The following is a 54,846-nucleotide window of genomic DNA, read 5'->3' as shown; positions in this document are numbered from 1 at the left end:
AGGTTGGAAGCGTCACACAGCTCGCGGAGGGGGCGTCGCAGGTGCCCGAGCAAATTCAAGCAGGCCGGCATGTCGCACCGGCCAGGGGCCGGGCGCCGCGTAGGCCAGCGGCGCGACACGGGCGATCGGTGCGCCGTCGAGCGCGGCGGCACAGGGCATCGAGCAGGCGGCAGTAGGAGCCTTCTTCTCCGGGGTGCCATGCCCCTTGCCCTCGCAACCGGGCATTGCCGACGCACTCGGGACGGCCGCGATAGCGACAGCCTCGCAGATCGGCCCGACCCGCATGACCAGCATCAGCGCGAGAAGGGCGATCAGCGCCGCGCGCACGGGGCTGGGAGGGTGAGAACATACGCCGAAGCATGTTCACGATAGTAGGGCCTGAGGCGAATGACTGCAACTTGGAGCTTTGCCGAGCGGCAGGATTTGCTCTATACAAGCGTTACGTGCGGCGTCGAAAGGCGTCCGTTTCCCAAAAGGGAACTAAGGGCCAGGGCCGCTTCCTAGGAGGCGGCCTTTGGTTTTCGGCGGATAGCGATTGAGCTTTCCAGCTCCTCAGGGCTTAGCCTTGGCAGCAGATTGGCGAACTTCCATTCGCGTTCGCATCCTGTATCGGCGGGCACGGTACGTCGCCGAACGAGCAGAACACACAGCAATCTCCCGGCAGGGGGCGCAGCACTACCGCGCAATGCCGGCAATCATAGAAGAACTGGCAGGCGTTGGTGGGCATCGTCTCGGTTGCGACCCCGCCGCACTTGGGGCAGGTCAGGGCGGAGGTGAGCTGCATCAGGAAAGCGCCTTCATCAATGGCGCTTCAAGGCGATCCCATATTAACGCGACCACCGTCAGGACCGTGCCGATCGCGAGCACGATCGGAGTGGCGCTAGAAGGCAGCGGCACGGTGCAGGACCGATCCGCAGCGCAAGCCCTTCGGCGCCGCGCATAGGCCCACCACCCGGCAGCCAGACCGATGAGCGAGAGTGCCGTCAGCGGCCAGCGCAGCGGCATCAGCGCGGCGAAGGTACTGGAAACGCCGGCTCCAACGCTCATTGCCGCAAGCGCGAGCGGCAGGACGCAGCAGGAGGCAGCGGCCAGGACCGCGCCGAAGCTAGTCAGCGTGGCGAGGACGGATAGCCCCGTGTCGGCTCGACGGGTCGGCGCGGGCGGACCCAGAGTTTCGTGCGGCATCGTCCCTTGGTTCATCGGTCGTCTCCGGAGGAATAACCCGCTATGCCTCCTGTAGCGGCTACAGGAGCAAGCGATTTATGCGCGTCGAGCAAAGCATCGCGATAGGCGAGCTGTCGCGCCGGACTGGTGTGAACATCGAGACAATCCGATATTTTGAGCGCGTCGGCGTTCTCACAACGCCACCCCGCACGAGCGGCGGGCGGCGGGTATATGGGGCCGATCACGTCCGCGCCCTTGGATTCATCCGTCGCGCGCGAGAACTCGGTTTCACCCCGGCCGAGGTGCGCGCGATCCTATCACTTGGCGGTCCCGCGCAGGCGTCATGCTGTGAGGTCCGCGAGATCGCGGCCCACCATCTGGAGCGTGTTCGCGCCAAGATGGTCGATCTGGCGCAGCTCGAAAGCGTGCTCGCCACGACTATCGACCGTTGCGGGGGCGACGGGGCGGCAAGTTGCGCCGTGATCGACTTGCTCGACCAACATGCGACTGCGTAGGTGCTGCAATCACCCCGTCTCGCGCAAACGGTCGATTGCGTGAGGATCGCGCCGATCGCAGCCGGGCCGCTGTAAACGCTCGCGCTAAGTGGCGGCATTCTGATCGCGCTATTTGTCGGCGAGCGTCGCTACGCGGCTACCGGCTTGGTCTCGGCCGATCGCACATAGGCGTAGAGTGTTGGCTTGGAGATGCCGAGCATCGAGCAAATCTTGGCGATCGGCATCGTGTTCTCGTGGTAGAGCCTGACGGCCAGGTCGCGCTTGTCCTTGCCGAGTGCGGCCGGCCGGCCACCCTTCTTGCCGCGAGCGCGGGCTGCGGTGAGACCGGCCTGGGTCCGCTCGCGGATCAGGTTGCGCTCGAACTCCGCCAATGCCCCGAACAGGTGGAAGGTAAGCTTGCCCGACGTGGTGGTCGTGTCGATCGCCTCGTGCAGGCTCAGCAGCCCGACCTTTTCCTCGTCGAGGTAGGTCATCCATCCGATCAGATCACGGAGCGAGCGGCCGAGCCTGTCGAGGCGCCAGACCACCAGTGTGTCGCCGGCGCGAAGCAGCTCCTTCACCTTTTCCAATCCAGGGCGAGCGGCAGTCGCCCCGGAGGCCTTGTCGGTGATGACCTTCTCGCAGCCGGCAGCCTTCAGCGCATCACGCTGGAGGTCCAGGTTCTGCTCGGCGGTCGATACGCGGGCGTAACCGATTTTCATGCGTAGGGCCGGTGGCGCCCCGATCGGGCGCGGTTTGGGAAGAAAGTCGTCATCGGCAGGTCTATGTTGCCCTAGTTTTCTTTACCGGGTAGATTTACGTCGAACAGGCCGGTTTGGCAACGCGAGCGGACTCGCATGGCGATGGGCAGGCAAATCTCCGTTTTCCTTACCTGCGACACGGACCGTCGGCGGTGACGCATCCGGCGCTTGTCCCGCCGCTGGCGATCGAGCGCTACCGCGTCCTTGAACCGCACCTCGCCGATGGCATCCCGCTCGCGGACCTCGCCCGCACCGGCACGCTGAGCGAGCGGACGTTGCAGCGCTGGCTCGGGCGCTACCGTGCCGAAGGACTTGCCGGTCTCGCGCGTCTGCCGCGCAACGATCGGGGCAGGCTGCACCTGCCGGAACATCTGGTCGAACTGACCCGCACTCTCGCCACCAAGCGCCCGCGACCCCCGGTCGCCGCCATTCACCGAAAGGTGCAGGAACTCGCCATCGCGCATGGACACCGAACCCCCAGCTATGCGGCCGTCGCGCGTGTCGTCAGGGCGATACCGGCAAGCCAGATCGCCGCAGCCTCCGATCCGGCCGTCTACCGCGACCAGCACGAGCTAGTGCATCGGCGCGAAGCCGCGACCTCGAACGAGATGTGGCAGGCCGATCATACCGTTCTCGACATTCTCGTGCTCGATGATGCCGGAACCCCGGTGCGTCCTTGGCTGACCGTCATCGTTGACGATCACAGCCGAGCCATCGCCGGTTACTTCCTCAGCCTCGATGCCCCCAGTGCCCTCAACACGGCGCTCGCCTTGCGGCAGGCGATCTGGCGCAAGCCCAATCCCGAATGGATCGTCAGCGGCATTCCCGAACAGCTTTACGTCGACAACGGCTCGGATTTCATCTCCGAGCATATCGAGCAGGCGTGCATCGCCCTCAAAATCCGCCTCATCCATTCGCTGCCGGGGCGTCCTCGCGGGCGCGGCAAGATCGAGCGGCTGTTCCGCACCATCAACGACATGTTCCTGCCCGACCTGCCCGGCCACCTGATCGCGGGCAAGCCGCTGTCGGCGCCAGTGCTCACGCTCGACGAGCTGCGCGCCCGCTTCGAGGCGTTCGTGTGCGGCGTCTATCATCGTCGCCCGCATGGCAGCACCGGCGAACCGCCGATCACGCGCTGGCAGAAGGGCGGGTTCCTGCCCGCAATGCCCGACAGCCTTGAACAGCTCGACATGCTGCTCGTGCACGTGCCCAAGCCCCGTAAAGTGCTGCGCGACGGCATCCGTCTGATGGGCAGGCGCTATGTCGAACCCACGCTCGCGGCCTTCGTCGGCGAGCAGGTCGAGGCGGTCTATGACCCCCGCGACCTGACCGAGATCCACGTCTACCACCAGGGCCGGTTCGTCTGCCGTGCGCTCAGCTCCGAGCACGCTGGGCACCCGTCGTTGCGCGCGATCCAGCGCGCCCGGCGCGGCGCGAAGGAGCGCGACAAGCAGGTGCCTGCCCCCACGGAGACCTTCGATGGCGACCAAGAGGATACGGCTTCCCGGCCCACCACCTACCGAGGGCTCCGGCTCTACGCCGCTGACGATTGAGTTCCTGGTCGAGCAGCCGTTCCTGGCGACCCGCGAACATGCCCGGTTCGTCGAGTTTGCCGAAGCCTGCGCGCACTACCGCTATATCGGCGTGTGTCATGGCCGGCCGGGCGTCGGAAAGACGCTATCGGCGCGCGAGTTTTCCAGCTTCCCCGACCTGGGGGAATATGCCGCGCTCCGTCCCATTGCCGCGCTCCTTGGCGAAAAGGTCGCTCGCTGCCGCGCCGTCTTCTACACCGTGTCGGTCAGCAACACGCCCAAGACGATCGACGCGGTGTTGGGCCTCAACCTCATTAAGCTGGGCTATGCCCGGCTGACGGTCGCGGGCGGCTCGCAGGACGAAATCACCCATGACGCCGCCCGCATCGCCTGCCCCCTCGTCATCGTCGACGAGGCCGACCGCCTGACCATAAAGTCGCTCGAACATCTCCGCGACATGGCCGATCGCCACGGCTTCGGGCTGATCCTGATGGGTATGCCGGGCTTGGAGAAGCGCCTCGCCCGCTATGCCCAGCTCTACTCGCGGATCGGCTTCGTCCACGAGTTCAAACCGCTTACCGAGACCGAAATGCGGCTGCTGCTCGCGACCCACGCCGGCGATTTCGGAATCAGCTTCGACCCGGCCCAACTCGACGCGATCGAAGCGCAGGCAGCCGTGATCCGCATCACGCGCGGCAACTTCCGGCTCATGGAGCGCCTGTTCGCGCAGATGCGGCGGATCATGACCCTCAACCGCGTCGAGGAGGTCACCGCTGACATCGTTCAGGCCGCGCGCGATTGCCTCGTCATCGGACCCGGCAACTGACAAATAGCGCGATCAGAACGCCGCCATTTAGCGCGAGCGTTTACAGCTGACGGACGCCTGCGGGTTCCGCTTTCCCAAAACCTGTTCCCGATTTACAATTCCCGAAACTGCCGATTTTGACGGGGAAACGGGAAAGATGCTGATCGGCTATGCGCGTGTCTCGACGGCCGATCAGGATTTGACGTTGCAACTCGATGCACTGGCAAAGGCCGGGTGCGAGAAGGTGTTCACCGACAAGGCGAGCGGTGCGAAGATCAACCGGCCGGGGCTGGTCGAGGCGCTGGGCTTCGCACGCGCCGGCGACACGCTGGTAATCTGGAAACTCGATCGGCTCGGCCGCTCGATCCAGGGTCTGATCGCGCTGGCTGCGGACCTGTCTGAGCGGGGGATCGACTTTCGATCGCTGACGGATGGGTTCGACACGTCGACGGCATCGGGCCGGCTCCTGTTCCACATCCTCGCATCGGTCGCGGAGATGGAACGCGAGCTGGTAAAGGAGCGGACGATCGCCGGGCTGGCGGCGGCGCGCGAGAAGGGCAGCACGGGGGGAGGGCGCAAGCTGGTGATGACACCCGACAGGATCGACACGGCCCGCAAACTGCTCGCCGTGGGCGAGAAACCGGCGCGGGTCGCGAAGCTGCTGGGCGTCGGCCTCTCTACCTTCTACCGGCAATTCCCGGCGAGCGAACGGGAGGCCGCGTCCAGCACCGAAGGGTGATGCCTAGCCACCCGCGCGTCCGATTATGCCGGCGATTGTGAGGCCACCTTCACGGTGCGAGGCCATTGGAACACCAGCGTGTCGCTCTCGTCACGAACCTCGACGCGCTCCGCCAAACCCATGTCAATGATCTCGCGGGCGTGATCCTGGACGGCGGTCAGGGGATGACCTTTCCAAGTCTCACTACCATCCCGGCGGTGTCCGTTGTTGAAGCGGATGATCTGGTAATCCATCGATCGGTCCTTTGGATGCGAGGGGTGAAGATGAACAAGCTGACCAGCGACGCCATCGAGGTCGTCAACCGTAACGCACTCGTCACGGTCGCCCTGAACCAAGGTTATAACGCCTATCTGCCTGTCTATGACAACGGCATCGACCTGATCCTGCACAACGAGGCCACGGGCGACACGCGGCTTGTTCAGCTCAAGGGTCGCTGGACGATCAATCAGAAATACCTTCGCCGCAATATCTGGATCGCCTTTCCTGATCGCGGCAATTGGTATGTCGCTCCCCACGATGAAATGGTCCGGCTCGGCGAGCGCCACACTAGGACCGCGAGTTGGGCAAAAGGCGAATATAGTAAGATGCCGCTCAGCGAGACCGACTGCGAAGACCTAGCAGAATACCGCTTCGGCGACCCAGAACCTGTGATTGCGGAGGCGGAGAAGCTGATGCTGTAAGGTACGTTGCGGGGCGCCTATATTACGAGCCAGCGCAACTCATGAACAGCGAAGGGGGAGGAACAATGACGGGGTTCTATGCTCGGTTGAGGCAGACCCGCGGCGATAGCGACGAGCTGGCCGCGTGCATCGAGCGCGTCGTCAACCAGCTCGAGGATGTCGATACGACCGGTGATCGGCCGGGGATGCTCCTGGGCAAAATCCAGTCGGGCAAAACGCGCGGGTTCGTGGGGGCGATTGCGCGTGCGTTCGATCGGGATTTCGATATCGCGTTGGTGCTGACCAAGGGCACCAAGACCTTGTCAGCGCAGACCGTTGCCCGCCTTAGCGCCGATTTTGCCGATTTCATAGACGAGGACGAGATGATCGTTCTCGATATCATGAAGTTGCCTGGTAAGCTGACGCGCAGCGAGCTGAAGCGCAAAATCGTCATTGTGGCGAAGAAGCAGGCGCAGAATCTTGACCGCCTAATCGAATTTATGGAGGCCCATGCCGATCTGCAAAAGCGCAAGGTGCTGCTGATCGATGATGAAGCGGACCTCGCCAGCGTCCGGTTCGTGCGCAAGCGCGGGCAGCAAGCTATCGAGCAGGGCGCCATCGCTGAGAAAATGGACGATCTGCGCCGCATGGTTGAGGGCATTGCCTTCCTCCAGGTGACCGCGACGCCTTACTCGCTCTACCTCCAGCCGGAGGGCTATGAGGCAGCCAACGCCGGCGGCAACTTCGTGTTCAAACCCAAAAAGCCGGCGTTTACCGAACTGCTGCCGATCCACGGCGGTTACGTCGGAGGCGACGATTATTTTGGTGGCCACGATACCGACGATCCGCGTCACCACCTCATCGTAACGGTCAGCGACTTGGAGCAGGATGCGCTTCGCCGCCCCGACAAGCGACGCATTCATCCGAACTCGGTGTTGGACAGTCCCAACACCGTCGGTCTTCGGCGCGCCATCATCACTTTCGTCCTGGCCGCGTGCGTGCGGCGCTGGCAGCAGCACGAGGCCGGCGAGCGCAAGCGCAAGTACGCGATGATAATCCACAACGATACGCAGAAGGCGGCGCACGCTTGGCAGGATCAGGTGATCGAATGGATTAGCGAAGCGATCTTGGATCACGCGGAAAACGATCCGGAGACGCTGCGGCCACTGTTCGATGCGGCTTATGATGACCTCGATACGTCGGTCAGCGCCGACAAGGGTCGTATGCCCTCGCGCCAAGAGGCGTTCGAACTTTTTATTGATGCGCTGCAAAGCGATGACGTGGTGCGGGAGACGGTGAACTCCGACAAGGATGTGATGGCGCTGCTTGACACGCAAGCCGAGCTGAAGCTGCGCACGCCGTTTAATATCTATGTCGGCGGCAATATCCTCGACCGAGGCATCACCATCCCGAACCTGATCGCCTTCTACTACGGCCGAAACCCCCGAACGATGCAGGCTGATACCGTGCTTCAGCACTCACGCATGTATGGCAACCGGTCACGGCCCGATCTGGCGGTGACGAGGTTCTACACGTCGCAAGGGGTGTATGATCGGCTGTTCACGATCAACGGCTTTGAGAACGCGCTACGGGAAGCTTTCGAGACGGGCGCCCACGACCGCGGCGTCGTGTTCATTCAGACCGACCCCTTGCAGCGGGTGCGCCCGTGCGCGCCCAATAAGGTGATGCTCAGCTCGGTGGTGCCGGTCCGACCGAACGGCATGGTTTTGCCCACTGGGTTCCAGACGATCCGCGGTCGGGCAATGGCCGCGGCCCAGGCCAAGATCGATGCGCTAATTGATCCTCGATGGATCAACGCCGCCGGTTTCGCCGAGCTGGACCGCGCCCGCGCGATCGAGATTATCGACGCCATCGAGGAGACGATGGAGTTTGACGACACGGAGTTCGAGTGGGACGCCATGCGCGGCCTGATCGACTATTATTCCGACGTTCGCGACGGCGGCGACGGCAACCTGGTCGTGCTAGCAGAAACAGGGCGTCGGCTGACCAAAGGGGGTTCCGGTGACAAGTCCGGCCGCTCGATCTTGGGCACCGCGCTTCGATCAACCGTGATGGACCCTGGACGCTCGAAACCGGCGCTGGTGCTGCTACAACAGGAAGGCACTAAGGAGCAGGGCTGGAGCGGCCATAAGTTCTGGTGGCCTATCCTGGCAGCCCCTGCCGATGTGGAGCCCTGCATCTTCGCAACAAAGGTTGCGGCTTAGAAGCAGGCGAGGGGGAGCGCCGACACGCAGGCACCCGCGATGAGCTACTCGTCGGTGTCGGCGCCATCTTCCCGCTCCACGGATTCTGCGCCCCCCAGGGCCTGATATCGTCGATCGGCAAGCCATTGCAGGCGCTTTGCCTGGATCAGCATGACCCGCCGCAATCCACCTTGAACCTTTCGCTCGGCGATGACCTGGGCAAGTCTGGCGATGATGAGCGCACGTCGGGCAATCCTAAAATCAGGGTGCGAGCGGATCGCGAACACCTCATCAGAAACGATGCGTCCCCTGAACGATGGCGGTGCCTCGATCTCGACCTTCGCCAGCGGTGGGTCTTTCTCGTTCAGGATAGCTTTGAATCGGCTCTTTTCGATCGCCTGATCGTAAACCTTACGCTCCAGTGCATTGAGTTGATCGACGGCCGACTCCCATGCCGCCCAACGCGCGTCCGTCTTGCTTCTCGGCTTCGACACCTCTTGTAGGGCCGGAAGCGGCCAAACCTCGATCTCGTACACCTCGAAAGGGTCAAGCACAGACATAGCAACGGCATCGGTGCGTTGATTGGTCAGATGGCGCCGGATGCGAGTGCGAAGCTGCTCGTTAGTTTGCCCGACGTAGATCGGTTCCCCGTCATAATCGAAGAAGGCGTATACGCCCCACTTGAAGTTGCCGACTTTCGACGCAGCGGCAGCTCCTTCGGCGGTGAAGGCACTATCAAGATAACGTGCGAGATTCTTACGCAAATCCTCCGTTTCAAACGGAGGGAAGTTGATCTCGTCTGGATTCCGACCGTCCATGCACGCTCCACGTTTCAGTGACATATAGCTCGGCAGGGGAATAGGCGCGAGCCCGATCGGCCTTGCAAATTAGGAACACATGTAGAACATACTGGACAAGGTCAAAATGTGGCGCCACAATGGCGCCATGACTACGTCTTCCAAGCCCGCCACTGTGCGCGATCTCGATCGCATCAACCTCCGCCTATCGGCCGAGACGTTCGCTCTGATCGACGCGGCGCGCGCCGATCGCCTCGGCAACGTCTCGCGCAACACCTGGATCACCGAAGCCGTCGCGGAGAAGCTGGCGCGCGAGACGAGCGCCAACGATCGCCACGGGGAAGGGCGGGTCGCTAATGGCTAAGTTCTACGAGTTCTTCGCTGGCGGAGGCATGGCGCGCGCTGGCCTGGGGGCGGGTTGGACCTGCCTGTTCGCCAACGACTTCGACCATAAGAAGGGGCTCACCTACCAAGCAAATTGGGGCATGGGCGGCGAGCTGACGGTCGGTGACGTGAAGCAAATCACCGCCGCCAAGCTGCCCGGCGTGGCCGATCTCGTATGGGGTTCATTCCCCTGCCAAGACCTGTCACTGGCGGGGGGCGGGGCGGGGCTGCGCGGAGAGCGCTCGGGCACCTTCTACCCGTTCTGGGACGTGATCCGTGGCCTCATCGCGGACGGAAGGGCACCCAAGCTGATTGCGCTCGAGAACGTCTGCGGCACACTGACCTCGCATGAGGGCAAGGATTTCGAGGCGATCTGCCAGACCTTCGCGGACGCGGGCTACCGCTGCGGCGCCTTGGTCATCAACGCGGATCTCTTCCTTCCGCACTCCCGTCCTCGTCTATTCGTGATCGGTGTCCATGCCGACGTGACAGTCGACTCGACGCTACTCGCGCCTGGGCCGATTGAGCCGTTCCATACGCGGGGCCTGCAAAGCGCAGTCGAGCGGCTGCCGGCCGAGCTGCGACAGGGCATGTTGTGGTGGAACATGCCGACGCCCAACCGACGCAACACGACGTTCGCCAGCATGATCGAGGAGAACCCGTCGAGCGTGTCTTGGCACACGTCTGCGGAAACGCAGCAGCTCCTCGGCATGATGTCGCCCATCAACCTCGCCAAGGTGAACGCCGCCAAGCGGGCAGGGCGCCGCATGGTCGGAGGCGTCTACAAGCGCACGCGAGTTGAGGGAGGCAAAAAGGTGCAACGCGCCGAAGTTCGTTTCGACGACGTATCTGGCTGCCTACGCACGCCCGCCGGCGGCTCCAGCCGCCAAGTGATCGTCGTCATTGATGGCGCGAAAGTGCGGTCGCGACTGATCTCCGCGCGCGAGACAGCGCGTCTCATGGGTCTAGACGATGACTACAAGCTGCCGCGCAACTACAATGAAGCATACCACCTGACCGGCGACGGGGTGGCGGTGCCGGTTGTTCGGCACCTCGCCCACCATATCCTAGAGCCCCTGTTGGGCATGGCGGAGGCTGCCGAACGGGCTGCTGCATGAGCGTCATACCGTGCGAGCAGAACAGCGATCTGCGCGCGCAAATCGAGCGGTTCGCCGAGGTTCTGAAAACCGAGGCGCACCGGCTCGGTGATCATGGCCTGGACGAACGTGACTTCTACAATTCGGGCCTGTTCCGTGGTGCCGTCGAGCGGGTGAGAGGGCAATTCTCCGCGACGATGCGCACCAAGCGCGAGTTCGTCCAGCACGTCCTCAACCACATGGAGGACGAAGGCTTTATCGCCGGGTGGGATCTCACCGACGATTCCAGCCGCAACGACTATCGGGTCCGGCTTCCATCAGGTCGCACTGCCGTCATCGACCTCAAGGGTTGCTTAGACGGCAACAACACCAACATATTCGAGCGGCCGGCCGATGCCGACGAGTTTGTGATTTGGAGCATCTGCACCAACCTCGGCGCCGATCCACGTCGCAATGCTTGGTCGGGGATCCACACGCGCTTGAGCGTTGAGATGATCTCCCGCAACCAGCGTGTTGATGGCCTGATCGTCTGGGACATGGTGTGCGGCACGATCGGCCGCCCATGTCCCAAGGTCGCCGGTGACGATGGAGCACGGCTCACCGACATTGGCCCATTTCGCGTTCCGCCGGCCTGCACCTACCTGTTTCCAAGCATCGTGCCGTCCAGCGCCGCCCCCGCTGCTTCAGCTCAGCCGATCGAAGCGGTGGAGCTGCTGTTGGCGTTCCACCGCTGCTTCAAAGGCAACGATGCTGAATTGAACCATGTGGATTTCGAGCTGCTGCAAAGCGGCTCCGACCTCATGCGGCGCACCACGATCCGGCGTGCTGGCGTGGTCCAGAAGGTGTCGGACATGGCGCCGATCCGGCGTGCTTAACCGTCGAGGAAGCTGACCAGACGGCGTGATAGCTGGTCGGCATCCCGCATCTCGCATTCCCACAGCACCAGGACGCGCCAGCCTTCGTTTTCGAGCTGCTGCCGCGCCATTCCATCCCGCTCGACGTTCCGGGCGAGCTTGGGGTGCCAGTATGCCGCGTTGCTTGAAGGGCGGCGTGATCCGCGCGGACAGTCGTGCTGATGCCAAAAGCATCCATGCACGAATATCACCGCTCGGCGCGCGGGGAACACCAGGTCGGGGCTACCGGGTAGATCGCGGCGATGAAGACGGAAGCGGTAGCCGAGCCGATGGGCTAACCGCCGCACCACTATTTCCGGCCGAGTGTCCTTGCCGCGGACTCGGCGCATACGTTCTGATCGAGCGGCGGGTTCAAGCGTGTCCATCGCCCATTACCTACCATGCCGCATTGGCATTCGATCGCGCGGAAGAAAGGTAGACCTTTCTACCTCCGATAATGGCGACCCGTGTGCGCCATGGCAAAAATAGCTGACTCTACCCGCCTCCTGATGCCGCGTTCGCGGTCGCCGAAAAGCTCAAGGAATGATCGATCAGGCGGCAACGCTCCACGCTCTGAAGCTACTATCTGCGCCCTTGACCCTGATATCATCGCGCCTGCGTGTAGCCACGCCGATCGAAGCCATGTCGACCGTATCATAGAGATTGAGATATTCCTGGCTCGTATAGGATCGATCCGCAGCGGTGACGGGGAAAATGAAAACGCGCCGGGACGGATGGGTGAAGGCATCGAAATAGCCCAATTCCCACGGACACCACTTAGACTTGGTGGCATTCGCCGAATGCAGATAGAGCAGCGTCCGGCACTGCCGCATCCGCCCTCTGATCTTCTCGGCGGTCGCCCGCGTTACGGCGGTACGATCTAGCAGCGGATCGTCGATCCAGTCGACATAGACGGACAACCCTTTTTCCTCGAGCAGTTGCTTCGCTCCTAGGACAAGTTCCTGATCCATGAAAGAATGCGACAGGAATACATCGAATGAAGATTGGTATGTGTCACGCGATTCGCGCAACAAAATGCCCGCGGACTTGAACGTAGCTGCTTTCGCACGAGCAGCGGCAGCCCGGACCTCAGATTCGGTAACGTAGGACATGATCGATCTCGCCTTTAACGACCGGCGCGCTGGGCAGCGGCTTCAACCCACGACGAAAAGTTCTTTCTGCCGTCACCCTGCAACCAGGAATAAGTAGGGTAAGTTACTCTGGTCCCGAACCGATCGGTAAGCGCAAGCTTTGCGATCGGATCGGCCCCGGCCGGATCAACGGTGCCGTTACTATCCTTCATGCCAGCTAAGTGCACACCAAGGATGCCGCGTCCCTCGCGGTGGGCCTTGCGGATCTCATACTCCACCCACGGCCTCATATGCGTATCGCGACCGATCAGTACCGCTACCACGCTACTGCCGTTCATCTGCGTATCGATCCAGTTCTGGATCGCCTGCGGGCCATTGCGCATGATTTCTTCCCACGACGCATGATCGACAATGGTGTTGGAATCACGGTTTCCCGGCAACATCCAGGCATTGCGGACCTGCGACACGCGCCATGCATCTCGCGTGAAGTGAAAGCTGAAGAATACCCGCCTCGCCAATGCCGTTCTCCCAGATGTTCATCACAAACGATTTTTCAGCGTGCGATCCGCTTAATGATTTTCAAAACCGCATCAGCGAGTTGATCTGGCGTTGCCGAGGCGTCTGACAATATGCGCAACTCATCGTCCGTGGGGCGCCGGGCATTACTGCCAGTCGACGGAAGGGCTGATGTCAGCAACCCATTGGCGATAACCGAGGCAGCGCCTCCGGTGGCTCCGACAGGCAATAGAAATGCACCTCTACCATCGGCGAGGGCGCGCTCTTCGAACACACCGGTGGCAGACACCAGTTCGCCGGACTCGATCTTCGCACCGCCAACGAAAACCACGATACCCGCCAAGCGCGCCAACTCACCACGCAGCTCTGCCCAATGCTGACGATCCGGCTCAGCGTCACCGACCGGTTGCGGAAAGGGACGAACAACCAACCGCCGATCAAAGTCCCACTCACCGCGCCCCTGCATGGTTTCGAGGAACCCTGACAGCGAAGCTGATCCGACCAACAGCCCGGCCCCGGATAGCATGAAAAGATCTGTCGATCCGATCCTACGCCCGATCGCGCGCGCTACATCGTGAACGAACCCCGCGCTAGAATCACCGGCATTGAGCGGCCAGCTACCCGACACCCATATCCGACGACGTGCCACACGCCGTTCGAGTTCATCCATCAATTCATCAATTTCAGCGAACGCATTGATCTCGACGACGACAAGACCATAGCGTCGTAAGTCGCGCACCCAATAGTCATGCCGCTTCAACCGGGCGGCGTGGGCATCATCAGACCCAAAATCCGCCCGCTGTGGCCGCCGTGCGATCATGAAGTGTCGGGGCGGGGTCGTTGGAAAATGCTCACGCAGCAAGGCAAGCACGTGGCGGACGTTCGGGTCCGTCAGGCTCATACCCACGAACAGGAAGGTCATTCCTGTCAGATGAGCGTGCAGCAGACCCAAAAATGCACCGCGCCGCTGCCGGTACAGTTCGTAATCCTCGGTGGAAATTACCAGATCATCAACTGCATCGATGGTCCCGTGCATCTTGTAAATGCGGACCGCTCCCGCGCGGCGCTTGCGCAGTGCCAACTGCTCCTGGTTGGCCCGAACATCAACCGGGCGCCCAAGCTCGCCGAACGCACGCTCGATCAGCCGGTCGTAATTCGTCGTCCACACCTCGCGGATCGGCAGCCTTGCCAGCGACAGCAACGCCGAGGGGATGGCATGATCCGGCTCGATCTGCTCCCGTATGGCATTTAGTACGGTCGTGCGGTTCGAATGATCCGCACCAATCGCCCATTGAGCAACTGCCGTAAGATCGTCGACGTCCTCAATTTCGAGGCCGAGATCACCCGCAATTTCCTGCAGCAAGCCCTTCCACGAGGGATACCCCGCGGCCATGGAAGTGCCGGCACCGACAAGAACCGAAGCACCATCCTCAGCAAGTGCTGAGGTGTACTCTCTCAAAAATACATCGCGATCGCTCAAAGGGTACCGGCGAAGATTATCAGTATCATTCGTTCACATTACGTTCTTCCGAGGAGCGTTTCAAGCCGTGCGGTCTGCCATCGGCCATGACCAGCCGCGGCGCGCAATGCGTATCGATCCAATCGGTGATCTCGCCAGCCTCACCGCTGCTATATCATTCGAGATAGCTGCCTTCATCAGCACCGCCTGATTGGGTGTTTGACGTAGCGCAGCCCTAGTTACGATTCTCGCGGAGTGATATGATACGGCCATGCGCACGGTCCCCTTTCCCCGCACACCCGCCCAGGTCCGTAAATGCCTTGCGCTGGCAACCGAAGGCGCGATCGCCATCGAGCGCGACGGATCGCCCATGATCGCCATCGTGCCGGTCGAAGAGTATAAGCGCCTTGTCGCACTCGACAGGGCGGAAGCTGGAGAAGATTAATCGAAGCCGGGTGAGCATGACACACCCGAAACACACCTTTCCACGTCGGCTCACATCTCCATTTCCCGATCCCGTTCGCGACCACCCCCGCCCATTCCGGGGCCGTCGAGGCGCAGCTGGCGCTCAGGAATGCGGGCGTCGAGCGCTTTCTCCAGCGAGGGCTGCCGCGCCATACGGCCTTCGAGCCGCTCCAGGCGGCGCTCGGCCCGGTCTTCGATCTGCGGCGTTTCGCCCGCACCCCGGTCGCCTGACGCCGACCGCCAATCGGCCACGAAGCGGTCGGCATAGGTGCGAGGATCGGCACGCGCCTGCCCCTCCTCCGCCCAGACCTGCCGCAACTCGCCCGGCACAATCTGCTCCAGCCCCCGTACCGGGTCGGCGCTGCGGTCCAGCACGATCCGCAGATCCTCAGCGGCATAGGGCCGGACCCGGTCGAGCGCGGCCGACGCAACGTCCAGTTCACGCACCTGGGACAGCGGCAGCTCCCGTCCATCCTCGCGCATCCGCTCGGCCGCCAGAAACAACTGGGCGTAACGCTCCAGCGCCCGGTCGAGCGGGGAGCCCGCATCCGGCAGGCGGATGGCGTCGGTCGCCTGGCCACGCTCGACCACATCAAGCGCCGAGGTCTTGTCGCCGGTGTTGCGGGTGACGTGCCGTTCGACCTTCCGCCCGTCGTCGAGCACCAGTCCCACCTTGTCCGCCACGCGGGTGAGCGCGACCAGGAACGACCGTTCGGTCAGCAGCTTGCGTTCCGACGAGCGCATCGCCACGATGCCGTGCTCGGTGGTGACCCCCTGTGCGACATGGACGTTGATCGCATAGGCAAGGTCCAGTCGCTCGGCCATATGATCGCCGGACGCGATCTCGTGCACTGTGCCGTCGACGAGGGAGGACACGACCAACCTGCCCCGCCCTACTTCCTCGACCCGCGCCATCGCACCGTTGTCGAGTCCGCGGGTCCGGTCGTTGTCGCTCCAGCGGATGCGATCACCGACGTGCAGCTCGACCTCCTTCACTGCGAAGATCGACACCGCATCGCGGTCGAGGTTCCTAGCCAATCGGCCGGGCCGGAACAGCTTCTCGGTCCCGTCCGCCATGCCGAGCCGCACCCGGTCGCCCTCGACGCCGGTCACGACACCGCGATCGCCGCGAACCAGGCCTTGGCTGGGCAGGTTGATGCGGACCTCGACCACGTGGCCGGGCCGATAGGCGCGCATCAGCCGTGCGCCCTCCTTGGTGGCGTTGACCCGATCAAGGACGGTAAACGCCGTGCCTGTGGCAGCGATCTCGCCGCTCGCCTTCAGCTCGGCCTGTACCGCCTGGTTGGCCTCGCTGCGCATGGCGCGACCGGCGGTCAGCAGGAGGGTGGCGTCGCGTTCGCCTAGCGGCAGCGCTGCCCAACGCGCCGCGGCCGTCGTCGCCACCGCGTTCCCCGGCACCTCGGTCGTCGCGGGCCTGAGGATCACGAACGTACCCGACACATCGCCGCGGTCGAGCGCGGCGGTGACAGCCTTCATCTGATCGGACCGGGAACGCAGATTCTCGGTGATATGGGCCGTGGCGACGCCGGCTTTCTGGCTCGCCTCGAACGGCTTGCCGGCCGCAATCGCGGTCAGCTGGCGGGTGTCGCCGGTCTGCACGACGCGGGCAACGCCCGTCATGTTGGCAAGCCGCACGATCCGCTCCATGTCGCGCGTCCCGAGCTGTCCGGCCTCCTCGACCATGACGATCGCACCGGCCAGCTCCGCCTTCACGCGGGCGACCTGTTCCGGTCGGGCCGTGCCGTCGATCACGCGGGCATGACGCGCGAGGAAGCGGGCAACCGTGCTCACGTCAGCACCGGTGTCGCGCCCGAACTCGCTCGCCTTCGCGCTGGCGATGGCGAGCCCGATCACCGCCCGTCCTTCTGCTTTCGCTACCGCCGTCACCGGCGCCATCGCGGTCGACTTGCCGCGTCCCGATCCGCCCTGCACGTTCACCACCCGGTCGGACGAGGACAGCATCAGCACGGCCGCGGCCTCCTGACCCGGGTTGAGGCGATGCAGCCCCAACTCGCGTGCTGCCTCCTGCACCCGGATCGCGGCATCGGCCGGCGGAACGATAGGAGCGGACTGCCCCCTCCCCGCCTCGACGGTGGCAAGGTACGCCTGCTCGAGCCGCACCGACCCTTGCGTCGTCACCATCCGATCGCCATCGCCGAGCAACAGGCCTTTCGCCTGCAGCAGCGCCAGTCGGGCCTCGACATCGGCGACCGTCACCGGCCCGCTGCGCGACAGGCTCTCCCGGATGAGCTCCAGGCGGTCGAACGCCGCCTCCCGCTCGCCAAGATCCCGCACCGCCGATGCGACCGCCTGCGCCGCGGCATAGGCGCGCGGCTCCAGTCGTCCCAGTCGCTCAGGGACCAGCGGATCGCCGTCGCGCGGGGTCAGCCCCATGCGTCCGGCGATGGCAAGACCGCGCTCCCCTATTCCGCGCACGCCCCGCATCGCGCGCGTCCACACATCATGCCCCCGCCCCGCCTCAGCCAGCGCGGCCTTCACCAATGCTGCCGGATCCAACCCCTTCTCCGCGGCCAACCGCCGCCACCCTTCCGCGCGCTGCTCCGGGGCAATCTCGGGGGATTTGGGATCGCGGGTAGCCAGCGCCGCATATTCGCGCGTCTGCGCCGTGTTCTCCAGCCCGCGCGCCTTGATGTACGCATCGATCTCGGCCGAGCGGACGGAGAATGCTTCCACCACAGCGCGGGACACACCGGCGATCTCAAAGGCGCCGTTGCGACCATCGTGCCGAGGAATTGTCGCAAAGCCGAGCGTCTCGACCCGGCTGCGCAGCGCAGACAGGAACACCGCATCCATGACGTGCTGGCGCTCGTACAGCTGGTCCGCGTGCAGCGCCCGCCACTTGCCGTCGGCGGTGCGGGTCGCATTGGCGATGACGTTGTGAACGTGGAGCTGCGGCTCGCCGCTGCGGTTCACGTCGTGGAGGAAGGTCGCGGCCACGAAGCGGCCGGTCGTCTCGGGCGCCTGTCCCCTGCCGTTCCAGACCCGCCCTTCCGCGATGTTGCGCTCCGTCCAGGCAAGGGTGGAGGCGGCCGATTCCCGTACCGCGACCACCAATCGCGCATCACCGCCCACCAGCGCCAGGATCGACACCGACTTGGGCACGGACATGGTGAGGTCCCAGCCCGCCCGGTGCCCACCCCGTTTGGCGTCCAGCACGACACCGTTGGGGAGTTCACCGGTGAGCACCTGTTCGAACCGCTCGGCGTCGACCGGCCCGGACAGACCCAGTTCTGCCGCCCCCTCGCCTGCCCAGGCGCTGGTCCCTTCTGCCTGATCGGCGGTGTAATAATTGTCTTGGGCGTAATAGGCGGCTGCGTCGGAGGCCGAACCGACCGCAGCGACCGAGATCATTGTCGGCCCTGCGACGTGCCGGGCCTCGCCCGCACCACAATCTTGCCTGCCTTGCCCTCGAACTGCGTCCGGCAGCTGTCGGTCGCGAGCCGGTAATTCACGAGCGCGCAGACCGCCTGATCCCCGCCGCCCAGCAGGAAATTAGCCGAGCGGACCGCGAACCACGACGGCGGCAGCGCCATCGCCGCAAGGAAGTAGCTGCCGACGCAGAGCAACCATACGATCGACAGCGCCGCACCGACCTTGCGACCCGACCAGTCCCTGTCCCAGACGGTGTAGCTGACCTTCGTCCGGGGCTGCTGCTCGAGGCTCCTGATGGCGGCGGTGTTCTCCCGCAACGCCTCGGTGTGGTCGCGCTGCCGTTCGTCGATGGCATCCAGACGCGGCTGCTTGTCGATCCGCTCGGCAAGCAGCCGCATCTCCGCCCTGATCGGATTGAAGCTGGCGGTAATGCGCTCCGGCATGCCCTTGATGAACTCGGTCCGGGCTCGCGTCAGCGCCAGCTGATCCTCGCGCTCCAGCCTGTGCATGTCGCTCTCATGCGCTGCCCAGGCTTGGGCGATGCGGTCGATCTCCATGACCGCCTTGTCCAGCCTAGCGCCGAAGGCGACGACGTCACCGGGGCCTAGTTGCTCAGGCCGGTCGAATACGGCCCGCCCCTCCCGCCACGCATCGAGACATTCCCGAACGAACGATTTGGCCAAGGTGGCGCGCTCGACGCCGCGCTCGGCCGCGCAACGGGTGAGGTCCGCATCGTCGTCGTCGCCGAGGCGCACATTGACCTGACCGCCCATAAAATTCCTGCCCCTGTCCGGCGTAATGCTGGTCGCCGGCACCGCTCCCGTGCCATGATAGCATAGTGGCACTATTGCGCCATAGTGAGCAGGATAATACAACAGGCCATGGCGACGTGAGCGGCGCATCTACCATCGGCGAACGGATCAAGGCGGTACGGCTCAGGACCGGGTTGGGTCAGGACGCGTTTGCAAAGGCGCTGGGCTATTCGAAGCGCGCACTGGTCAGCTGGGAACTGGGCGGGGCTGAGCCGCCGGTCGCCCTAATGGCGAAGCTCCGGCGCGACTACGACGTCGATCCCGAATGGGTGATCTTGGGCGAGGACACCGTGCCCCGGAGCTACTACGGGCCGGTCGACTGGGACCGGCTCGACCGCCTGCGAGCCGACGTGGACGCCGTCTGCAGGGACGTCGGGCTGAAGCTGCCTGACGAACGCAGCCAGGCGCTCGCGCGCGTGCTATACGACGGAGGCGCGGAGGCGGGAGCCGCTACCCGCAAGCAGCTGCGCGGCACGCTACTCGCCTTGTCGCTGGGGGACTGAAGATGGGCGGACCCTCGAAGGAACAGCTGGCGGCCTGGACGGCCGAGACGCGGCGGGTCGGGTTCAAGCGACGCAACTGGCCGGTCGTGCGCCGATTAGCGGCGCTGTGCACAGGACTGCTGCTGGCAGGTCTGGCGGCCCGTCTGCTGGGCTATGCCCCTGCCCTCGCGGCTGCCTGCTGGATCGCCGCAGCTGTCACCGGCGCGGTCATGCTGATCTGGTTCTTCGACCCGCGCCGCTTCCGCGCACGGCCACCCGGTACGTCCTGACCGCGCGGTAGCAAGCACGCGCCGCTGAACCCGACATCCGCCGCTGCTGACGCACCGGTCTTGTCCATGACGCCCGACGAGAGATGAACCCGTGCTTCCAAGGGGAGCAGTGCACGGCTCGCTTGCTTGCGATCCTCATGTCGCTGCGCAGCCCGGCAAATCACGGCTTCCGTAGCGCTGTAGCGCCCTTGTAGCACGTCACGGGGCAGCTTTCGCGGAACCCGCAGCACAGCCAATATCCTGCTACAGCTCTGAGAACACGAGATTTTATGGTGTGGACACGGTCGCTATCCATAGCGTGGTGTGTGCTCCTTCCCTGCATGGTCCAGACGCTGCGGTGCTGATGCCGTGCTGCTCCGGCATTCATTCCGGCTTTCGGCGGGGCACCCGGGCCGGCGTGTCAGCCGGCCAGCAAGCGAACTGTCATTTTACCCGGACCGCCTTCTGGGCGGTGCGGCAGCGGGTTCAGCGGGAGATCCGGGACATATCGCCTGTCACCGGCGCTGCCGCTGCCAGAATCTTCTCAGCGGCACGACGCTCGCGGACCTGGGCGCGTTGCTCTTCGGCGATCCGGGGATCACTGCCTTCCGCCTCCAAACCGGAAGCAGGATCCGGTTCCTCCATCATCCGGATTCCCTTGGAACGTCGGACCGCGTCCTTGCGCTTGGCGCGCTCCTGCTGGACCGCGCTGGTCATGTCGGATCTCAGAAGGACGTAATCGGGTTCGTACCGATGCTGGCGCATCAACTCGGCGAGCGCGTGAATAGCCAGGTCGTCACCGACCGCGGCATGAACTGCCCGCAGCCAGCGCGGTGAGGCGTAACGATGCCGCAACGTCCAGATCCCCCGCGCCATCTCGGTCACGAACAGAGCCACCCAGAGGACGAGCATGCTTCGTCCGACGACGGCCGGTCTGGCGCCGATCGCCTTGGCGATACCGATCGTCATGATCAGCATCGGCAAGAAGGCCATGACGCTGATCGCGTAGGGCACGACGTTCAGCTGGCTCACCTCCCATCGTGCAATCAGCCGGTCGGCCACCGGGACGCGCTCAGTCACGCCAGGGATCATGGCTGCTCGCCGACCAGCTGTCGTGATGCTGGAAATGGTCATGAGCGCCGCTGTCCCAACGATCGTGGCGCTGCCAGTCGGATTCGTAATCGTGCGAACGGGTAGAACCGTAGGGATTGCCTGCGACGTCGGGGGTCCCCGCTCCCGCGATTGTAGGTAATCCGGTCGCCGGATTGATGTCCGTGCCGTCGCTGCCGATCCCCGGGCGGGCCAGGAGCGTCCAGCCTTCGAACCAGGTGGCGATGCGCTCGAACAGTCTCATGTCAGCACTCCCGATCGGAAACCTAGAAGATATACGCTTTCCGTATATCTCTCAAGCCGGTCTAGATGCTTCGGGGTGCCCGCCTCCCCTGCCCCATCCGATCTGCACGCCCGCATCGTCGCTGCGCTGACCCTGGCACGGCGGGACGCCAGGCTTCGTCAGGTCGACCTCGCGAAGCGGCTCGGATGGCAGCAGGCCTATGTATCGCGCTACGAAACCGGTGAGCGGCAGTTGAGCGTGGATGAATATGTCGCGGTCGCCTTGGCGATCGGCGTCGATCCGGTGGCCTTGCTCGGCGAGCTTCTCTCTCAAGACTGCTCGTAATCACAGCTCAGGACCGCCCATCCAAGCGATGCCCAGGCGCATCTGCAGACGATAACGCCCACGCGGTTAACGTCGCGAACATCTGCTACGATACCGAACGCGCGTTCGATGGCCTCTACGGTCCGGCATGATCGCACACACCGGCGAACCCGACGATCGGTTCGGGGTATCTCCCCACCCTGCCCTTTCAACGGGCGTCACGCTGACAGGTACACACCGCCGGATCGGCTTGGCTTTTCCCGGAAGCCTGCGGCCGTCAGGCCGCTCCTGTAACGGCGGTAGCCGGCACGTAACGAAGGGCCATTGCCGAAGGGGCAATTCCGCATTCCCTTTCCTTCCTTTTGAGCCGGGTCTTGGGGTTAAGTGATTCTGTTAAATAGGAATCGTTAAGAAGGTTAAGTGTCGAAAAGCGGCCAAAAAACCGCGTCTTCGTAATACCTTGAGAATCTGCCCGGTGTGTGATCCCACGTGATTCGGTGTGTGATCCCACGATAGTGCGGTGTGTGATCCCACGACGCCCGGGTGTGTGATCCCACGATGATCGCTTGCCTGTTTGCGGGTCGATTATTGCTCGATCCACACTCTCAACGCCTGCTGCCCGCCTCCGCCTCTGATACGGATGGGCCTTGCGGTGTGTGATACCACGATAGTCAGCGTTCTCCGGCGAGCTTGTCCATCAGGTCGTCCACCTCGGCGGCGCGGCGGCGATCGGCATCGAATCGGTTCCGCCGCTCTTGCTCGGCTTCCAACTTGGCAGTCAGTGCCAGCGCCTCCGCTTCACCCCGAAGTCGAAACAGCACGGCAGGACTGCCATCGGCTGTTGCGGCCATGTGCATCGCATAATCGGGGAGCTGGTCGGCTTCCACCACTTTGCGCAGCATCCGGTTGAACTCTTTTGGTTTGCTGTCGCTGCCTGTCTTGTCGCGCAGCACCTCGACGCGACACGTCCACCCGCCCTTCTGATTGCCGGCGTGCTTGCGCGCGATACGATACAGGGCGCGTTCCAGCCCCCCGGTCAGCAGGAAATAATCTTGGTGCATGGTGAGCAGTGACCGCTCCCCCATAATACCCTCATACACCCAGTCCGACAGCGTAATGGTCATCCCGCGCGGTTGGTCAGTGTCCGGGTCCACCTCCAGCGTCCATTTGTCGAGCCAGTTGAAACCGGCCTTAGTCCGCCGCTTGGGCGCGCGGATCGAGGTCGATATGGAAGTCGTTTGAAGCCGCTGGAGTGCAGCCTGCAACTCCTGATAAGCCCGGCCGCTGGTGTCGCGCTTGATCGCCCGCAACAGGTCATAGGACGTAGTTCTAAGTGTCCGGGGAAGGTCGTTGACCCCCTGCTCCCGCATCCGATTGAGCGTGGACGCCGCCCATATCAAGATATCGGCGTCCCAGATCGTGGCCATGCCGTAGGCGGGGATCGCCTCAATCTTGACCCACGTCTCGCCGTCCGGGCTGCTATATTCGATCGGCTTCACCCGCTTGCGCTTCTGGAGCGAGAAGAACGGCCGCTCCATCGTCTCCCGCTGATCTTTCAGCGGGAGGTCGCCCATCAACGGGATGAACAGATCAAATTCGGGGTTGGGATTTTGGCGCTTGGTCATGAAGGATCAATCCTGCCATCCTGCATTGTTGCAGGTGTGCACATCGTCACACACGGCCGAATTGCTTGTCGGCTTCATACTTGGCGACCAGTTCGCTGATCGCTTCAGCAAGGAGATCTTGGTGACTCCGCCGGGTCCGCGCTGCCAAAACGCGAAATGCCTCCGCCGTGGGATCTGCAGGATCAAAATATGCCCCGAGGTGATACTTACCCGGTCGCTTGCCACCTGATCGTGCGGCACTCGGCGGCAAGGTCGCCGGAGCCGACTGGCGTTCCAGCTCGGGTTCGCGAGGGGAGGGTGCCGCTACTGCCGGCCCCAACAGGGAAGTCCGTTTCGCCATAATCAAGCTTTCACATTTGCAGGTGTGCAATTGATCACATCATCAAATATGTGCTTCTGCAAGGCTGCAATTTCCAAGGCAGCTTTACCTTTCGGCTCATGCTCAATGACGCCCAAGCCGTAAGGCCATGCCGCTCGGTAGACGCTGCGCTCCCGCAATACGGCACGCGCCACCCGTAAGCCGGTTGCCTCGGCAAGCGTTTTGGCATCGTCCAGCAATGTGGTTGCGGTAGGGGGGGCGGCATTCAGCACGACCACGCCCGTTCGCCCCGTGCTGGTGATAAGCTGTGCCGTGCGCTTGATCGCATCAAGATCGATCAATGACGGACGGCAGGGGATAACGACCAGATCGGCACGCTGCGCCGCTGCGGCGGCTTCCGCGCCCGCCGCTGGCGGTGTGTCGATGATAGTAAGTGCAAAGCCGTTGGCCTCAGCTGCATCAATCGCTTGGTCGAGGCGTCTCGCACTGATTGGCTCGACGTGCGGCAGCTCGGCCGTTCGTCGCTCGCTCCAAGCGGTCGCGCTCTCCTGCGGGTCGAGATCAAAGAGAGCCGTCTTGATCCCGACCGCTTCAGCAGCGACCGCCAAATTCACCGCGAGCGTCGTTTTGCCAACGCCACCCTTCTGAGCTGCAAGAGTGATAATATGCACGTGTGCACACCTTCAATAATTCAGATATGATATTATGCAGAACGGCAAGGTCGCACAAGTGCTATGGTGAGGCGCTCTGCTCCTAAAGCATGGCAACGCATGGGCATGCGCTGGATAAATCTGTACGATGCGCCGCTGCCACCGAGGCCCGGAGCATAGTTGGAGTGATCTGATGCAGAAGGGCAAGGCCTTGGACGAGACGATAAAAGGTGAGGTCCGCTTGTGCATCGAGGGCGGTCTTGCCCATTTCCCCGGACTGGCGGAGGAGCAGACGGTCTCGTTTGACGATCTCGCCACCTTGGAGTGCCAGGAGATCGCCAGTCTCGCCGATCAGGCGGACTTCTTCAGCTGCACGCCTGCTAACGACAGCGCGGGGCCGGATGCGCGCACCTATACGGTTGGGCTGACCATCGCCGGCCGCAGTCGCGAACTCCGCGTCACCGAACCGATCCGCGACCCAACGCTGGCGAAGCTTGTGTCGGTTGTACGTCGCCTGAGCAAGCAACACCCGAGCCAGGGCTCTTAGGGTCAGGACTCGTTGATCACAGCCAGAAGATGACGGTGGCAGCGAGAGCGATTGCGGAGAAGAAGGCGGTGGGGCAGCGGTCGTAGCGGGTGGCGACCCGGCGCCAGTCCTTGAGGCGGCCGAACATGATCTCGATGCGGCTGCGACGCCGGTAGCGGCGCTTGTCGTACCGGACCGGTTCGTTGCGCGACCTGCGGCCTGGGATGCAGGGCTGGATGCCTTTGGCCTGGAGGGCATCCCTGAACCAGTCGGCGTCGTAGCCGCGATCCCCAAGCAGCCACTGAGCCTTCGGCAGGTCGTCCAGCAACGCGGCCGCACCGGTGTAGTCGCTGACCTGGCCCGCGGTCATGAAGAAGCTCAAGGGGCGTCCGTTCGCATCGGCTACGGCATGGAGCTTGGTGTTCATGCCGCCCTTGGTGCGGCCTATCAGGCGGCCAAGGCCCCCCTCACATGGGAGTTCTCAGGTCAAGAGGCTGTGCGGTAGAGCGTGCAGCCTCTTTCCTTCCGCACAATCATATCTGTTCTACCTTGCCGGTTCGGCTGCCAGCCGCAGCAATGAACCAAAACAGCGCGCCTGCAATAGCGCCTAATAGGGCAATTTGGCCGACGTAGTAGAAGTTCATCAGCCATCCGTAAGTAGTCAAAGATCCGTCGATGACGGTTGATCGTCCATCAATGCTCGCATTATCCGGTCGACTTATTAACGCGAGCACGAGCCAGGGAAGAGCGGCGACCACTGCACCAGTCGCAGCGCAGTTGATGATTGTCGCATTGACGTGTCGGCGTAACATGAAGAACGCCGGGAGCCCGATGATAAAGGCTGGAGGGTAAGCGCCAAACACGGCAAATGCCACAGCGCTCCGCCAGATCCGTTCGAGCGGATCGGTGATGCCCTCATATGCTGGCATAGCAATAGCCATCAACAAGGCGGCTGCGCCCGGGACCACTACAAAGGCGAGGATCACCCGCCAAATTGAAGGATAGGTGCGCTTGGCTCGTGCGGCGTACATGACGCCAGCTTATCGCTTTGTCGTCGCCATTCCAGATCAATCGTCAGGAATGGTCAGAGCGTCAGGCCATGGTCGTCCTCCTCAATTTTTGGATCACTGGCCTGAGCCTGTTGCAACAAGCGTCCCGGTGACCGGTCCGCTCTAACCTCACATCCGGTCGCCGCTCGTGCGCGGCTGCACCACAATCCCGCTTGCGTCGGGTCTGGCTCAGGAGACGGGACCAACCTTTTTTTCGGCATCTGAAGCCAACAGGGACCTCCGGTCCGTCCACCTGGATCCGGCAGGGACGATGCCCTGCGGGAACTCGTATCGGGTTACGTGCTCATGCGGCCTTCAGCAGCGCGCCTGCGGGCACCACGCCGGCCGAGACGAACTGCCACAGCGCGATCAGCAGCTTGCGTGCGACTGCCACGATCATGACCCGCCGCGCGCGACCACCGTTCGCGCCCACCCGCTCCGCGTACCACTTCGTCAGCTCCGAGTCCGGCTGATGACGCAGCCACAGCCAGGCGACCTGGATCATGGTCGTTCGCAACCGCTTGTTGCCCGCCTTGGACACGCCCTGCTCCCGGTCCATGCTGCCGCTTTGCCACGGTGATGGGGCCAGCCCGGCATAGGCGGCGACCTGTCGTCGATTGCTGAAGCTGCGGAAGAACGCTTCTGCGTGCAGCACGCCGGCGAACTCAGGACCGATGCCGCGCAACTGGATGAGCCGGGGACCAGTGTCCGCCTCACCGGCGGCATCCGACCGCGGCTCGAGCAGCGCGTCGCGCTCGGCTTCGACCTGCTTGATCTGGCCGACGACCATCTCCAGCCGGTCCAGCTCGCGCTCGATCTCGCGGCGAACATGCCGGGGCAGCGGTCGTCCATCGCCGGTCACCAGTTCGTCCAGCCGCGCCCGCCGGTCGGCGCGCAGTGGCTCGTAGTCGCCGACCCCTTGCGCGAACAGCAGGCCCTTGATGCGGTTGACGTGCCGCACCCGCTCCACGACCAAAGCCCGCCGCTCGCGCGAGATGCGTCGCCGGTCCTCGTCCTCGACGCTCGGCACCGCCACCATCGCACACACCCGCGGCTCCCCGCGCTTGTAGGCCAGCAGCGTGCGGACCAGCGCCTCGCCGTCGAGCTTGTCCGTCTTGGCGCGCCGGCTGCGTCGTGAAGCGGCAATCGAGGCGGCGTCGACGACGTAGCTCTCGATACCCTCGCGCACCAGGCAGCGGTGTATCCAGAAGCCGTCGAGGCCCGCCTCCTGGATGACGACCAACGGGTACTGCTCGCCTGTCCGCTCCCGCGCCTTCGCCTGTAACTGCGCGAACCGCTCCAGGAGTGCCGGCACGTCGCTGCCCTTCACCTGATGCCGCGAGATCCGCTCGCCGCGACCCGGCGACAGCGACGTCACCAGCCAGGTGGAGCGGCTCAGCTCCAGCGACACGAAGATTGCGTTCAGCTGCGTGCTGACGGCGGCATGGCATGAGACGGACACGGGCACGGGCAACCTCCTTCACGACAAAGCGGGAAGGTCAGTCTGCCTCAACCGGCGCCAGCCCGCGCCCATGGGATCTTTTTACCCGCAGGCTCGATGCCGTGCGGTGCGCCTTCAGGTAGGTGGCGTCGATCATAACCGTCTTCGGCTCGGCGCCTGCCGCCGCCAGCCCTTCCATCATCCGCGTGAACACGCCTGCCTCACCCCAGCGCTTCCACCGGTTGTAGAGCGTCTTGTGTGGCCCATAGGCGCTGGGCGCATCTCGCCAGCGCAGCCCATTGCGGTTGACGAAGACGATGCCGCTCAGAACCCGTCGGTCGTCCACCCGCGGCCGGCCGTGGCTCTTGGGAAAGAACGGCCGCAGCCGCTCAATCTGCTCATCCGTCAGCCAAAACAGGTCACTCATTCCGGTCTCCTCGCGGAGCCTGAATCAGATCGTGACGCTCACATCAATGGGTCCTGACCCTAAGCGTTCGTACGACGTGGATGCGCCACGTCGCAGGGGCTGGTGATGGCTCAGTTTCGCAGGCTGTCGGGTACGACACCGCCATTCTCGGCGAGCTTGGTCATTACGGCCTTATGCAGAGCGATGTTCTGCTCCGCGGTACCGGGCGCACCGGCATGTACGCCAAGTTCGTCCGCCAGCTCCTTGCGGGCTGCGAGGCTGTGATCGAGACCCAGCAGATTGAGCAAATCGACGATCGAGGTTCGGTAATTGCCGCCACCGTTCTGCATCGAGGCCATTTCGGACAGAACCGCACCGACATCGACGCTCTGAGTTGGTGCCTCGGGAGCGGCCGACTGCACGGGCGCTGCCTGTGGCGCGACGGGCGTCGGGGCGGCAGGCGCTGGCTGCACTGGCTGACCGGTCGGCTTGTCCTGTTTGTGATGAAAGATCTTGCCCATAATGTTGCCGAAGATGCTCATCGTGTTCGTTCCTTGAATGGCGACCGCCGTCGCGGTGTCGGCAAGAACGTCAGGGGCAGGCTAGAGGGTCCCCGCGGGAACGTCAGCGTCGCGTTCGCGGTTATCCTGTTGGCGCCCCGACGCGTCCGTAAGGAAATCCGTCATGACATTCCGCAAAACGATCATTACGTCAGCCGCCCTTCTGGCTCTTGCCGCCTGCGGGCGCAACAACGACGCCAGCCAGACCAATACGGTGACAACAACGGTGGAAGCCGATGGCGTCAACGTTACCGGCACTCCCTCAACGACCGTAAGCGACGCGCAGAATTTTGCCAACGTAGCGGCGGCCAGCGATGCATTCGAGATCGAGACGTCGAAGTTGGCGTTGACCAACGGCGGGTCGGCGGCGGTCAAGGCTTACGCCAATAAGATGATCGAGGCGCACACAGCCTCAACCGCCAAGCTGCAGACAGCAGCCGCTGGCGCAGCACCGACGATCACGCCCGTCCCTGCGCTGAATGCAGAACAGCAGGCGAAGCTCGATCAGTTGAAGACGCTGAACGGTACTGCTTTCGATCAGGCTTACAAGACGGAGCAGGCGGCCGGCCATCAGAAGACGCTCGACGCACTGAAGGCCTACGCCGCTAACGGTAACACACCACAGCTCAAGGCGTTCGCTGAGGAGATGATCCCGATCGTCACAGCTCATCTCAATATGGCGAAGGCAATGAAGGCCTAGCCGCGTTCTGATATTTCTGAGCAGCCAAGTACCGCTTCTCGTTAGAAGGCTTGCGGCAATGGGCAGGAATAATCTGCCCATTGCCCTTCAACTGGGATCCACGCACCGTGTGACCGCGTCAAGGTCAAAGCTTTCCAGCTACCACTCGGCCCAGCGTTCAACGAACGTCGGATCATCACGATGTCAGGCAAACGCCATCACCCGGAACGCGATGCGGACCGGTGCCTAACGTGCCTGCCATACGCAAATGCTCAGATCGCACGGGGAACGATCTGCGGCTCAGCTATCGGCCGTGTTCACGATATTAGCTGGGAAAATGAAGTGTTGAGTTAAGCCGACATTGTGTCAATGACGATCGCGGAGGGAGCAAGGGCATGGCACTGCTTTCCTCTACCGAACTGCTGCTCGTCAGCGACAACGATTTTGGCGTGACAGGTGCGACGACGCCGTTCTGGCGAGTGCGTCTGGCGCCCCCCCCTGAACGCCACGGTCTGAAGTGTTGCCCGCAGGACCCATGCACGTCGATAGCCGTTGACGGCGTGGCAACAAGGAATTTCCAATGAACCTCAACGACCTGCTACCGAACGGCGGTATAGAAGCGCTTGCTGGCCAGCTGGGCATACCTCCCGAACAGGCGCGGCGTGGTGCCGAAGCCTTACTGCCATCCGTGCTAGGCGGAATGGGAAACAATTCCGCTGCGCTGGACACGCATGTCGATGCGCTCGGTGGGGCCGAGCTCGCCCACAACGTCGTTGGCGGCGAGCCCACCGAGATCGCTCGAGGCAACGCGCTGCTTGGTGGCATTTTCGGGTCGAAGGACGTCAGCCGCGAGGTGGCGGGACAGGCTGCCGAGAACAGTGGCCTGGACCCCGCGCTTCTCAAGCAGATGCTGCCAATCCTTGCCATGCTGGTCGCAGGTCACTTGTCGGGCCGCTCCGGTGGGCAGCAGGGTGGCCTTGGCGGCATCCTCAGTACGGTTCTTGGCGGACTTGGTGGCGCCGGAACCAATGGCGGCTTGAACGGCGGCTTGGGGGGCATGCTCGGTTCGATACTTGGCGGCCGTCGTTAGACCAGGTGTCCGGCCGCCCTTGCGATTACTCCATAAGAAAGCGGCACCGCGTTGAATGTTGGGCGGCCTGCCGGCTTGGGAGTTCAGCGCGCGTCCGAACTATGTAGGCGGTCGAGGAAAAAGAGGTGAGCGGGCAACGGGGTGGTCATGTCGTATGTTCCCATCGCCATGCCCATCGATCCAGCCCACACCGCCACCGTCGTTACTAGCCGAGCAATCCGGGCGAGCCACGAACAGGATTTTGAACAATGGGTGACGGAACTAAACCGTCTTGCCCGCGCGGCACCGGGATATCGGGCTGCTATCCGGCTCGGGCAGACCGCGGGGTTTCAGCATCTTCTCTTTCGGTTTGATGACCGTGCCGCGGTCGAGGCATGGCATGACGATGCGGAGGTACGCGCACACGTTGCCATCGCTGATGGATTTTCTACTTCCCTCCGCCAGATCGATGTTGGCGAAGGCGTCGCCTTCGAACTGCCGAGCGATGCGAGCGCCAGCAAGTGGAAACGGTTCGTGACGACCTGGCTAACGGTATTTCCCATCCTGCTAACGATCAGCTTGGTGATCCGCACGGCGCTCAAAGATGCACCGTTTGACGTGACCCCGGTCTTTCATCCAGCGGCAACCAGAGGCCGACCGTGGTTTTCGCGCATGAGCGCAGGTGAAGCAACGGGCGGGGTTAACCCCGCCCGTTGCTGTTCGAGCCCGGCAGCGAAGGCTGCCGGAGTGGCGTAGCCGAGCGACGAGTGCGGCCGCTCGGTATTGTAGTCGTCGACCCAGCGCGCCAGGATCGAGCGGGCCTGGCCGATGGTGAAGAACAGCGTCTCGTTGAGCAGCTCGTCGCGCATGCGACCGTTGAAGCTCTCGACAAAACCATTCTGCGTCGGCTTGCTAGGCGCGATGTAATGCCACTCAATGCCGACATCTCCCGACCAGGCGAGCACCGCGTTCGACGTCAGTTCGGTCCCATTGTCGCTGACGATCATCTTCGGCCTGCCGCGCTCGACGATCAGATCGGCCAGTTCGCGCACGACCCGCCGGCCCGAGATCGAGGTGTCCACCACCGCCCGGAGGCATTCGCGCGTCACGTCATCGACGATGTTGAGCACGCGGAACCGTCGGCCGGTGACGAGCTGGTCGTGGACGAAGTCCAGGCTCCACCGCTGGTTGGGGAGTGCCAGCACCGGTGCAGGCGCCCGCGCGCCCACCGCACGCCTTCGCCCCTTCCGGCGCCTGACCGTCAGACCCTCCTCACGGTAAAGCCGCTGGGTCTTCTTACGATTGATCGTGATGCCGTCCCGACGAAGCAGGATGTGCAGCCGTCGATAGCCGAACCGCCGACGCTGCTGCGCCAACTCGCACAGCCGCGACCGCAGGTCGCCATCATCCGCCCGGCACGAGCGATACCGCATGCTCGTGCGGTCTGCCCCAACGACCATGCACGCCCGCCGCTCGCTCATCCCTAACGTCGCCTGGAGATGCGCGACCGCTTGCCGCTTCGCAGCGGGCGTCACCACTTTTTTGACAGCAAGTCTTTCAACCCCGCGTTGTCGAGCATCGTGTCCGCCAATAGCCGTTTGAGCCGGGCGTTCTCCTCTTCGAGCGACCGCAGGCGCTTTGCGTCAGACACCTCCAGGCCGCCGAACTTCGCCTTCCACGCATAGTAGGTCGCGCTCGACATCCCGTGCTTGCGGCACAGCTCCGTCACCACCGCCCCCGCCTCGGCCTCCTTCAGGATGCCGATGATCTGCTCTTCCGAAAACTGCTTCCGCTTCATTCCGTCCGTCCCTTCAAGGGGCCGGTCTCTAGGTCCAGATGGATGAAGAAACGGGGGGCACGTCACGTTGCCCCTACAACTCCTGCCTTCATCACTACTGCTCACCGCGACGCTGCAATGGATCATCCTACCGCGCCTGCAACGATATACCCGCTTCTGGCTGCTGCAGGACGGTTCCGGCCGGCTACAGACGTGAGAGCTTGAAAACGACTACGAAGTAGAACGGGGTGCGGATAACGGACCTTTTACATCCTCCTCGACATTTGCTGTCGTAGCAGGCGCAGGATCAAACCCGATAACCCATTTGGGGTAGCCTTCCGCTGTCATGATAATGTCCGGATGGCCGATAGGATCGTTTCCAGTTTCGATCCAGCCTGCACCATAGCACCGTTCGCAAATGACTCGCTTACATCGGAAACTTACAAGGTCGATTTCAGCATTCCATTGCCCATGCCCGTGACAGACTGGACAGAGTGCGTCGAGAGCACCGTTTCTTGGCTGAAGCGGAATGATGTCAAACGCGTGGGGACTATCCGGCCCTGCGCAAACGACGACATGGGTGGCGTGCGGTATATCGGGTCTCCAGATGTTCAGGTCGGTCGGTAACCGTCGTCCGATTACGTACTGGCTTTTCGTGTCCTTGCCTCACCTAGCCGATCGATTTCCCCGGCATGGGCCGTTCTGCGACTTACACAACTGTACAATGCATGCTTTCGATCCTGTTTGGGTCCTTTTCGGCGGGGGATCGTTGTGCGAGCTTCACCACCGGAGCCTTCCATGACCAATGATAACGACGTATCCGTCCTGAACGGCCTTATCGAGACCACCCTCGATAGCATGAAGGGCTACGAAGACGCCGCCAAGGATGCGGAAAGCACGCAGTATGCGACCATGTTCGCCGATTTCGCACGCGACCGCGCAAAGGTTGCGACGGATCTGCAGAACCAGGTACGCGATCTTGGCGGTGATCCCGAACTGAACTCGAGCGTGCTCGCTGCTGCGCATCGTACGTTCATGGATCTGAAGCAGGCAATTACCGGGAAGGATGACAAGGCGATCATCCAGGAGGTCGAGCGTGGCGAAGATCATATCAAAGCCAAGTTCGAAGACGCGATGAAGCAGGACGATCTTTCCCCAGCCACGCTTACCGTAATTACGACGGCGTTTGCGTCGGTCCGCGAGGGTCACGATAAAATGAGCGCGCTAAAGCATAGCGTATCGTAAATCGCTGAGGGCGGCGCTTATTCCGCCGCCCTCCCTTGCAAGCTCCGCAACGCCCTAGGGTCAGGACTCGTTGATCACAGCCAGAAGATGACGGTGGCAGCGAGGGTTATGGCGGAAAAGAAGGCGGTAGGGCAGCGATCGTAGCGGGTTGCAACACGGCGCCAGTCCTTGAGGCGACCGAACATGATCTCGATGCGGCTCCGTCCTCTATAGCGCCGCTTGTCGTATCTGACCGGTTCGTTGCGTGATCGCCGACCTGGAATGCAGGGCTGGATACCCTTGGCTTGCAGAGCGTCCCTGAACCAGTCGGCGTCATAGCCGCGATCCCCCAGCAGCCACTGCGCCTTTGGCATGTCGTCGAGCAGTGCTGCCGCTCCGGTGTAGTCGCTGACCTGGCCGGCCGTCATGAAAAAGCTCAGGGGCCGGCCGTTCGCGTCGGCGACGGCGTGGAGTTTGGTGTTCATGCCGCCCTTGGTGCGCCCAATCAGGCGACCAAGCCCCCCCTTTTAACCCGCAGGCTTGAGGCCGTGCGGTGCGCCTTCAGATAAGTCGCGTCGATCATGACCGTCTTCGGCTCGGCACCTGTCGCCGCCAGCCCTTCCATCATGCGCGTGAATACGCCTGCCTCACCCCAGCGCTTCCACCGATTGTAGAGCGTCTTGTGCGGGCCGTAGGCGCTGGGTGCGTCTCGCCAGCGCAGCCCGTTCTTGTTGACGAACACGATGCCGCTCAGCACCCGCCTGTCATCCACGCGCGGCTTACCATGGCTCCTGGGAAAGAACGGTCGCAGCCGCTCCATCTGCTCGTCCGTCAGCCAAAACAGGTCGCTCATTCCGGTCTCCTTGCGGAGCCTGAATCAGATCGCAACGCTCACATCAATGGCTCCTGACCCTACGGTGGCGTCGGCGTTACGTGCAAAGGCGATGATAGGTCGCATCACGGCACCCAAGTCTGCCCATCGACCGTTAGTCATCGATGCAGAGCTTATCACCTGATCCGTACATCCTTATCCTGACCGGTGCCGGACTGCTGATCGCGTTGGTCGCTTGGCTACCGCTTGCGCTAAAACGGTTGCCGCTATCGTTGCCAATTGTGTGTATCGGCATCGGTGCGGCGATATTTTTGCTACCGCAGGTGACACTACGCCCGCTACCCTATCGCCACCCAGAAATTACTGAACGCTTCGCGGAGTTCGTCGTCATCATCGCGCTGATGGGGTCGGGCTTGAAGATTGATCGTGTGTTCGGTTGGCGCCGCTGGTCAATTACCTGGCGATTGCTGGCAATAACAATGCCGCTGGGCATCGTTGCGATCGCTGCGTTGGGCATGGAAGTGCTCGGCCTACCGTTAGCCGTCGCCCTGCTACTCGCGGCCAGCCTGGCTCCAACCGACCCCGTACTCGCTGCAGACGTGCAAGTTGGTCCCCCTAAGACCGGTGACGAAGACGAGGTTCGTTTCGGCCTTACCTCCGAAGCCGGGCTAAATGACGGTGCGGCATTTCCGTTCATTCATTTAGCGGTGCTTCTGGCCGTTGCCCTTCCTGTGGGCAAGCCATGGGTAGCCGAATGGCTGACGTACCGTGTGTTATGGGAGATCGCAGGCGGCATAGTAGGCGGTTGGCTTGTTGGTCGTGCGTTCGGGTGGCTGACCTTTCACATCCCTGCCGAAACCAAGCTGTCGCGAACCGGCGACGGACTGATTGCAATATCAGCGACGCTTGTCTCGTACGGGCTGACCGAGATCGTTCATGTCTACGGCTTCCTTGCCGTATTCGTGACCGCACTGACGTTTCGCAGCGCGCACCGCGACCATAAGTTTCAAGACGAAATGCATGTCATCACCGAGCAGATTGAGCGGCTTGCAATGATGGTCCTGCTCATTCTGTTCGGCGGCGCGCTGGTGAGCGGCCTGCTCACGCCGATAACCTGGGTCGACGTCGTGGTCGCGCTCGCCGTTCTGCTCGTCATACGCCCTGTCACGGGTTGGATTGGTCTGCTTGGCTGGGCAGGCGATCGTGACGAGAAGCTGACCTTGTCCTTCTTCGGCATCCGCGGCGTGGGTTCGATCTATTACCTTGCGTACGGCATCAACCATATGCCGGTCGCCGATGCCGAGCATCTATGGGCAATCGTCGGTCTCATCATCCTCCTATCGATCCTGCTGCATGGCTTGACAGTGACACCGATCATGCGTTCGCTTGACGAACGCCGGGGTGTCGACCCGGAGGCGAAGGGAGCCCCGCCGCCCGGGCTCCAAGGACCAGCGCTTTAAGGAGGTTCGTGCTTTCGCGGACGTTACTGAGAGCACTGGACGTGATAGCAAGACCCATGTGTAGATGCCGCCGAGCCGCTCCTTGCCGCCGCTCGAGTTCTGCCGCGGCACCAACCCGATCCAAGCCGCTAGATTGCGGCCCGAGCGGAAGATCGCCGGGTCAGGAACGGTGGCGACGATGGCGCTGGCGAGCAGCGGGCCCACGCCAGGTATCTCCATCAGCCGCCGGCCAAGCTCAGTCTCGCGTGCGCTCGCCAGGATGCGGCGATCGTTCTCGAGGATCTGCTCTTTCACGATGCGCAGCTGCGCCGCCAGCATCTCCAGGCAGAACCGTGCATCGGCCGGCACCCGTTCGTCGGTAGGATCGGCGATGACGTCGAGGAGCTGCTCGATGCCGTTCCTGCCTATCGGCGCCGTGATCCCGAACTCGGCCAGGTGCGCCCGCATCGCGTTCGACAGCTGCGTGCCCTGGCGGTTGAGGATCAGGCGGACACGATGCAGCATCATCGCGCTCTGCTGCTCGGGCGACTTGATGCCGACGAAGCGCATCGTCGGCCGTATCACCGCCTCGCAGATCGCCTCGGCATCGGCTGCATCGTTCTTACCGCGCTTGACGTACGGCTTCACGTACTGCGCCGGCATAAGCTTCACGTCATGCCCGAGCGCGACAAGCTCGCGCGCCCAGTAGTGCGAGGTTGCGCACGCCTCGATGCCGACCAGACATGGCGGCAGCTTGGCGAAGAACTTCAGCATCCGCCCACGGGTCAGCCGCTGACGAACAACCGCTGCACCATCAGCATCTACTCCGTGCACCTGAAACACGTTCTTCGCGATATCCAGACCGATCGTCGTGACGTTTCCCATTGTGGCTCTCCTTCGATTCTCCGCAGGAAACCCTGCTTGAGGGTTGGAGAGCCGTCCACGTCATCACATATGGACGTTCAGATTGCACAGCGCGCTTCCCAGATCCCGCCGTTTGCTAATCCTAAGGCGCTCACGGTCAGTCGCGCTCGCGAACGGTAGCTTAAGCTCCCCGGGAAAGTTTTAAACGCTGATCAAAACCGAAACTAAATTTCCAGAGCACGCAGAAGTGCACGGTCATCCTTGATGTTTCGTTCGACGTTGCGCCGCAGTTCGTCCGACAACGATTGCGTAGTTTCTGCGCCGTGCGGCAAGGCTTTGCCCAACGCATCGAGCACCTTGCGCGTCCGAATGACGACCTCTTCCTCCCCCGCCCCTTCGCGGATGATGGGGACAAACCCGCCGCGGACCAGTTCGTCGGCCGACGGCCGGGCCATATAGACTGGAGGTCGATCGGCGTCGGACGGCGGGGCATCCGCCGGTAGCAGCGAGAGTACCCGGAACAGCGCGTTCACGACCTCGATCGCGGTACCGGGATCGTTAGTCGCGGGGGCAAGCGCGCGTCCCGCGATCTCGCCGAGGGCGATCACGCCCAACCGCGGATCGTGATCGAAGCGGCGGTGACGCTCCGCGGTGAACGCATTTGCAAGTGCCTTGCGCACAGGGTCGGACGATGCATCGCCGACGATCCGCAGCAGGGGGCGATTGGGATGGACCAGCGTCCCGGTCAGAACCTCGACATGGATTGCCAGATCATGTTTCTGCGCCGGCAACGCGAGCGCCTCGGCATCGATATGGGTCACATAGCCGATGTCGATGGAGCATATTGCCATGGCCGATGCCGGCACCGCGATTGCCGGGCGGGCGCCGTCATAGGGATTGCGCGCAAAGGCAGACATCGCGGCGCAGGCGGCATTTTCGACACGATCGATGACATCCGCCATCCGCCCGAACGCCGCCAGATGCGCGATCCACCGCAGCAGCGTCACCTCCACGAGGACGATCAGGATGATCGTCGCCAGCAACAGCACCACCCTACCCTGTCCGCCATAGAGGTGCGTCTGCAGGCCGATGATGCCGACCACCGCAAAGATAAACGAGCCAAGAAACGTCGACAGCGCGTTCTGCGATGTGCGGTCGGAGATCATCAGCTGCGTCGCGCGCGGCGTGGCGAGTTGCGTGGCGGAGGAATAGGCGCTGACCATTGCCGTCATCGAGAAGGTGGTGACCGCCAGCATCGACGACGCGATGATCTCCAGGATCTTCCCGACGGCGCTCTGCCCGACGTCGCCGGTGAATTCATAGGGTATGGCCCGCGCGACGATGCCCGCCAGCGCCGCGATCACCACGCTGGTCGCGCTGATGACCGCGGCCCGGAACCAGATCTGCCGACCGGCATGTCGGAAGAACCGGGAGATACGCGTGAGCGAAATCACGGCAACGTCCGCGGCATCGGCGGCACCCCGTCAGCCATCGGCATTCTCCATTTCCGGCGGCCGCTTCCGCCACGCGAGGCCGGCAGCGACGGCGATCGCCACGATGCCGAGCGGACGTCCCCGGCGCAGCATCGCGAAACCGACCGTCGCCATCGCACCATTGCCGACAAGGTCGATGACTGCGCCGACAGGGGTGCGCGGCGTCCCGATTGCGGGTGCAGGCCGCGCCGCTTCGGGTGCTGGCGCCGCGCGGGGCGCCACCGGCTCGGCGGGCGCGGGGTCGGCATCCGCAGCCTCGCCCTCGACCTGTCGTTCGAGTTCGGCGTTCAGTTCGGCACCCAGCAGGAACACATAGGCGGTAAGCCAGAGCCATGTCAGCGTCACGATGACCGCGCTCAGCGAGCCATAGGTCGCGCCATAGTTGCCGAAATTGGATACGTAGAACCCGAACCCCGCCGTGCCCGCCAGCCAGAGCAACGTCGCCCCCGCCGACCCCGGCGACAGCCATATCCAGCGGGGTTGCCGGTGGTCGGGACCGAAGCGGAACAGGATCGCCGCCGCCGTCACGACCAGCACCGCCAGCAGCAGGAAGCCGGCGATGCGGATCAGCGCCAGCACGGCAAGCGGCGCATTCGGGATCAGCCCGCTGAGAAATGCGAGCAGCATGGTCGTGCCGATCGCCGCGAAGATCATCACGACGCCGCCGCCGACCACGGCGAACTTCAGCAGCGTCAAACGGACGAAGCCGCGGCTCTCCTCCGTATCATAGGCGACGTTGAGGCCGGTGATGATCGCCGCAGACCCCTTTGTCGCGCCGTACCATGCCAGCAGCAGCGCGACGACCAGCCCGATCCCCTGCTTGTCCTTCGAACTTTCCACGACCGTCAGCAGCTGGTCGGAGATGATGGAGGCCGCATCCCTCGGCAGCGACGCGAACACGCTTTCGATGTTGCGCCGTACCGTCTCCGCCTCGGCGAACAGGCCGTAGCTCAGCACGACGGCCCCCAGCGTGGGCACGATGGCGGCAAAGACGTAGAAGGCGATACCGGCAGCGATGATGCCGATGTTGTCGTCGCCCATCTCCTGCCACGTCCGCTTCAGGATCGCCAGCCATCCCGCGGGCGGCACCTGCAACGGGGAGCGCGCACCGGTGCCTGCGCCATGATCGGCAACGCTCATGCCGCCTGCTCCCGTTCCGCGCCGGCATAGTCGAGGCACGCCTCCACCGCCGCGCCGAGGCTGCCGACATAGAGGTCCGCGCCCAGGGTCCGCTGTATCTCGCGATCGGTGAGCGCCGCTTCGCCTTCCGGCCACAGCCCGACGAGGATCGGAACATCGCCCACGCGCGACCGGATGCGCCGTACGAGATAGCGCAGATGCGACGGCGAGCCGCCGATCTCGAGATAGGAGATGCACACGAGCCGGGTGCCCGTCGCGTCGAGGCGATCGATGTTCGCCCGCGATCCGACGTTATGCGGAACCCGCTTCGCGCCGAACCCGCGCTTGGCGAGCAGCTGTTCGAGCATGGCGGTCACCGCATCGTCGAGGACGCCGCGCCCGGCAATGCACAATACGCTTCCGGCGGCGTTCCACTGCGCCGGCGCTGCCGGCAGGGTGGCCGGCGCGGTCTCCTCAAAGCCTGCCCCTTCCCCGACCAATGGATTGAGGCGGCCCTCGCGTGCCCGGGTTACGCTGGCCGTATCCTCCTGCGCATGGAGTTCGTCCACCAGCACCAGCATGGAGTCGACGACGCTGGTCGCCCGCTCGCGCGTGATGGCACCCCGTTCGACGTCTGCCGCCGCGAGTTTCAGCGCGGCCAGCGCTACCTCGTCATAATAGGCCGTCAGCGACCGGTCCGCGAGCTGGCTCTCCGCCTGTTCAAGCGCCTCGTCCGGGTCCTCGGCCAGCATCCGCTGGTAGAAGCTTTCGACCGGGGTAAGCGCCGGCCGGTCGCCCAATATGACGTCGAGAAATTCGAGGCTCGGAATATGCCGGCCCAGCACGACCAGCAGCAGCGTCAGCGGCATCGACAGGACAAGGCCGACCGGACCCCAGATCCACGTCCAGAACACCGCCGCCAGCACGACCGAAAGCGGCGAGAGACCCGTCGAATGGCCGTAGAGCAACGGTTCGATGACATAGCCGATCAGCGGTTCGAGGACGATGAAGAGCGCCGCCACCATCAGCACCGTCGACCAGCCCGGATCGGCCCCGGCGGCCACCACCAATGGCAGGGCGGCCCCCAGCAGCGCACCGATATAGGGTACGAAGCGGAGCACGCCGGCAAGAATGCCCCATAACGCCGGAACGGGCAGGCCGATGATCCACAGGCCGATCCCGACGACGGTGCCGAAGCTGGCGTTCACCGCCAGTTGCGAAAGGAAGTACCGGCTGAGCCTGCCCCCGGCATCGTCCATCGCGGCCGTCGTGCGATGCAGGTCGGACGATCCGAACAGGCGGATCATCCGATCGCGCAGATCTTCCTTCTGCATGAGGATGAAGATCGCCACGACCAGCACGATCACGAAGGTTTCGAACGGCGCGACCACCGGTTCGAGATAGCCGCCCACCTGTTCCAGCACCGGAATCTGCTTGTCGATGACCCGGACGTTCAGGGGATGGGTGCGGGTGCCGCGCACGACATTGGGGTCGGCGACCATGGCCGGGGGCGGCGTGTCGGGTCCGATGAAGGGGAGCTGCTGCGTGATGAAACCGGTCGCCCGGTCGATCTTGGACTGGACGGTCGTGACATAGCCCGGTGCCTTGTCCGACAGGGACGCGGCCTGCATCCCGACCAGGGTGCCGATGCCGCCCAGCACACCCAGCGCGCTGATCACCGCCACGAAGATCGCTAGCCCCTTCGGCAACCGCAGGCGTCGCAGGAACAGGACGATCGGCGACAGGACGAACGACAACAGCACCGCCAGCGTGATGGGGATCAGCACGTCCTTGGCTAGGAACAGCCCGGCGATCACGACCACGGCTACCGCGAGACCCAACAGTCCGTCTCGACTCGGCACTTTTGCGGCCGCCACCTGAGCGGCTACTGCCCCTTGCTCAATCTTATCGTTCATCCGCTGTCCCTTCGGGGTCAGCAAACTCACACTGACCTACTTCGGTCCGTTCATACGCCGACCACCGGTTCTGCCGTACCGGATTGGCGTGACATGCTATCCAAAGTTTTAAGGTAGCCAGGCGCGAAAGTGCTATAATGCCGTGCTAATCGCGCGGCGCTAACGTAGCGTCAAAATCATATCGGACGTCGGCGCGGACGCGAGACACCCGACAAGATTATGACGCTACGCCGTCTGCGGCAAACCGTCGGACGGACGATCCTCTTCGTATACCGGCTTAGCACAGTCAATCCGAAACCCAAATCAATGATCCGGTTGGCAACTTACTCGTACCCAGCGGCAGACACGGTGAGTGGGCATGCGCCCTGTTATGAAACTCTCGCCTCCACTCAGGAATTTAGTACGTTAGGGGACCGCATCCCCGCCTCAACCAAGGACATTCAATGAGCAACAGCGCCCTGAACGCAGGCAATGGTGGCGAGACCCATCAGGTGACCGATGCTGACCATCCGGTGCTGACCACCAACCACGGCACGCCGATCAGCGACAACCAGAACCAGCTGAAGGCGGGCGCGCGTGGGCCCGTGCTGATCGAGGACGAAGTCTTCCGCGAGAAGATGAACCATTTCGATCACGAGCGCATTCCGGAGCGGATCGTCCACGCCCGCGGTTCGGCGGCGCATGGCTATTTCGAGTGCACCGACAGCCTGGCGGACATCACCACCGCCGACCTGTTCCAGAAAAAGGGGCAGCGCACGGAAGTGTTCACCCGTTTCTCGACGGTCGCCGGTGGCGCGGGATCGGTCGACACCCCGCGCGACGTGCGCGGCTTTGCGGTCAAATTCTACACCCGCGAGGGCAATTGGGACCTCGTTGGCAACAACATCCCGGTGTTCTTCATCCAGGACGCGATCAAGTTCCCCGACCTGATCCACGCCGCCAAGATGGAGGCGGATCGCGGCTATCCGCAGGCGGCGACCGCGCATGACACCTTCTGGGACTTCATCTCGCTGATGCCGGAATCGACGCACATGGTGATGTGGGCGATGTCGGACCGGACGCTCCCGCGCACCTTCGCCAACATGGAGGGGTTCGGCGTCCACACCTTCCGCTTCATCAACAAGGAAGGCAAATCGACCTTCGTCAAGTTCCACTGGAAGCCCAAGGCCGGCCTCGCCTCGACCATCTGGGACGAGACGGTGAAGATCGCCGGCGCCGACCCCGATTTCCAGCGCCGCGACCTGTTCGAACGGATCGACCGCGGCGATTTCCCCGAATGGGAGCTGGGCGTGCAGCTGTTCGACGAGGAATTTGCCAACAGCCTGCCCTATGACGTCCTCGACGCGACCAAGATCATTCCGGAGGAAGTGCTGCCGGTCCGGATCGTCGGGCGGATGGTGCTCGACCGTTACCCGGATAATTTCTTCGCCGAGACCGAACAGGCCGCGTTCGTGCCGAGCCATGTCGTCCCCGGCATCGGTTTCTCCAACGACCCGCTGCTGCAGGGCCGCCTGTTCAGCTATACCGACACCCAGCTGTCGCGCCTCGGCTCGGTCAATTTCCACCAGCTCCCGATCAATTCCGCCAAGGGCCGCGCCGCGGCGGCGGGGTGTCCATTCCTGAACCAGCAGCGCGACGGCCATATGCAGATGGCGGTGCCCAAGGGCCGCGCGAACTATGAACCGAACAGCCTGGCGAAGGCCGGCGAGGAAGCCGGCGCGCGCGAGGACCCGGCGAAAGGCTACAAGACGTATCCCTCGGAAGAACAGGGCCAGAAGCTGCGCATCCGCCCCGAAAGCTTCGCCGACCATTACAGCCAGGCGCGGCTGTTCTTCCGCTCGATGGACCCGGCGGAACAGGCGCATATCGCCTCCGCGCTCGTGTTCGAACTGTCGAAGGTCAGCCTCGAACACATCCGTACCGCGATGCTCGCCAATCTGCGCAACGTCGACGAGGATCTGGCGAGCCGCGTCGCCGACGGCCTCGCCATGGACCTGCCCGAAGCCTCGCCGACCAAGGTGCCGGTGCAGGACATGGACGTGTCGCCCGCGCTGCGCATCATCCGCGGCCCGCGCGAACTCCACACGCTGGAGGGGCGCAACGTCGGCATCCTGATCGCCGATGGCAGCGATGCGGGTGAGCTGAAGTCGCTCAAGGACGCGATCAAGGCGGCGGGCGGCAACGCGATGACCATCGCGCCGAAGGTCGGCAAGGTGCCGCTGTCCGACGGATCGACCATCGCCGCCGATGCGCAGCTGTTCGGCCAGCCCTCGGTCACGGTCGATGCCTGCGCGGTGCTGCTGTCGGCCGACGCCACGGCGAAACTGGTGAAGGAAGGTGCTGCGGTCCAATGGGTGATGGACGCGTTCGGGCATCTGAAGGCGATCGGCCACAACGCCGACGCCAAGCCGCTGCTCGACAAGGCCGGCGTCGAGCCGGACGAAGGCGTCACCGACCTTGTCGGCTTCGTCGATGCCGCAAAAAAGCGTTACTGGGATCGGGAACCGAACGTCCGCACGCTGGCGTAAGCTCAAGAATAGTTGCCTGCGCAAGAAGGCGCAGGCAACTATTTCGACGCACTTACGGTCACTCGGGAGGCAAAACTGCCTTCCTAGCTTCGGGCATCCGTTCATACGTCCACTGAAACAAAATCCGGATGCACGACGGGCTGCGTTGGTGCATTGCGTCGCGATGAAGATCCGAATCCATGCGCAGCTCGACTACTAGTTCGAGCATCCTACCGACATTCTGCTCCAGATGGAAGCGGCGGCCATCCCCGAGCAGACGATCGAAGACGCGCATATCGACATCTCGGAGAACCAGCACTTCGCACGCGTCGACGCGTAGGATTCAATAGGCGAGCGCATATGGCTGCGAGCGCAGGGTCATTTCACCGTAGATTACCGAGCAACGGTGTCCATCAACCGGCTTCTGACCGACTGTCTCGCGCTGCCGATGGTGCCCCATCATCAGCTACCCGGTGAGACTGTCCAGTACCTGATGCCCTCGCGCTACTGCCCGTCTGATCAGTTCCAGAGCTTCGTCGATGCCGAGTTCGGCAGTTTGGCAGGCGGCGAGAAGGTGATAGCCATTCGGGATTGGGTGCAGAGCCACTTCAGCTATGTCCCCGGCGTAAGCACCGCGGAGACCACTGCGGCCGACACCTTCATACGCCGCCAGGGGGTTTGTCGCGACTATGCGCATGTCGTGATCACGCTGGTTCGCGCAGCGGGCATCCCAGCCCGGATCGCCAGCGTCTATGCACTCGGCGTCGAGCCGCAGGACTTCCATGCCGTTGCCGAGGTGTTCATCGGCGGCGAATGGCACTTGGTCGACGCAACCGGCATGGCGCAAGAAAAAGCCATGGCCAAGATCGGGATCGGCCGTGATGCGGCTGATGTTGCCTTCCTCACAGCCTACGGCATGGCCGTCATGAACAGCCAATCGGTTACAGTCGAACCGGCATAGCTGCTAGCGATTTTCTTGTGGGTTGCTCTGCCGGGTGCTGTCAGTCTGTTGCGATCCCGTCTTCACGCAATGCACGTCGGTCTTTCAGGACCGCAGCCTAGCTGGCGAGCATTCGACACTCCCCAGCGCGGCAGATAGGCGTTCCCGGTACGGCTCACCCTCTGGTAACGGATGTCGTCGGCGAATAGTGGACTGCACCTGCCCCACCAGAGCTTCACCGTCTCGTGACAAATTTCGGTCCCGCGCTTGGCACCGTAAGACCCAGGAACGGTCATTCCAGACGCCCCGCCCGCCACCCACTTTCCGCCGCTCGTTCATCGGACTTTTACGGTCCCCCAACCCGAATTCGCCATTGCATGCGTCGTCGCGGGCAGGCTTGTAGGCTCAGGACTCATTGATTGATCCAGAAGATGACGGAAGCGGCGAGTGCGATGGCCGACATGAAGGTGTGAGCGCATCGGTCATAGCGGGTATGGATGCGTCGCCAGTCCTTGAGGCGGCCGAACATGTTCTCGATCCTGTGACGACGGCGGTAGAGTGCAGCATCATGCGGGATCGGGACCTTGCGACCTTTGCGTGACGGGATGCACGCGCTGGTGCCACGCGCGGCAAGCGCTTGGCGGAACCAGTCTGCGTCATAGCCGCGATCGGCGAGCAGCACCGGAGCAGGCGGCATCGCCTCGAACATGAAGGCCGCTCCCTTATAGTCGCTCATCTGCCCTTCGGTGAGTAGCATGACGCGCGGGCGTCCCCGATCGTCGCAGACGGCGTGCAGCTTGGAGTTCAGGCCGCCTCTGGTGCGGCCGATACATCGGGGAAGAGCCCCTTTTTGAGCAGGCTGGCTGCCGTCCGGTACGCTTTCAGATGCGTGGCATCGATCATCAGCTGATCCGGGGGGCCGTCCTCGGCTGCCAGTCCGGCAAAGATCCGGTTGAACACGCCCATCCGGCTCCAACGGATGAACCGGTTGTAGATCGTCTTGGGCGGACCATAAGCCGCTGGTGCATCCCGCCAGCGCAGACCGTTGCGGATTACGAAGATGATGCCGCTGACGATCCGCCGGTCATCCACGCGCGGCACGCCATGCGACAGCGGAAAGTACGGCTCGATCCGCTGCATTTGCTTGTCCGTCAGCCAAAACAGGTCACCCATCGGCAGCTCCTCCACCACCAATGAATCAACCTGCCACCGCTCACGCAAGCGATTTAATAGGTCCTGACCCTAAGCGGACGGGCTGCTCCCGGCCAAAACGCGTGTTCGGTCCCCACTGGGTCAGCTTACTTATCCCGCCTGTAACCGTTCGTCGCAGAAACGATTCGGATCGACTCAACAGGTTTGGCACCCGGTACGCCATGCAGCATGTTCGAGAGCATGGAACAGCAGATCGTTCATGCCTGCGGCCACGAGCAGGTCCATGTCATTTACGGGTTCAACTCTCAAGTCGCGCGGAAAGCTCGCTGGTTACGGACAACCAAATGCCGCGCCTGCTTTGTCGCGGACAAGAAGGCCGAGCAGACCAAGGCCGCAGCCCGTGACGACGCAACGATTGCGCATCTCGACCGGCCGCAGCTGAACGGGAGCGAGCGGCAGGTGAGTTGGGCAGAAACTATTCGCGTCAGTCGCTTGGCCGCACTGATGGCGCTCCCTCACACAAGCGCCGATGCCGATTGTGGCATTTGCCTGGGTATCGACGACGCCAAATGGTGGATAGATCATCGTGATTTGTCGCATGCCGAGTTTCTGGCGCAGGCAACCAGGCACCTGCAGATTGCTGGCATGCCAGCAAGTGGGCAGCACACTGAAGCAGCATAATCAGGACCTCAGCGCTTACCTGCTCAATAGCACGAACCTGCCGGCATACCGCCTGAAGTTCAGCGCAGCGCCGCTCGGCTCAAACCCGAAGGTAAAGTAGGCGTGGATCGTCGAGCATGCTCGCCGGTGTCGGCGTGATCCAATCGGCACCATGTTCGGGATAGGGGCCGTAGAACAGGTCGCCCAGCGCTCGACGGAAATGGGCATTCATCCACCGACGTCGCCGATGCTCGGGCGCGTCATGGATCATGTGGCATCGTTGGCAAAGCGCAGCCAGCTTTTCAAAGCGACTGTCGCTTGGATCATGATGCAGATGGGCACACGCCAGAACTACCGATGTCCACTTGCCCACGTGAAGAATATCGTTGGTCGGTCGGCGAACCCGCCTACCCTGTCCGTTCCGCCAATAGCGTCGTTCCGCGTCCCACCACCGTCCGTCGCCCATGTGGAAGACGCGCTTCAGATGTCCCCGACCGCAATGCTCGCAGCAACCTTTGGCACGGACAAACCGAACGAAGTCGGAGATATGCCGCCAATCGATCGGGTACAGAAAAACATGCTCAGGACGGATTGGCATCGGTGGTAGCGCTATGCAGCAAAGCGGATTCCGGTGGCAAGGTACCGTCGGGTTCGAGAGCTGTTGTAGGCAGGAAGCGATAGACCGTGCCGCGCGAAATGCCCAGTTCGCGGGCGATATGCGCCGGACGCATGCCCTGCGCCGCGCGCGCGCGCACCGCCTCCGGATCGATACGCGGTTTCCCGCCCTTGTATACCCCTCGTGCCTTCGCAGCCGCGATCCCCTCCGCCTGCCGTTCCTTGCGCAAGTTCGTCTCGAACTCGGCAAAGACGCCGAGCATATCGAGGAACGCTTTACCGGCGGCAGTGCGGGTATCGATCGGCTGTTCTGTCGCCTTCAGGGCTACCCCCCTGCCCTTCAGTTCATGGACGATATCCTGAAGGTCCTTCATCGACCGTGCGAGACGGTCGATCCGCGTCACGACGAGCGTGTCGCCCTCGCGCAGGAAGTCGAGCAGAATTTGCAATTCGGTTCGAGCCTCACGGCCTGACCCGGACTTCTTCTCCGACCGGATCGTCTGACACCCCGCTGCGCGCAGCGCAGCTTCCTGGATCCCCAAATCCTGATCGGTCGTCGAAACACGGGCATATCCAAAAAGCGCCATCAAACTCTCATTCTGTTCGAACAGCTTCTAGACCCAACGAAGCTACTGTTCAATGTCTATGAAAACAACCCTGATTAGACGCCACCTACGTCTCAAGTCGTTCGTTCGATACGGGTATACTCACATTGACATATGCATGATGACACCCCGGAAGCATCTTCCCACAGCCTAGTTGTGTCACGTTCTTTCTTCTGGCATGTTCTAGATCTTTACCAACTGGAAGGGATACGATGGTGGCATCACAATCCATAGATATCAACGTTGCCGGTAATGGCCGCATGGTTCTTCCGGCATCGGTACGAAAGGCGATGGGTCTGCATGGCGATACGAAGATCATCCTAACGGTCGAGGATGATCAGGTGCGCCTGTCCCCTATTGGTCATGGCGTATCACGCGCCCAGGCACTCTATCGAGCACATGCCAATCATGCTCGCACGACCGACGACTTCCTGGAAGATCGGAAGGCGGAAGCCGCCGCTGATCACGATGAGGACACGTCCGCTGCATCGGATCGAGACGCATAATGGCATCCGTCGTTCTCGACGCATCCGCAGTGTTGGCGCTGGTTCGGGATGAGCCCGGCGCTGACAAGGTCGCGCCTCATGTCGGGCGTGCCGCGATCTCGGCGGTCAACCTTCAGGAGGTCATCAAGGAGCTGCTGCTCAGCGGCCTCGACGAGGCCACCACCCGCGAATTGCTGGACGAACTGCGCTTCGATGTCCGCGCGCACGACGTGGATGCGGCTTATGCGGCCGCAGGCCTGCACGCCCAAACGCGCCAGTACGGTCGTAGCCTTGGCGATCGGTCCTGCCTCGCGCTGGCCATGCAACTCGGTGTTCCTGCCCTCACCGGCGATCGCGAATGGAAGAAGGTGAAGGTCAAAGGACTGCGGATCGAACTGATCCGTTCCTGATTCGACATTCGGACACCCTCGCCCGACTACCCGAGCAGGAAGTCGATGTCCTCCTGCGTCAATCCGGCGGAGGTTGCCGCCTCGTCGCTCCACAGCGCGTCGGCGAGTGCGGCCTTGCGGTGTTGCAGGTCGAGGATCTTCTCCTCGATCGTGCCGTTGGCGATCATGCGGTAGACGAACACCGGCTTTTGCTGACCGATGCGGTGCGCACGGTCGATCGCCTGCGCCTCCACCGCCGGATTCCACCACGGGTCGTAGAGGATCACGGTGTCGGCGGCTGTCAGGTTCAGCCCGGTGCCGCCCGCCTTCAAGCTGACGAGAATGAGCGGCACGTCGCCGGCCTGGAACCGTGCGACCGGTGTCCTGCGATCCCTGCTCGTTCCAGTCAGCTCTACCCAGCCATATCCGAACTTATCCAGTTCGGGTTTGATGAGGTCGAGCATGGACGTGAACTGGCTGAACAGGATGATCCGCCGCCCCTCCGGGATTAACTCCCCGAGCAGTTCGAGCAGGCGCTCGAGCTTGGCCGACGAAGGCGGCTTTGCACCGTGGTTGGGCAACAGCCGCGGATCGCAGCACACCTGCCGCAGCCGGGTCAGGGCGGTCAGAACCATGATATGGGCACGCATCAGTCCGACGCGGGCGATCTCGTCGCGCACCCGTTGCTGCATAACGAGGCGCTGGCTCTCGTGCAGCGCCATCTGCGCCGTGGTTGGTGTGACCGCGACCTGCATCACCGACTTGGCCGGCAGATCGGTCGCGACCGCGTCCTTGGTCCGGCGCAGCAGGAACGGCCTGAGCTTTCGTGCCAGTCGGGCGCGCACCTCGCCGTCACCGTGCTTCTCGATCGGGGTGCGATAGATCCGCTGGAAGTCGCGCTGCGATCCCAGCAGACCCGGCACGACCAGGTCGAACAACGCCCATGCATCGATGAGCCGGTTCTCGACCGGCGTGCCGGTCAGCGCGATCCGGCGCTGCGCCTTTAGCCGCTTTGCCGCGACATGGCTGCTGGTGCGCGGATTCTTGAGCACATGCGCCTCGTCGAACACGATCAGTGAAAATGCCTCGGCGGCAAGGATGTCGGCATCGCGCACCAGCAGCGGGTAGCTGGTCAGCACCACGTCGTATCCGCCGATCGGCGTGGCGTCGCCGTGCCTTGCGGCACCATGGCGCAGCAACACCGACAGACCGGGCGCAAAGCGCGCGATTTCGGCCTGCCAGTTGGGCAATACCGAGGTCGGCGCGAGAATCAGCACCGGTGCCAGGGATGGATCAGCACTCGCCGCCTTGCGGGACACAATGTGCGCTAGCGTCTGCACGGTCTTGCCGAGTCCCATGTCGTCGGCAAGCAGCCCGCCGAAGCCGGCCCGTCCCAACGCCTCGAGCCAGTCGAAACCCACCTGCTGGTACGGCCGCAGCGTGGCCGTGAACCCTGTCGGCAACGATACCGGCGCGAGTTGCAACTGCGTCAGTTCGCGCGCCAGCGCCCGCAGCGGCTCGGCACCACTCCACGCCAGTTTGGGTGTCGTCTCCTCCAGTTCGCCGAGCAGCCCGATATCGAGGCGCGAGAACCCCGGTCTGGTGCCTGCGCCGGATGCCGCCGGCTCGTTGGCCGCCAGCGCCAGTAACGCCCGCAGCACCGGTAACATCGCAGCGGCCGCTACCGTCACCACCCGCCCGTCGCCCAGCGCAACCGGCAACACATCGTCCGCCTCGGCAAGACTGCGGCTCAGCGCGTCCAGTTCGCCCGCATCAAACGTCGTCAGCATCCGCCGCAGCGCCGGCACCAGATCGACGCGCTGCCCCTCGATCGTCACCCCCAGTTCGATATCGAACCAGTCGACCCCCGACGGCACCACCGCAGCGGCCATGCCCCCTTCTTCCACCGGCATCACCCGCAGCGGGAAGTCCGTCGTGGTTTCCACGCGCCAGCCTTCCGCCCGCAGCATCTCTGCCTCGTAGATCAGGAAGGGCGTAAAGTCCTCGGCGACGGCCGGCAGGTCGGGCACGTGATCCCATGCCTGCCGCGCACTCGGGTAGACGTCGTCGAAGTCGTAAAGCGGCATCAAACCCGCCAGCAGAAGACGGCCGACCGCTTCCTCCTCGGCATCCTGATCGCGACTGAAACGGATGAGCGCATCACCCTCCCAGACCAGCAGGGTTTGTTCGTCGACGGGGGGGCCGACGATCGTGCCGGCATAGTCGAATGTCAGCCGCGCCAGCGCACACGGCACCTGCGTCTTGCCGCCATAGCGATAACGGCTGCCATGCCACGACTGCATGGCGACCTTATCGATGCAAAGCGACACCACCGGCACCGGCTCGACCATGCCCAGGTCGCGAACTTCCGGCGCTTCCGGCGCCGGCACTTGTACAGGCACCAGATCGCGCCACCGTGCCGCCAGCCCAGCGACCGCCTCCGGCCCGACCGGCGGTAATCGTAGCAACTGTTCCGCCATCGCACCCGGCACGCCGAGGTCGAGCGGTGCGACCGTTCCGCCGATCGTGTCGATCACGACGGGTGGCGCGACCAGGGTCACGACACTGCTCGGCGCGATGCCAGCGACCGACAACCGCGTGCGGCCAAGCTCATCGTGCACCCACCCCAGTGGTGCCGACCTCTGCTCTCCCTGTTGCAGCACCGGTCCGCGCGGGTTCTCCCAACGCGATCGACCCGTCGCGATGATGCGTTCTAGCAGGTCGGCACCCCCTGCCCCGCACAGGCATCCTTCGTGGTCGGTATCGCCGAGCCGCTGTTGCAGGCGGCGAACGATCAGGCGATCCTCGTCACTCATGTACGCCGGGCTGCCATAACCGGGATAGAGGCTGCCCGCATACACCTTCGTGCAGCTGCCTGTCGGCCTGCCGCCGACATCGAGTGTAACATCGACCGGTTCGATCGTCAGGCGCAGCGCGCAACCGGGCGGTGCCATCGATGCCAGTGGCCGCTTTTTCGACAGCCTGGCGGTGCCGTAGAGGACTTGCACCTTCACGATATACAGGATGGCGCGAGTGACCGGATATAGCTCGGTGCCATGCCGATCGGTCAGCGGCTTGATCGCTGCCGCCCATTGCGCCAGCGCTGCCGGCAGCGGTTCCACCGTCTGGCGTGGTGCTGCATGATCGACCGTAATGCTCTTTCGTCCTGGGTTCGCGTCGCTGGCATCGTACCTTGTGGCCGTTTTTGCAGCCTGTAGCGCGAACAAGACCGCTGCGGCATGCTTGCAACCGATCGCGACCGGGCACGTGCAGGATGTCGTGACACTCGCATTCTGTCGAAAGCGCAGTTCGACAAGGTAAGGTGTTCGCGCCGTCCCCTTTACCGAAGCCGAAACAACCGCTCCGTCCGCGCCACCTTCAAGCCGCCCGACACGGCCGCTCCGCAAATACTCCCGCCCCGCCCCCATCATCCGCGCGTTCGTGATGGTGCGGGATATGATGGCGTCTGTAACGTCGGGCAGCATGGCCGGCAGATTACCTTGCCCATCAACGGCGGGCCAGCCGTACGAGCGCGGCGGGTTCATGTACGGCGTCGATGCAGCCTGACCGTCCAGATAATGCCGTTTGCCATACCTCTGGAGACTATGACTGAATGACCCAAAAACTGTCGTTCAAAGCCCTCTACGCGTTTGCCAAATTTTGCCATTCGCTCATATCCTGAAAGGCCGGTCGGCTGCCATCACACAGGAGCGAGCGGTCGTCTGGCGGGCGGGAAGCGGAACGGTCGCGTTCAGGAACGCCGGGGCACCCTCGCTGTGGCTTACGCTACGCTCGTATTGGCGAAATTGTCATTTTCGACATTAGCCTTAGAAATCGAGCGCCTTACCTGATCAAGGTGTAGCGCGGCCGCGACATCGCCACTGGCAAGCTGGTGGTCCAACCTGTTCTCGACCAGGCGAAGCGCCGTGCCGCCATATTCGGCAATGAGACGGCGGGCTTCATCTTCGGCGGCAGGATGACGGATACTCGGACAGGTCGTAGATCGTTTTCGTCGGATATAACTCATGGCGACTAGAATGCCGGAAAGTCCCAAGGGGTCCGCTGCGGCGCGCTGCGGCACCGCCAGACGGGGTCAGTCGGTACTGATGGGCGGTGAGCAGCGCCCTCTATCAAGGGTGGTGAGAGCAACAAGCAGAGCTACAACAAACAGAAAGAGGCGCCCGCATTGCTGCGAGCGCCTCACCAGATCGACTTACCATGCGTGGGAGCTATCGGTCTGTCTGGTCCGAAGCGAGCAGTGGTTAGATGCCGTTCTTCAGGTTCGTGTCGGCATCGTGCGTGCGCATATCTTCGGCCTGGTTCTCGCCGGTCGCGCGTACCGCATCGGCAGCGTTCTCGAGATTGGCTTCGGCTGCTTCGCTGGTCACGTTGTCGGCGGCATCCTCGAGGTTATCGGCGACCGCTTCTGCGTTCGCTTCGATGTCATCGGCAGCCTGTTCACGCGGAGTGTTGTTGCAAGCGGACAGCGACATCAGACCAACGGCAACGCCGAGCGCAAAAACCTTCTTCATCGAGCAATATCCCTCATTTTGGAGGGAATACGCCATACGCTGACAGGAAAGGTTGGCAAGTCTGATCGATGGCGGGGACACGGTAGCATAGTCCGTCGCGCCCAGTTGCCTCTGCGATGGTGATGGGTAAGGTCCGCTCCGTTTTAAACGGAGCGCGAACAGTATGAATATCAGTGAACTCGCCAAGGACGTGGCGTCGATAACGGAAACCAGCGAGGCAGACGCGAAGGTAGCAGTCCTCGCGGTGTTCGAGGCGATCAGGAATGCCGCTGCCAAGGGTGAAGAGGTTGCTATCCCCGGGTTCGGCAAATTCTCGGTGAAGGATCGTCCCGAACGGCAGGGGCGTAACCCGGCAACGGGTGAAGCGATCACGATCGCCGCAGCCAAGAAGGTGTCGTTCACGCCCGCCAAGGGGCTGAAGGACAAGCTTTGACGCGGTGCGCCGACGATGACCATCTCGTCGGCGCTACCCAAGCGCAGGAGTGTTCAACCCTATGGTTTTGGCATCATGCAGGTCGCGCACGGTTGAAACCAGATAGACGGCAGGCAGTGCAGCAGGGCAGATAAGTATAGCTGTGAACGGCAGAGGAGGGAAATGTGCTCACAACCCTGAAAGAGAGGCATGACGACCTGCTGGCGTTGGTGACGGTGATGCGCCGCTTGATCGCAAACAACGAGATCGACCGAGATTCAGTTACCCGAACGCGGCTTGGGTTGGGCAAGGCCAGTGCTGCCCGGACCCGCTTACTGACGGATACGATCTATCCTGGACTTGCCCCGCTTAAGTGGAGAGGCATTTGCTCAGCGTGACGCGGTTCGTTCGAACTGCGCGGGGCTGATGTAGTCGAGCGCGGAGTGACGCCGGATCGGGTTGTAGAATCCATCGATATAGCGGGCAATGGCCTGCTTGGCCTGGTCACGGGTGTAGAAGACCGTCCGCCAGACGAGTTCGGATTTGATCGTCTTGGAGAACGTCTCGACCATCGCGTTATCGTAGCAATTCCCCTTTGCCGGACATGGAGATGCGGATGCCGTGGCGACGCAGCTCGGCCTGGTACTCCACGGAACAATATTGGCTGCCGCGGTCCGAATGATGAATGAGCCCTTGGGGCGGACGCCGCAGGACGAGGGCCTTGCGCAGCGCCGCCAGCGCGAGATCGCGGTGCAGCCGGTCGCCGACAGCCCAGCCGACGACGCGACGGGAGAACAGGTCGATGACCACGGCCAGATAGAGCCACCCCTCTCTGGTCCAGACATACGAGATGTCGACGCCCCACTTCTGGTTGGGCGCGGTCGCGGTGAAATCCTGGTCGATGATGTTCGGCGCGATCGGCCAGGCGTGTTCGCTGTCGGTCGTCCGTTTGAACCGGCGCTTCTGCCGGGCGCGCAGGCCGTTCTCGCGCATCAGCCGCGCCGTGCGACGCCGCCCGATGGCAAAGCCATCATCCTGCAACTCGCGCGTCATGCGTGGACTGCCGTACGTGCCGTTCGACAGCGCGAACCCCGAGCGGACATGCGCCAGCATCACCATGTCGTCGCGCTGGCGCCGACTGGCCGGGCGATCCTTCCAGGCGAAATAGCCGCTCTGGCTGACGCCGAGTACCTGGCAGAGGCGGTGGACCGGGAAATCCTTTCTCGCCCGATCGATGAGCGTGAACTTCACCTTTCGGTTCTCGCCATGCCCCCGGCATGGCTGCGCTTCCTCAATCCCTCCCGGGCGAAAAAAGCGGTCGCCCGCTTCAGTATGTCACGCTCCTGCCCGAGGATCTCGTTCTCCTGCAGGGATGGCCCTCCGGCACTAGTGCTCAAGGAAGCCTAAGGCTCTCTCCTACCCGGACACAAAGAAGGCGCCACAGACATGCTGCGGCGCCCTCCACGCTTCGACAAGGTATCTTAGCGCTTCGTCGTGGACGCAGCGGGCTTGTCGCCCATCTCCTTCATCATCTTCTCGCAGCGGTCCATCATCTTGGCCATGTCCGCGTGGTTCATCATCATGCCACCCTGCCCTTTCTGGTCCCCACCGGACATCATCTGACGGTGCTGCTCAGCGGTCATGCCCGGCGTAGACCCGCCCGACTGCTGGGCCATCGCCGTGGTCGCGAGGCCCAGTGTGGCGGCAATTGCGATGGCTGCTACTTTCATGGTCTTCATCTGAGCAGCCCCCACCGGGTGGTCCGGGTTGATAGTTAGTGCATTGTCGTCTCCGCCGCCATTGCCGGTCGGAGGTGGAGCGAAGCGGAACCGGAGGCCGGCAATGGCGGTGTCGCCGCTTCCGGGGC

59 protein-coding genes and 5 pseudogenes are annotated in these 54,846 nt (G+C 63.1%); 25 read left to right on the top strand and 39 right to left on the bottom strand.

The annotated features are described in order from the left end of the window. Positions 1-12 precede the first annotated feature (12 nt). The 3 genes from MF609_RS17995 to MF609_RS17990 form a co-directional block, all read right to left on the bottom strand. Positions 13-327, bottom strand: coding sequence for a hypothetical protein (locus tag MF609_RS17995; RefSeq protein ID WP_047867280.1), 315 nt, complete (start codon positions 325-327; stop codon positions 13-15). Between the two features lie 232 nt (positions 328-559). Further along, the gene (locus tag MF609_RS19915) at positions 560-784 is read right to left on the bottom strand and encodes a GDCCVxC domain-containing (seleno)protein (protein WP_082132098.1); all 225 of its coding nucleotides are present in this window, start codon (positions 782-784) and stop codon (positions 560-562) included. Continuing rightward, entirely contained in the window at positions 784-1,200 is a 417-nt protein-coding gene (locus MF609_RS17990) for a hypothetical protein (protein ID WP_242417493.1), read from the bottom strand. The genes MF609_RS19915 and MF609_RS17990 overlap by 1 nt, the downstream gene beginning before the upstream one ends. A 62-nt stretch (positions 1,201-1,262) precedes the next feature. Between MF609_RS17990 and MF609_RS17985 the strand changes: the two genes are divergently transcribed. Then, the gene (locus MF609_RS17985) at positions 1,263-1,679 is read left to right on the top strand and encodes a MerR family transcriptional regulator (protein WP_047867282.1); all 417 of its coding nucleotides are present in this window, start codon (positions 1,263-1,265) and stop codon (positions 1,677-1,679) included. A 128-nt stretch (positions 1,680-1,807) separates the two neighbouring features. On the opposite strand, the gene MF609_RS17980 is transcribed toward MF609_RS17985, so the two are convergent. After that, positions 1,808-2,380 (bottom strand): recombinase family protein, encoded by a 573-nt coding sequence (locus tag MF609_RS17980; protein WP_007407197.1) that lies wholly within the window; start codon positions 2,378-2,380, stop codon positions 1,808-1,810. 191 nt (positions 2,381-2,571) lie between these two features. Between MF609_RS17980 and MF609_RS17975 the strand changes: the two genes are divergently transcribed. The 3 genes from MF609_RS17975 to MF609_RS17965 all read left to right on the top strand — a co-directional run bounded on the left by MF609_RS17975 (position 2,572) and on the right by MF609_RS17965 (position 5,495). Further along, complete coding sequence (locus MF609_RS17975; protein WP_004212864.1) at positions 2,572-3,972, top strand: Mu transposase C-terminal domain-containing protein; 1,401 nt, start codon at positions 2,572-2,574, stop codon at positions 3,970-3,972. After that, on the top strand, positions 3,899-4,777 hold the full coding sequence (locus MF609_RS17970; RefSeq protein WP_096344598.1) for an AAA family ATPase: 879 nt from the start codon (positions 3,899-3,901) through the stop codon (positions 4,775-4,777). The genes MF609_RS17975 and MF609_RS17970 overlap by 74 nt, the downstream gene beginning before the upstream one ends. A gap of 136 nt (positions 4,778-4,913) precedes the next feature. Beyond that, a complete protein-coding gene (locus MF609_RS17965; RefSeq protein ID WP_047867230.1) occupies positions 4,914-5,495 on the top strand; it encodes a recombinase family protein in 582 nt (193 codons plus the stop codon). Positions 5,496-5,518: 23 nt separating this feature from the next. Here MF609_RS17965 and MF609_RS17960 read toward each other — a convergent pair whose 3' ends face one another. After that, positions 5,519-5,728: a hypothetical protein gene (locus MF609_RS17960; RefSeq protein WP_047867231.1), complete on the bottom strand. Its 210-nt coding sequence runs from the start codon at positions 5,726-5,728 to the stop codon at positions 5,519-5,521. 30 nt (positions 5,729-5,758) lie between these two features. Here MF609_RS17960 and MF609_RS17955 point away from each other — a divergent pair, with 30 nt between their 5' ends. Then, positions 5,759-6,175, top strand: coding sequence for a hypothetical protein (locus MF609_RS17955; protein WP_053058616.1), 417 nt, complete (start codon positions 5,759-5,761; stop codon positions 6,173-6,175). A 65-nt stretch (positions 6,176-6,240) separates the two neighbouring features. Next, on the top strand, positions 6,241-8,379 hold the full coding sequence (locus MF609_RS17950) for a Z1 domain-containing protein (protein ID WP_242417492.1): 2,139 nt from the start codon (positions 6,241-6,243) through the stop codon (positions 8,377-8,379). 44 nt (positions 8,380-8,423) lie between these two features. On the opposite strand, the gene MF609_RS17945 is transcribed toward MF609_RS17950, so the two are convergent. Continuing rightward, positions 8,424-9,176 carry a GIY-YIG nuclease family protein gene (locus tag MF609_RS17945; RefSeq protein ID WP_047867233.1) on the bottom strand — a complete coding sequence of 251 codons (753 nt, stop codon included), beginning with the start codon at positions 9,174-9,176 and terminating at the stop codon, positions 8,424-8,426. 127 nt (positions 9,177-9,303) lie between these two features. On the opposite strand from MF609_RS17945, the gene MF609_RS17940 reads away from it, so the two are divergent. The 3 genes from MF609_RS17940 to MF609_RS17930 are packed head-to-tail and all read left to right on the top strand — an operon-like array spanning position 9,304 to position 11,511. Next, a complete protein-coding gene (locus MF609_RS17940; RefSeq protein WP_047867238.1) occupies positions 9,304-9,519 on the top strand; it encodes a hypothetical protein in 216 nt (71 codons plus the stop codon). After that, positions 9,512-10,657: a DNA cytosine methyltransferase gene (locus MF609_RS17935; protein WP_047867234.1), complete on the top strand. Its 1,146-nt coding sequence runs from the start codon at positions 9,512-9,514 to the stop codon at positions 10,655-10,657. The genes MF609_RS17940 and MF609_RS17935 overlap by 8 nt, the downstream gene beginning before the upstream one ends. Next, the gene (locus MF609_RS17930; protein ID WP_047867235.1) at positions 10,654-11,511 is read left to right on the top strand and encodes a hypothetical protein; all 858 of its coding nucleotides are present in this window, start codon (positions 10,654-10,656) and stop codon (positions 11,509-11,511) included. Before MF609_RS17935 ends, MF609_RS17930 begins: the two co-directional genes overlap by 4 nt. Here MF609_RS17930 and MF609_RS17925 read toward each other — a convergent pair. The 4 genes from MF609_RS17925 to MF609_RS17910 form a co-directional block, all read right to left on the bottom strand. Next, the gene (locus MF609_RS17925) at positions 11,508-11,915 is read right to left on the bottom strand and encodes a very short patch repair endonuclease (protein ID WP_076711808.1); all 408 of its coding nucleotides are present in this window, start codon (positions 11,913-11,915) and stop codon (positions 11,508-11,510) included. The genes MF609_RS17930 and MF609_RS17925 overlap by 4 nt on opposite strands. Before the next feature lie 165 nt (positions 11,916-12,080). Further along, a complete protein-coding gene (locus MF609_RS17920) occupies positions 12,081-12,641 on the bottom strand; it encodes a toll/interleukin-1 receptor domain-containing protein (protein WP_076711807.1) in 561 nt (186 codons plus the stop codon). 14 nt (positions 12,642-12,655) lie between these two features. After that, the gene (locus MF609_RS17915; RefSeq protein WP_076711806.1) at positions 12,656-13,138 is read right to left on the bottom strand and encodes a TIR domain-containing protein; all 483 of its coding nucleotides are present in this window, start codon (positions 13,136-13,138) and stop codon (positions 12,656-12,658) included. A 35-nt stretch (positions 13,139-13,173) separates the two neighbouring features. After that, positions 13,174-14,616 carry an SIR2 family protein gene (locus MF609_RS17910; RefSeq protein ID WP_047867307.1) on the bottom strand — a complete coding sequence of 481 codons (1,443 nt, stop codon included), beginning with the start codon at positions 14,614-14,616 and terminating at the stop codon, positions 13,174-13,176. A 250-nt stretch (positions 14,617-14,866) separates the two neighbouring features. On the opposite strand from MF609_RS17910, the gene MF609_RS17905 reads away from it, so the two are divergent. Continuing rightward, complete coding sequence (locus MF609_RS17905; RefSeq protein WP_242417491.1) at positions 14,867-15,040, top strand: hypothetical protein; 174 nt, start codon at positions 14,867-14,869, stop codon at positions 15,038-15,040. 50 nt (positions 15,041-15,090) lie between these two features. Here the strand turns inward: MF609_RS17905 and mobF are convergent, their stop codons facing one another. Together mobF and MF609_RS17895 are read right to left on the bottom strand one after the other, a co-directional pair. Further along, the gene (gene mobF, locus MF609_RS17900) at positions 15,091-18,453 is read right to left on the bottom strand and encodes a MobF family relaxase (RefSeq protein ID WP_242417490.1); all 3,363 of its coding nucleotides are present in this window, start codon (positions 18,451-18,453) and stop codon (positions 15,091-15,093) included. Next, positions 18,450-19,247 (bottom strand): hypothetical protein, encoded by a 798-nt coding sequence (locus tag MF609_RS17895; RefSeq protein ID WP_047867251.1) that lies wholly within the window; start codon positions 19,245-19,247, stop codon positions 18,450-18,452. The genes mobF and MF609_RS17895 overlap by 4 nt, the downstream gene beginning before the upstream one ends. Before the next feature lie 116 nt (positions 19,248-19,363). Here MF609_RS17895 and MF609_RS17890 point away from each other — a divergent pair, with 116 nt between their 5' ends. Further along, on the top strand, positions 19,364-19,789 hold the full coding sequence (locus MF609_RS17890) for a helix-turn-helix domain-containing protein (RefSeq protein ID WP_047867250.1): 426 nt from the start codon (positions 19,364-19,366) through the stop codon (positions 19,787-19,789). Positions 19,790-19,791: 2 nt separating this feature from the next. Beyond that, positions 19,792-20,058, top strand: a complete 267-nt coding sequence (locus MF609_RS17885; protein WP_047867249.1) for a hypothetical protein — start codon at positions 19,792-19,794, stop codon at positions 20,056-20,058. Between the two features lie 465 nt (positions 20,059-20,523). On the opposite strand, the gene MF609_RS17880 is transcribed toward MF609_RS17885, so the two are convergent. Both MF609_RS17880 and MF609_RS17875 read right to left on the bottom strand, forming a co-directional pair. Further along, on the bottom strand, positions 20,524-21,129 hold the full coding sequence (locus tag MF609_RS17880) for a hypothetical protein (RefSeq protein WP_047867248.1): 606 nt from the start codon (positions 21,127-21,129) through the stop codon (positions 20,524-20,526). Beyond that, positions 21,110-21,391, bottom strand: a complete 282-nt coding sequence (locus MF609_RS17875) for a hypothetical protein (RefSeq protein WP_047867247.1) — start codon at positions 21,389-21,391, stop codon at positions 21,110-21,112. The genes MF609_RS17880 and MF609_RS17875 overlap by 20 nt, the downstream gene beginning before the upstream one ends. Positions 21,392-21,466: 75 nt before the next feature. Here MF609_RS17875 and MF609_RS17870 point away from each other — a divergent pair, with 75 nt between their 5' ends. Next, complete coding sequence (locus MF609_RS17870; RefSeq protein WP_198930551.1) at positions 21,467-21,715, top strand: helix-turn-helix domain-containing protein; 249 nt, start codon at positions 21,467-21,469, stop codon at positions 21,713-21,715. 650 nt (positions 21,716-22,365) lie between these two features. On the opposite strand, the gene MF609_RS17865 is transcribed toward MF609_RS17870, so the two are convergent. From MF609_RS17865 to MF609_RS17860, 3 genes are read right to left on the bottom strand one after another with little or no spacing between them, the layout of a single operon-like run. Beyond that, positions 22,366-23,319, bottom strand: a complete 954-nt coding sequence (locus MF609_RS17865) for a replication initiator protein A (protein WP_047867245.1) — start codon at positions 23,317-23,319, stop codon at positions 22,366-22,368. A gap of 46 nt (positions 23,320-23,365) precedes the next feature. After that, a complete protein-coding gene (locus MF609_RS20115; protein WP_373853882.1) occupies positions 23,366-23,659 on the bottom strand; it encodes a ribbon-helix-helix domain-containing protein in 294 nt (97 codons plus the stop codon). 2 nt (positions 23,660-23,661) lie between these two features. Next, positions 23,662-24,309, bottom strand: coding sequence for a ParA family protein (locus MF609_RS17860; protein ID WP_047867243.1), 648 nt, complete (start codon positions 24,307-24,309; stop codon positions 23,662-23,664). A 172-nt stretch (positions 24,310-24,481) separates the two neighbouring features. Between MF609_RS17860 and MF609_RS17855 the strand changes: the two genes are divergently transcribed. Beyond that, positions 24,482-24,835 carry a protealysin inhibitor emfourin gene (locus tag MF609_RS17855; protein ID WP_242417489.1) on the top strand — a complete coding sequence of 118 codons (354 nt, stop codon included), beginning with the start codon at positions 24,482-24,484 and terminating at the stop codon, positions 24,833-24,835. A gap of 16 nt (positions 24,836-24,851) precedes the next feature. Here MF609_RS17855 and MF609_RS17850 read toward each other — a convergent pair. From MF609_RS17850 to MF609_RS17830, 5 genes and pseudogenes are all read right to left on the bottom strand, one after another. After that, positions 24,852-25,283, bottom strand: a pseudogene (locus MF609_RS17850) (IS5 family transposase); the annotation flags it as partial. A gap of 64 nt (positions 25,284-25,347) precedes the next feature. After that, the gene (locus MF609_RS17845) at positions 25,348-25,845 is read right to left on the bottom strand and encodes a hypothetical protein (RefSeq protein ID WP_242201904.1); all 498 of its coding nucleotides are present in this window, start codon (positions 25,843-25,845) and stop codon (positions 25,348-25,350) included. A 322-nt stretch (positions 25,846-26,167) separates the two neighbouring features. Continuing rightward, complete coding sequence (locus MF609_RS17840) at positions 26,168-27,325, bottom strand: IS110 family RNA-guided transposase (RefSeq protein ID WP_174435570.1); 1,158 nt, start codon at positions 27,323-27,325, stop codon at positions 26,168-26,170. A 61-nt stretch (positions 27,326-27,386) separates the two neighbouring features. Further along, a pseudogene (locus MF609_RS17835) lies at positions 27,387-27,731 on the bottom strand (transposase); the annotation flags it as partial. Between the two features lie 110 nt (positions 27,732-27,841). After that, positions 27,842-28,252 (bottom strand): DUF3597 domain-containing protein, encoded by a 411-nt coding sequence (locus tag MF609_RS17830; RefSeq protein WP_242122114.1) that lies wholly within the window; start codon positions 28,250-28,252, stop codon positions 27,842-27,844. Positions 28,253-28,394: 142 nt separating this feature from the next. Here MF609_RS17830 and MF609_RS17825 point away from each other — a divergent pair, with 142 nt between their 5' ends. The 3 genes from MF609_RS17825 (at position 28,395) to MF609_RS17815 (ending at position 30,039) form a co-directional block, all read left to right on the top strand. Beyond that, on the top strand, positions 28,395-28,970 hold the full coding sequence (locus MF609_RS17825) for a DUF4142 domain-containing protein (RefSeq protein WP_242417488.1): 576 nt from the start codon (positions 28,395-28,397) through the stop codon (positions 28,968-28,970). Positions 28,971-29,344: 374 nt separating this feature from the next. Then, positions 29,345-29,533 carry a hypothetical protein gene (locus MF609_RS17820; RefSeq protein ID WP_242417487.1) on the top strand — a complete coding sequence of 63 codons (189 nt, stop codon included), beginning with the start codon at positions 29,345-29,347 and terminating at the stop codon, positions 29,531-29,533. Next, positions 29,530-30,039 carry a DUF937 domain-containing protein gene (locus MF609_RS17815; RefSeq protein WP_242417486.1) on the top strand — a complete coding sequence of 170 codons (510 nt, stop codon included), beginning with the start codon at positions 29,530-29,532 and terminating at the stop codon, positions 30,037-30,039. The genes MF609_RS17820 and MF609_RS17815 overlap by 4 nt, the downstream gene beginning before the upstream one ends. A 611-nt stretch (positions 30,040-30,650) precedes the next feature. On the opposite strand, the gene MF609_RS17810 is transcribed toward MF609_RS17815, so the two are convergent. Further along, positions 30,651-31,816 (bottom strand): IS3 family transposase gene (locus MF609_RS17810; RefSeq protein WP_380870715.1). Its coding sequence is split into 2 segments (ribosomal slippage): positions 30,651-31,555 and positions 31,555-31,816, totalling 1,167 coding nucleotides; the frame shifts between segments, so codons are not numbered across the junction. 777 nt (positions 31,817-32,593) lie between these two features. On the opposite strand from MF609_RS17810, the gene MF609_RS17805 reads away from it, so the two are divergent. Continuing rightward, a complete protein-coding gene (locus MF609_RS17805; protein ID WP_242417485.1) occupies positions 32,594-33,040 on the top strand; it encodes a ferritin-like domain-containing protein in 447 nt (148 codons plus the stop codon). Positions 33,041-33,114: 74 nt separating this feature from the next. Here MF609_RS17805 and MF609_RS17800 read toward each other — a convergent pair. Next, positions 33,115-33,872 (bottom strand): IS5 family transposase gene (locus MF609_RS17800; protein WP_242417484.1). Its coding sequence is split into 2 segments (ribosomal slippage): positions 33,115-33,536 and positions 33,536-33,872, totalling 759 coding nucleotides; the frame shifts between segments, so codons are not numbered across the junction. A gap of 143 nt (positions 33,873-34,015) precedes the next feature. Between MF609_RS17800 and MF609_RS17795 the strand changes: the two genes are divergently transcribed. Beyond that, positions 34,016-35,311 (top strand): cation:proton antiporter, encoded by a 1,296-nt coding sequence (locus MF609_RS17795; protein ID WP_242417483.1) that lies wholly within the window; start codon positions 34,016-34,018, stop codon positions 35,309-35,311. Between the two features lie 63 nt (positions 35,312-35,374). On the opposite strand, the pseudogene MF609_RS17790 reads toward MF609_RS17795, so the two are convergent. The 4 genes and pseudogenes from MF609_RS17790 to MF609_RS17775 form a co-directional block, all read right to left on the bottom strand. After that, a pseudogene (locus tag MF609_RS17790) lies at positions 35,375-36,175 on the bottom strand (IS110 family RNA-guided transposase); the annotation flags it as partial. A gap of 203 nt (positions 36,176-36,378) precedes the next feature. Then, complete coding sequence (locus MF609_RS17785) at positions 36,379-37,608, bottom strand: DUF2254 domain-containing protein (RefSeq protein WP_242417482.1); 1,230 nt, start codon at positions 37,606-37,608, stop codon at positions 36,379-36,381. Positions 37,609-37,638: 30 nt separating this feature from the next. After that, on the bottom strand, positions 37,639-38,787 hold the full coding sequence (locus tag MF609_RS17780; RefSeq protein WP_242122307.1) for a YihY/virulence factor BrkB family protein: 1,149 nt from the start codon (positions 38,785-38,787) through the stop codon (positions 37,639-37,641). Further along, positions 38,784-40,682, bottom strand: a complete 1,899-nt coding sequence (locus tag MF609_RS17775; protein WP_242122306.1) for an AI-2E family transporter — start codon at positions 40,680-40,682, stop codon at positions 38,784-38,786. Before MF609_RS17775 ends, MF609_RS17780 begins: the two co-directional genes overlap by 4 nt. Before the next feature lie 443 nt (positions 40,683-41,125). On the opposite strand from MF609_RS17775, the gene MF609_RS17770 reads away from it, so the two are divergent. Both MF609_RS17770 and MF609_RS17765 read left to right on the top strand, forming a co-directional pair. Then, entirely contained in the window at positions 41,126-43,210 is a 2,085-nt protein-coding gene (locus tag MF609_RS17770; RefSeq protein WP_242417481.1) for a catalase, read from the top strand. Between the two features lie 385 nt (positions 43,211-43,595). Further along, a complete protein-coding gene (locus tag MF609_RS17765) occupies positions 43,596-44,150 on the top strand; it encodes a transglutaminase-like domain-containing protein (RefSeq protein WP_336945320.1) in 555 nt (184 codons plus the stop codon). A 391-nt stretch (positions 44,151-44,541) separates the two neighbouring features. On the opposite strand, the gene MF609_RS17760 is transcribed toward MF609_RS17765, so the two are convergent. Together MF609_RS17760 and MF609_RS20110 are read right to left on the bottom strand one after the other, a co-directional pair. Further along, positions 44,542-45,302 (bottom strand): IS5 family transposase gene (locus MF609_RS17760; RefSeq protein WP_242417480.1). Its coding sequence is split into 2 segments (ribosomal slippage): positions 44,542-44,969 and positions 44,969-45,302, totalling 762 coding nucleotides; the frame shifts between segments, so codons are not numbered across the junction. Then, the gene (locus tag MF609_RS20110; RefSeq protein ID WP_363696627.1) at positions 45,281-45,346 is read right to left on the bottom strand and encodes a hypothetical protein; all 66 of its coding nucleotides are present in this window, start codon (positions 45,344-45,346) and stop codon (positions 45,281-45,283) included. Before MF609_RS20110 ends, MF609_RS17760 begins: the two co-directional genes overlap by 22 nt. A 175-nt stretch (positions 45,347-45,521) precedes the next feature. On the opposite strand from MF609_RS20110, the gene MF609_RS17755 reads away from it, so the two are divergent. Next, a complete protein-coding gene (locus MF609_RS17755) occupies positions 45,522-45,962 on the top strand; it encodes a hypothetical protein (RefSeq protein WP_242417479.1) in 441 nt (146 codons plus the stop codon). Between the two features lie 79 nt (positions 45,963-46,041). Here the strand turns inward: MF609_RS17755 and MF609_RS17750 are convergent, their stop codons facing one another. Together MF609_RS17750 and MF609_RS17745 are read right to left on the bottom strand one after the other, a co-directional pair. After that, the gene (locus MF609_RS17750) at positions 46,042-46,212 is read right to left on the bottom strand and encodes a hypothetical protein (protein ID WP_242417478.1); all 171 of its coding nucleotides are present in this window, start codon (positions 46,210-46,212) and stop codon (positions 46,042-46,044) included. 310 nt (positions 46,213-46,522) lie between these two features. After that, positions 46,523-47,143 carry a recombinase family protein gene (locus MF609_RS17745; RefSeq protein WP_242417477.1) on the bottom strand — a complete coding sequence of 207 codons (621 nt, stop codon included), beginning with the start codon at positions 47,141-47,143 and terminating at the stop codon, positions 46,523-46,525. A 230-nt stretch (positions 47,144-47,373) separates the two neighbouring features. Here MF609_RS17745 and MF609_RS17740 point away from each other — a divergent pair, with 230 nt between their 5' ends. Both MF609_RS17740 and MF609_RS17735 read left to right on the top strand, forming a co-directional pair. Further along, positions 47,374-47,667, top strand: coding sequence for an AbrB/MazE/SpoVT family DNA-binding domain-containing protein (locus MF609_RS17740; RefSeq protein WP_242417476.1), 294 nt, complete (start codon positions 47,374-47,376; stop codon positions 47,665-47,667). Further along, a complete protein-coding gene (locus MF609_RS17735; protein ID WP_242417475.1) occupies positions 47,667-48,056 on the top strand; it encodes a type II toxin-antitoxin system VapC family toxin in 390 nt (129 codons plus the stop codon). Before MF609_RS17740 ends, MF609_RS17735 begins: the two co-directional genes overlap by 1 nt. 26 nt (positions 48,057-48,082) lie before the next feature. Here the strand turns inward: MF609_RS17735 and MF609_RS17730 are convergent, their stop codons facing one another. From MF609_RS17730 to MF609_RS17720, 4 genes and pseudogenes are all read right to left on the bottom strand, one after another. Beyond that, on the bottom strand, positions 48,083-51,157 hold the full coding sequence (locus MF609_RS17730; RefSeq protein WP_242417474.1) for a DEAD/DEAH box helicase: 3,075 nt from the start codon (positions 51,155-51,157) through the stop codon (positions 48,083-48,085). Between the two features lie 105 nt (positions 51,158-51,262). Next, positions 51,263-51,463: pseudogene (locus MF609_RS20105) on the bottom strand (SWIM zinc finger family protein); the annotation flags it as partial. 353 nt (positions 51,464-51,816) lie between these two features. Beyond that, positions 51,817-52,062: a hypothetical protein gene (locus MF609_RS17725; protein WP_242417473.1), complete on the bottom strand. Its 246-nt coding sequence runs from the start codon at positions 52,060-52,062 to the stop codon at positions 51,817-51,819. Between the two features lie 235 nt (positions 52,063-52,297). Continuing rightward, on the bottom strand, positions 52,298-52,567 hold the full coding sequence (locus MF609_RS17720) for a hypothetical protein (protein WP_242417472.1): 270 nt from the start codon (positions 52,565-52,567) through the stop codon (positions 52,298-52,300). Between the two features lie 163 nt (positions 52,568-52,730). Between MF609_RS17720 and MF609_RS17715 the strand changes: the two genes are divergently transcribed. Then, positions 52,731-53,000 (top strand): HU family DNA-binding protein, encoded by a 270-nt coding sequence (locus tag MF609_RS17715; RefSeq protein WP_242417471.1) that lies wholly within the window; start codon positions 52,731-52,733, stop codon positions 52,998-53,000. Between the two features lie 368 nt (positions 53,001-53,368). Here the strand turns inward: MF609_RS17715 and MF609_RS17710 are convergent. From MF609_RS17710 to MF609_RS20100, 3 genes and pseudogenes are all read right to left on the bottom strand, one after another. Continuing rightward, positions 53,369-54,346, bottom strand: a pseudogene (locus MF609_RS17710) (IS3 family transposase); the annotation flags it as partial. Between the two features lie 114 nt (positions 54,347-54,460). Further along, complete coding sequence (locus MF609_RS17705) at positions 54,461-54,718, bottom strand: hypothetical protein (protein ID WP_004212974.1); 258 nt, start codon at positions 54,716-54,718, stop codon at positions 54,461-54,463. 35 nt (positions 54,719-54,753) lie between these two features. Further along, positions 54,754-54,846, bottom strand: a 93-nt coding sequence (locus tag MF609_RS20100) for an integrase catalytic subunit (protein WP_242417109.1), incomplete at its 5' end; no start/stop codon positions are given.

Source organism: Sphingomonas panni, assembly GCF_022664435.1.
In the GTDB taxonomy this organism is placed as follows: Bacteria; Pseudomonadota; Alphaproteobacteria; order Sphingomonadales; family Sphingomonadaceae; genus Sphingomonas; species Sphingomonas panni.
This window is presented reverse-complemented; position numbering and strand designations above follow the sequence as displayed.

Coding starts and splice junctions, on each gene's coding strand:
- MF609_RS17795 (WP_242417483.1), top strand. CDS start 34,016: ATGCAGAGCTTATCACCTGATCCGTACATCCTTATCCTGACCGGTGCC.
- MF609_RS17780 (WP_242122307.1), bottom strand. CDS start 38,787: ATGAGCGTTGCCGATCATGGCGCAGGCACCGGTGCGCGCTCCCCGTTG.
- MF609_RS17880 (WP_047867248.1), bottom strand. CDS start 21,129: ATGATCCCTGGCGTGACTGAGCGCGTCCCGGTGGCCGACCGGCTGATT.
- MF609_RS17820 (WP_242417487.1), top strand. CDS start 29,345: ATGGCACTGCTTTCCTCTACCGAACTGCTGCTCGTCAGCGACAACGAT.
- MF609_RS17775 (WP_242122306.1), bottom strand. CDS start 40,682: ATGAACGATAAGATTGAGCAAGGGGCAGTAGCCGCTCAGGTGGCGGCC.
- MF609_RS17825 (WP_242417488.1), top strand. CDS start 28,395: ATGACATTCCGCAAAACGATCATTACGTCAGCCGCCCTTCTGGCTCTT.
- MF609_RS20115 (WP_373853882.1), bottom strand. CDS start 23,659: ATGGCGAAACGGACTTCCCTGTTGGGGCCGGCAGTAGCGGCACCCTCC.
- MF609_RS17955 (WP_053058616.1), top strand. CDS start 5,759: ATGAACAAGCTGACCAGCGACGCCATCGAGGTCGTCAACCGTAACGCA.
- MF609_RS17805 (WP_242417485.1), top strand. CDS start 32,594: ATGACCAATGATAACGACGTATCCGTCCTGAACGGCCTTATCGAGACC.
- MF609_RS17755 (WP_242417479.1), top strand. CDS start 45,522: ATGGAACAGCAGATCGTTCATGCCTGCGGCCACGAGCAGGTCCATGTC.
- MF609_RS17750 (WP_242417478.1), bottom strand. CDS start 46,212: ATGATCCATGACGCGCCCGAGCATCGGCGACGTCGGTGGATGAATGCC.
- MF609_RS17725 (WP_242417473.1), bottom strand. CDS start 52,062: ATGAGTTATATCCGACGAAAACGATCTACGACCTGTCCGAGTATCCGT.
- MF609_RS17920 (WP_076711807.1), bottom strand. CDS start 12,641: ATGTCCTACGTTACCGAATCTGAGGTCCGGGCTGCCGCTGCTCGTGCG.
- MF609_RS17980 (WP_007407197.1), bottom strand. CDS start 2,380: ATGAAAATCGGTTACGCCCGCGTATCGACCGCCGAGCAGAACCTGGAC.
- MF609_RS17895 (WP_047867251.1), bottom strand. CDS start 19,247: ATGGGCGGTCAGGTCAATGTGCGCCTCGGCGACGACGACGATGCGGAC.
- MF609_RS17865 (WP_047867245.1), bottom strand. CDS start 23,319: ATGACCAAGCGCCAAAATCCCAACCCCGAATTTGATCTGTTCATCCCG.
- MF609_RS19915 (WP_082132098.1), bottom strand. CDS start 784: ATGCAGCTCACCTCCGCCCTGACCTGCCCCAAGTGCGGCGGGGTCGCA.
- MF609_RS17875 (WP_047867247.1), bottom strand. CDS start 21,391: ATGAGACTGTTCGAGCGCATCGCCACCTGGTTCGAAGGCTGGACGCTC.
- MF609_RS17985 (WP_047867282.1), top strand. CDS start 1,263: ATGCGCGTCGAGCAAAGCATCGCGATAGGCGAGCTGTCGCGCCGGACT.
- MF609_RS17940 (WP_047867238.1), top strand. CDS start 9,304: ATGACTACGTCTTCCAAGCCCGCCACTGTGCGCGATCTCGATCGCATC.
- MF609_RS17905 (WP_242417491.1), top strand. CDS start 14,867: ATGCGCACGGTCCCCTTTCCCCGCACACCCGCCCAGGTCCGTAAATGC.
- MF609_RS17885 (WP_047867249.1), top strand. CDS start 19,792: ATGGGCGGACCCTCGAAGGAACAGCTGGCGGCCTGGACGGCCGAGACG.
- MF609_RS17720 (WP_242417472.1), bottom strand. CDS start 52,567: ATGAAGAAGGTTTTTGCGCTCGGCGTTGCCGTTGGTCTGATGTCGCTG.
- MF609_RS17735 (WP_242417475.1), top strand. CDS start 47,667: ATGGCATCCGTCGTTCTCGACGCATCCGCAGTGTTGGCGCTGGTTCGG.
- MF609_RS17770 (WP_242417481.1), top strand. CDS start 41,126: ATGAGCAACAGCGCCCTGAACGCAGGCAATGGTGGCGAGACCCATCAG.
- MF609_RS17965 (WP_047867230.1), top strand. CDS start 4,914: ATGCTGATCGGCTATGCGCGTGTCTCGACGGCCGATCAGGATTTGACG.
- MF609_RS17935 (WP_047867234.1), top strand. CDS start 9,512: ATGGCTAAGTTCTACGAGTTCTTCGCTGGCGGAGGCATGGCGCGCGCT.
- MF609_RS17705 (WP_004212974.1), bottom strand. CDS start 54,718: ATGAAGACCATGAAAGTAGCAGCCATCGCAATTGCCGCCACACTGGGC.
- MF609_RS17845 (WP_242201904.1), bottom strand. CDS start 25,845: ATGTACGCCGCACGAGCCAAGCGCACCTATCCTTCAATTTGGCGGGTG.
- MF609_RS17960 (WP_047867231.1), bottom strand. CDS start 5,728: ATGGATTACCAGATCATCCGCTTCAACAACGGACACCGCCGGGATGGT.
- MF609_RS17930 (WP_047867235.1), top strand. CDS start 10,654: ATGAGCGTCATACCGTGCGAGCAGAACAGCGATCTGCGCGCGCAAATC.
- MF609_RS17990 (WP_242417493.1), bottom strand. CDS start 1,200: ATGAACCAAGGGACGATGCCGCACGAAACTCTGGGTCCGCCCGCGCCG.
- mobF (WP_242417490.1), bottom strand. CDS start 18,453: ATGATCTCGGTCGCTGCGGTCGGTTCGGCCTCCGACGCAGCCGCCTAT.
- MF609_RS17925 (WP_076711808.1), bottom strand. CDS start 11,915: ATGGACACGCTTGAACCCGCCGCTCGATCAGAACGTATGCGCCGAGTC.
- MF609_RS17715 (WP_242417471.1), top strand. CDS start 52,731: ATGAATATCAGTGAACTCGCCAAGGACGTGGCGTCGATAACGGAAACC.
- MF609_RS17945 (WP_047867233.1), bottom strand. CDS start 9,176: ATGGACGGTCGGAATCCAGACGAGATCAACTTCCCTCCGTTTGAAACG.
- MF609_RS17740 (WP_242417476.1), top strand. CDS start 47,374: ATGGTGGCATCACAATCCATAGATATCAACGTTGCCGGTAATGGCCGC.
- MF609_RS17815 (WP_242417486.1), top strand. CDS start 29,530: ATGAACCTCAACGACCTGCTACCGAACGGCGGTATAGAAGCGCTTGCT.
- MF609_RS17830 (WP_242122114.1), bottom strand. CDS start 28,252: ATGAGCATCTTCGGCAACATTATGGGCAAGATCTTTCATCACAAACAG.
- MF609_RS17950 (WP_242417492.1), top strand. CDS start 6,241: ATGACGGGGTTCTATGCTCGGTTGAGGCAGACCCGCGGCGATAGCGAC.
- MF609_RS17745 (WP_242417477.1), bottom strand. CDS start 47,143: ATGGCGCTTTTTGGATATGCCCGTGTTTCGACGACCGATCAGGATTTG.
- MF609_RS17970 (WP_096344598.1), top strand. CDS start 3,899: ATGGCGACCAAGAGGATACGGCTTCCCGGCCCACCACCTACCGAGGGC.
- MF609_RS17855 (WP_242417489.1), top strand. CDS start 24,482: ATGCAGAAGGGCAAGGCCTTGGACGAGACGATAAAAGGTGAGGTCCGC.